This window comes from Lacibacter luteus, from assembly GCF_004118265.1.
GTDB classification, from domain to species: Bacteria; Bacteroidota; Bacteroidia; order Chitinophagales; family Chitinophagaceae; genus Lacibacter; species Lacibacter luteus.
The window spans coordinates 865,071-922,741 of the sequence record NZ_SDHW01000001.1 but is presented as its reverse complement, the minus strand read 5'-3'; the positions used below and the strand labels follow the sequence as shown (position 1 = coordinate 922,741).

Here is a 57,671-nt window from a genome sequence, read left to right as displayed (position 1 = left end):
TAATGTGTAAACCGGGGCGATGTGTTTTAATGGCTTTCAATAAATCGGCAAAGAACTGCAGATCCATTTTCGGATGCACACCACCAACAATATGCACTTCGGTTACAGGTTGTCCATCGTATTTCTGTACCATGTGCAACATCTGGTCAATGCTCAGTTCCCATCCTTCTTCACGCTTTGCATAAATTTTAGAATAAGAACAGAAGTTACAACTGAACACACACAGATTCGTTGGTTCAATATGAAAGTTGCGGTTAAAATAAGTAGTATCGCCATGCAAACGCTCACGCACAAAATTGGCTAATGCACCTAAAAAGGGGAGGCTGCCTTGCTGAAATAATACCAATGCATCGCTTTCGCTGATGCGTTGATTGTTATAAATTTTATCGGCAATGGTTTTAAGTTCGGCAGAGATACGGTTACTGTTCAAAAGTTCAACAAGTCCTGATTGCATAAGCTGGTATTTAAAGGAAACACTGTTTGTAAAATAAAAACAGCGTAACCCTGCAAAGTTACGCTGCGAATCGGTTCAATGTTGTGCCTTTAACTGCTATCAGGCAGATTAATTGTTGATCTTGATCACCCGGAATGTATCGGCTTTTTTAGAGCGGTACACCACCTGTACGTTGTAAATGCCGCTGTTGAGGTTATCAAGGTTTACTTCAATATAATTTGGTGCGGTGTAATTGCCCGGCTTCTGATACGATAAACGTTTTTGCCACACCAGTTGACCCACCTGGTTGTACACATTGATGTATTCGAGGTTTTGCGGTGCTTCGTAATACTGGATGGCAAAACTTTGTACAAACGGGTTGGGTGTAACCATTACACCTTTGCGTTTAAGATTGGGGTTTACATCCTTTACGTAAATATTAATATCGTCGAGATAAAGATTGTTTTCAAAATTGGTTGTATTGCGGAATACAACCTGTGCATATTGCGCAGTTGCGGCTGCAAAGCTGCCAAGAAAAACACTGTCTCTCCGCCATTGGTTTGCTGTCGGCACAAATGCATCCTGTGTGGATACTTTGCCGGTTGTAATTAAATCGGCGCCCCACTTTTTGTAAACAGAACGGAGTGTTTGTCCGCAGTTATCGGTAACAAAAATTTCCAGTGTATCAACAGGAACACCCACAGCGTTTAACGGATCGGTGTACATCGCAGCTGCAACCTGGAAGGTGAGGAATGCAGAGTCTTTACCTCTTAGTTCGAGCAAAGGAGAAACCATTGCATCCTGGCTGCCATTTACATCGTACTCATAGTTATTAATGAACAGTGATGCTGATCCTGTTTTTGCTGCGGCTGTGCTTCGTTCCCAGGTAAAGCCGTTATCGGGGTTATTGCGTTGCCAGTTTGCCGGTGGAAAAGAAGTTGATTCAAAACCTTCGGTTAACGGAATTGCTGATACGGGGAAAATAACAGCTGCAATTTTTCCGGTGTCGTTTGCTACACGTTCATCGGCACTGCCATTGGGGTTCGATGTATACACTGTAAGATTCGCATTGCTGCCCGTATTAAGCGGCATTGCTGTTAAGGTTATATCGGTAGAGTTGAGCGATGCGAGATTGCCTGTCCAGTTTGTTACAACTGTTGCACCAGTTCCAAAACGTGCGGTGATGGTTAATGCTGTTATTGTTGTTGAGCCTGCATTTTTAATACGCACAACAGGTTGGTAACTGTTGTTGCAGGTGTACACAGTAGTTTGATTGTTTGTACACGGTCCGGCGCTTGCATCAACAAAACGTACAAAACGTGCATCTCTGCCTGCCGCTGTTACAGGCGTACAACCATCGGATGTAGCAAGTGTCTGCATCCACGAAATAGCTGCAAGACTCGCTTCCATTTTTGCATGTTGTTGCGGTGTGTAGAGCACCATTGCACGGTCATCAACATAATCCATATAATTCATCCACATTACACCGGGTGCAGTGGGTGTGCAGATGTCTGTGATGATGCTGTCGGCTGCAGGTGCACCGAAAGTACAATCGAACTGTGTTGGGGTATCGGCAACACCGTCATCATCGCTGCAGCTTTGTGCACCATCACAATTGTTCGGTCCCCAGATATGATCCAGATCGAAGAAGTGACCGATCTCGTGTGTTGCAGTGCGGCCAAGATTATAAGGAGCTAATGCTGTACCACCTTTTCCGAAAGCCTGGTAGTTGTTTACAAAACCACGTTCGTTTAAGGGAATATCATTTAACGATAAAGATGCCTGGTAAGCATAACCTAAAAATCCATCTTCCATCTGGCAAACCCAGATGTTTAAGTATTTGTTGGGATTCCATGCATCGCTTCCTCCCTGGCAGGTAAACTTAACCGGATCACCATCGCCGGGAACAGATACGGTTGATGAAGCTACACGAACAATGCCTGTTGTTCCTTCTCCTGCAGGATCTCTTCTTGCAAGGCAGAATTGCAGGTTGCCTTTACCAAAGCGGCTTTTAAATGCTGCAGGTATGCGGATTGAGTCTGCATTTTTTCCGCCATAATCTGCATTGAGCACATCTATCTGCGATTGTATTTGCGCATCGGTTACCAGCGAAGGGTTTGCTAAAATTACATGCACTACTACAGGTATTGTGATGGTTGCCTGTGTTTGTAAAATGCGTTGCTGCTGCAATACATTGTTGAGCTTTTGATTAATCAGCTCACGGCTTGTTTGCATACGCAGTTTTACTTTCGGGTCTTTGCGTACGGCTTCATCCAGAATAAACTGTGTACCGCAACGATGAAAGCTTTTTACTCTTGCGGGTAACTGTTTTTGTTTTTGTGCTGTGGCCGAAAACAGTAAGGTGCTTACACAAAGCGCAATAAGGACGGTCTTCAACAGATGCATATAAATAGTTGTACAGTGAAAATACGAACTCGGACTGAAATTAGTTGTATGAGTTGGACGAACAGGTCATTTTGAGGTTTAAAGCATTGGGCGCTGTGTTGCAAAAACAGTTATCTTACGTGTTTAATCCATTTTATTCAACTAAAATTATTGTTGATGAATCTGAAGTTTCGTCTTACAGTATTAAGTTTTCTGCAATTTTTTATCTGGGGCTCGTGGTTAATTACCATTGGCGCTTATTGGTTTCAAACCAAGCATTGGTCGGGTACAGAGTTCGGTGCCATCTTTTCTACCATGGGTATATCGGCTGTGTTTATGCCAACCATCGCAGGTATTATAGCCGACCGTTGGATCAATGCGGAACGTTTACTCGGTTTGTTTCATTTATGTGCAGCTGCCGTGTTGATCGCTTTGCCGCAGGTAAATGATCCTGTCACTTTTTTCTGGGTGATGTTGTTGAATATGATTTTTTACATGCCTACCATTGCGTTGGGTTATACGGTTTCGTACAATGCGTTAAAGAATAATGGTGGACATGTAGTGAAAGATTTTCCGCCGATTCGTGTATGGGGCACCATTGGTTTTATTGCAGCAATGTGGATGGTGAGTTTGCTGCACATTGAAACTTCGGCAAGTCAGTTTTATGTGGCAGCAGGTGCTTCGGTTTGTTTAGGTATTTATTCTTTCTCTTTACCAAAATGTATTCCCGGTTTAAAAATAAAACCCGGCAGTCCGTTGGTGGATGTGTTGGGGTTACGAGCTTTTGGATTGTTCCGTCAGTGGAAGATGGCTTTGTTTTTCATTTTTGCGATGTTGCTGGGTGCAGCGTTGCAGTTAACCAATGCTTATGGCGATACCTTCTTACACGACTTTGCAAAAGTGGATGCGTACAAAGATGCGATCGCAGTAAAGTATCCGGCTATCATCATGTCCATCTCTCAAATTTCCGAAACGGTGTTTATTCTTGCCATTCCGTTTATGCTGCGCCGTTTTGGTATTAAGCAGGTGATGTTGTTCAGTATGGTGGCGTGGGTGCTTCGTTTTGGATTGTTTGCATATGGTAATCCGGGTAGTGGATTGTGGATGATCATTCTTTCCTGCATTGTATATGGTTTAGCATTCGACTTTTTTAATATCTCCGGTTCATTGTTTGTAGAAACGCAAAGCGAACCTGTTATACGTGCAAGTGCACAGGGGGTGTATATGATGATGACGAATGGCTTTGGTGCATTGCTCGGCAGTTCTATCAGCGGTGTGGTGATTGATAAATATTATACGCTTGCAAGTGGTGAGAAAGACTGGCCCGGTATCTGGATCGCTTTTGCGATCTATGCATTGATCGTAGCAATATTGTTTGCTGTGTTGTTCCGGCACAAACATAATCCTGCAACATTGGAAAATGTATCGCATTAAAAAGAAACCCCGCCATCGGCGGGGTTTCTTTTTCGATGACTGTTCACCTGAAAGGTGACTGTTCATCTTTTTTATTTTTTGGCGCAGAGAAAGAAGAACGCTGAGGATTTCGCAGAGCAAACTCTGCGTACAACTCCTTTTCTCTTGTTCTCTGCGGTGAAGAAATAGTTCAAAATGTTCATCCTTCGACTGCGCTCAGGATTTCAGCATTATCCCTTCTTCACTTCCTTCGCCCATGCATCTTTCAATGTTACGGTGCGGTTGAAGATGAGTTTAGTTGCGTTTGAATCTTTATCCAAACAATAATAACCTTTACGCAAAAACTGGAAGCGATCGGTTAATGCTGCATCGTTGATAGCTGGTTCTGCATAACCTTTCACCACTGTTAATGAGTTGGGATTGATGTACTCTTTAAAATCGCCTTCTTCACTTGCAGGATTTTCAACACGGAACAAACGATCATATTCTCTTACTTCCACTTCCGCTGCAGTTGCTGCATTTGCCCAATGCAAGGTTCCTTTCACATGAATACCACTTGTATCGCTGCCGCTCCTGCTTTCAGGAATGTACGAGCAATGAATAGCAGTGATGTTACCTGCATCATCTTTCAATACTTCATCACATTTAATGATGTATGCACTTTTTAAACGAACCATTTGTCCGGGAGCCAAACGGAAATATTTCTTCGGCGGATTTTCCATGAAATCATCTGCTTCAATTAATATTTCCCTGCTGAAAGGAATAGCACGTGTGCCGCCGTTCGGATCTTCAGGATTGTTTTCTGAGCTGAGTAATTCTGTTTGCCCTTCAGGATAGTTGGTGATGACGAGTTTGATTGGGTTGAACACCACCATACGGCGGAAAGCAACCTTGTTCAAATGTTCCCGTACACAAAATTCCAGTAAACTGAATTCAATTAAGTTATCACGCTTGGCTACACCAACACGCTCAGCAAAATCACGAATGCTTTCAGGAGTATAACCTCTGCGGCGCAAACCACTGATGGTAGGCATACGTGGATCGTCCCAACCTGTTACATGATCTTCATTCACCAACTGCAGTAGTTTGCGTTTACTCATTACCGTGTAGTTGAGGTTGAGTCGTGCAAACTCGTATTGACGAGAAGGGAATATTTCAAGTTGATCGATACACCATTCGTACAACGGACGATGCGGAATAAACTCCAACGTACAGATAGAGTGGGTGATCTTTTCAATCGAATCACTTTGTCCATGTGCAAAATCGTACATCGGGTAAATGCACCATGCATCACCAGTACGGTGATGATGCGCATGTTTGATGCGATAGAGAATAGGATCACGCATGTGCATGTTCGGCGATGTCATATCGATCTTTGCACGAACTACTTTTTCGCCGTCTTTATATTTTCCTGCACGCATATCTGCAAACAATTGCAGATTTTCTTCTACACTGCGTTCGCTGTATTGGTTGCGTGAACCCGGTTGTGTGGGTGTGCCTTTTTGTTTCGCTATTTCTTCACTCGTGCTGTCATCCACATACGCCAATCCTTTTTCAATCAGCTTCACTGCAAATGCATAGAGCTGTTCAAAATAATCAGATGCATAAAATTCATTGGCCCAGTTAAAACCTAACCATTGAATATCTTCTTTAATGCTCTCCACATATTCTGTATCCTCGGTAACAGGATTGGTATCGTCGAAACGGAGATTGGTCTTACCATTGTATTTAATACCCAAACCAAAGTTTAAGCAAATACTCTTTGCATGACCGATATGCAGGTAACCATTCGGCTCCGGAGGAAAACGGGTGAGGATGCTTTGGTGCTTCCCGGTCTTCAGGTCTTCTTCAATGATCTCTTCAATAAAGTTCAGACTTTTCTCTTCTTTCAGTTCGCTCATACAGTTTTACTTATAAGCTGCGAATTTACGGCCATTCGGGTAGCTGGCAAAAGGGAAAGCCGGTAAAATAGGGCGATACATTGGATTAACATATTTGAATTGAGTTTTCAATTAATTTACGGCCAAACGTCCTCTGAATGCTCATTGCACAATTACCAACAGATGAAGAACTGCGTTTGCAGGATCTTTTTTCTTACGATATACTCGACTCCGAATCAGAAAAAGAATTTAACGACCTGGTGGAGCTGGCTGGACAGATCTGCCATTGCCCGATGTCGATGATCACATTTATTGAAAGAGACAGGCAGTGGTTCAAGGCAAGACTTGATCCCGGGCCAAGAGAAACAACAAGAGATGAGGCTTTTTGTGCACATGCTATTTTACAGAGTGATGTGATGATAGTGGAAGATGCACGGCTCGATGAACGCTTTCATGATAATCCCAATACACTCGATCCAACTTCGCCTGTACGTTTTTATGCAGGTGCACCTATTGTATCACCAACAGGTTATAATCTCGGCACCTTGTGTGTAATTCATAATGAACCACGCAAACTAACCGTAGAGCAGGAACGTGCTTTGGAAATTTTATCGGCACAAATTACACGATTACTTGAGTTAAGAGCAAAGAATAAACGAATCCGCAACAGGGCAGAACAGATCATTGATTTAAAAGACAAAACTGTAAATGCTGTGCTGGCCGATCAGGATCAGCAACAACAGCAAATAGCAGAACAGCTGCACGAACAGATTGCACAGGAAGCAGCGGCCTGCAAGTTGTTTATACGCATGGCAGAAGACAGCGAAGAACAACGAAGTGATTACCTGCATACTGCCAATACCTATCTTGAACAGATCATTAACGATCTGCGGAAACTTTCAAACAAGATCAATCCTTCTGTGTTGCTGAGCATACCTGTAGAAGATTTGCTGATCGATCATGTGCGGAAGTTGAATGAAGAAGTTTCTTTTGAATTGAAATTAAAAGTAACAGGTTCGTCTGTTGCTTTGCCTGTTGAAAAAACAGTTATGCTGTTCCGCATATTTGAAAAATGGGTACAGGTATTAAAGAAACGTAGCGCTGTTCAACAGGTAAATATTCATCTTGTATTAACAGACCGTATTGAATTAGCAGTGGAAGATGATGGAGAGAAAAAGGACTTTAGCGTTGCTGAAAAAGAAATTGTTGCTGCCGGCATTGATGCAAGAGTGCGAAAAGCAGGAGGTACAATTAAACTGGTAACAGGTATTTCAAATGGTAATATTCTTTCGATTGAAATACCCGTGTAAGATTATGCAAGATTAATACGGTAAGTATAAAAATCAGTTTCAGGTTCTTCCTTTTTAAAACCGATCTGTTCGTACAGGCTTTGTGCAGTGTAATTGTCAACTGCTGTTGAAAGCTGAACGAATGTTGCGTGATTTTCTTTTGCAAAGGTCATCGCAGTTTGTATCAGTTGCTCGCCGATTCCCTGCTTGCGGTAAGCCTGCTCCACATACAGATCGTTCAAAATCCAGTTCTTCACCACACGAACAGATGAGTAAGTGGGGTAGAGTTGCGTAAAGCCAACGGGCACTGCGTTTTCTTTATCCATTGCAACAAAGATCACCGATTCGTTATTGTCTAATCTTGCCTGCAAAAACTGTTTACCTGTTTCGATGTCGGATTCTTTTTTGTAAAACACCCGATACTTATCGAAGAGTTCTGCAACCAGGTGAACCTGTGTATGATCGATTCTGATTATTTCCATTTCAGTTGATGTTTGAATTTAAATATGCCATACTTGTATTGCTAACAGCTCAAAGCTGATGGCTTTATTTCAGTATCTCCAAACTCTTACTGATAATTCCCACACATTCATGTATCTGTTCTTCGGTAATGACCAACGGGGGAGCAAAACGAATCTTATCGCCATGCGTCGGTTTTGCAAGTAGTCCATTTTCTTTCATTTCCATGCAAAGCTCCCATGCTGCCTCGGGGTTACTGTGTTTAATAACAATAGCATTGAGCAAACCTTTGCCACGGATAGTTTCAATAAAAGGTGAATTGAGTTTTGCCAGTTCTTCACGCAACAATGCGCCAAGTTTTTCTGAACGTTCTGCCAACTGTTCATCTTTTAGAATTTGCAATGAAGTAATTGCGACAGCACATGCCAATGGGTTTCCGCCATACGTACTTCCATGTTCACCGGGTTTAATGCCGAGCATGATCTGATCATCGGCCAGCACTGCACTAACAGGTAACATACCACCGCTGAGTGCTTTACCTAAGATCAAAATATCCGGACGAACATTTTCATGATCACATGCCAGCATTTTTCCAGTGCGGCAAAGACCTGTTTGTATTTCATCGCCAATGAACAATACATTGGCTTCGGCACAATATTGTTTTGCAGTTGATAAGTAGCCTTCTTCGGGAACAACTACTCCTGCTTCACCTTGAATTGGTTCAACGAGGAAACCACACACATCTTTATCGTTCAATGCTTCTTTCAACGCTTCAAGATTGTTGTAAGGAATTACCTTAAAGCCCGGCATATACGGTCCAAACTTTGAATAAGAAGAAGGATCGGTGCTGAACGAAATCACCGTGCTTGTTCTTCCGTGAAAGTTTTCAGCACATACAACGATCTTGGCTTTATTGTCTTCAATGCCTTTTACTGCATAACCCCAACGACGTGCAAGCTTGATCGCTGTTTCCACTGCTTCCACACCGGTGTTCATGGGCAACACTTTATCGTAACCAAAATATTGCGTGATGTATTCTTCATACTCACCCAACAGGTTATTATGAAATGCACGTGATGTAAGTGTAAGCTTTTGCGCCTGCTCAATCAACGATGCCACAATGCGTGGGTGACAATGCCCCTGATTAACGGCTGAATAACCACTGAGAAAATCGTAATAACGTTTACCGTCAACATCGTACATAAACACGCCTTCGCCACGTTGCAGCACAACAGGCAATGGATGATAGTTGTGTGCGCCGAACTGTTCTTCTTTATCGATAAAATATTGTGTATTGGCAGATGTTGCTGCAATAGAAGTATGCATGAGAAAATAAATAATGAGTGATGAATGATGAGTGATGAATGATGAGTGAATGCAAATGAATGATCAGTGATACTGATCAGAAACAGGGCTCAAAACTTAGTGGTTGAGCAGGTCGAGATTTTGTTTGAGGAAGGAATGTTGCTGTTTCATTGCAGAACAAATTTACTGGCTTAACTTGAAACTGTTACGATTTTTTTTGAACGTCACTGCGAGGAACAGCCTGCCCCGCTTTACGGGGAAGCAGTCTTACATGAGCAGATTGCTTCGCAGGCTCGCAATGACGACCGTTAACTCAGAAACATTTTTAAACTTACAGTTATGAGCTATATCGTTCCTGCACAAACACGTATTGGTCATGTGCATTTGAAAGTATCCGACCTTGATCGTTCGTTAGCTTTTTATCATGAACTGCTGGGCTTTGAAATTGTGCAACGTTATGGTTCGCAGGCCGTGTTTATTTCTGCAGGCGGGTATCATCATCATATCGGTTTGAATACCTGGCACAGCAAGGGGGCTGGGCCTGCGCCGGTAAATGCACCGGGGCTGTATCACACAGCTATTCTTTATCCCACTCGCAAAGATCTGGCGGTGATCTTGAAACGATTGCTTGAAGCGAAATATCCATTGACCGGAGCATCGGATCACGGTGTGAGTGAAGCATTGTATTTGGATGACCCCGATGGAAATGGTGTTGAATTGTATTGGGATAAACCCAAAGAGCAATGGCCGTTTGATGCAAATGGACAATTAGAAATGGTTACGAAGAGATTGGATTTGGAAGGGTTGTTGAAGGAGGCGGAGTAAGCTTCTGTTACAGGTTATAATTTTATTGAAATAGAATTGATGAAAAAAGGGTTGTATTTGATCGTTGCAATTGTTTTAAGTGTTGGCTCTTTTGAATTTGTAAAAAGGACATTCAAAGAGTTTTACTATCTGCGAAACTTCGAGTATAAACGTGCCTCGACTTCTAGTATAATTATAAGAAATAGTATTGATGCTGATGTTTCTTATGATTACACTTTTGAGTATCAGTACGGAGATAGGCATTTTTCATTTGAACATATAGCAAAGTCTGACTTAGGATATAAAAAAGGAGATAGTGTTACCATTAGAGTTTCACAGGTAAATAAGAATTATGCAACTTTCAAAAGCTACGACCAACAATTGCTTGACCTGCTATTAGTGATTGTTATAATAATTCTTCTCATTGTCTTTTGGGTTAAAGTAATCTTTGCTTTTCGGGAGAAACCGAAAAGGAACATAATTGAAGATTGATTTATTGAATGTGATGCAGATTAAATAATCTTAAAGAAATAAGTTTGATCAAACTTCAACTCCGGTTCTCTCTCAAACATCCCAAACACCGTACTGCCACTTCCCGTCATGCTTGCATAAACAGCGCCTGCATCATACAACTGTTGTTTGAGCGCTGCAATCTCCGGATGTGCTTTGCTTACCGGTTCTTCAAAATCGTTGATGAGTTGTTCTTTCCAGGTGGAGATGGGTTGTTGAATGATTGTTCGCAGGTCGGCCCACGTTTCGTGGTCTGACCTTAGTTGAAGTTGCGTAAATGCCCAACCTGTATTTACATGAATGCCCGGATTCACAATAGCAAAACGATAAGCAGAGAGATCAAGAGCTATCGGCTCCAGTAATTCACCTCTGCCTGTTGCATAACAAGGTTTATTCAAAATAAAGAACGGGCAATCGCTGCCTAACTGCAATGCATAAGCGATCAGTTGTTCATCCGTTAAGTTCAGCTGAAATTTTTCATTCAATAATTTCAATGCAAAAGCACCATCAGCACTGCCACCGCCCAAACCTGCACCCATGGGTATAGCTTTGTGCAAATGCATCTGCACAGGTGGGAGCGTAGGGAAATCTTTTTTCAGTAAATGATAGGCTTTAACGCAGAGGTTGTTTGCTTGGTCGCCTGCAATTTCTAAACCTGTTGAGGAGAAATCGATTGAAGATTCGTGAGTGGTGAGTGGTGAGTCGTCAGAGGTCTTACTATCGTCTGTCGTCAATCGTCCATCGTCTCTTCTCACTACTTCCAACGCATCTTTCAACGGCAAAGGATAAAATACAGTCGCAAGATCATGATAACCATCTTCCCGTTTGTTGAGGATCTGTAAACCGAGATTGATTTTGCAATTGGGAAAAGAGAGCATTAATTGATAATTGGGTAATTGATAATGGATAATAATCTTGAAGTTACAGGCATAAAAAGAATTATCAATTATCCATTTAAAACAATTATTTTTTCCTGTTCGAGAGCTCGTCACGGATGGCAATAGCACGGATATAATCTTCCTGCTCCAGTACATCGTTGAGCAGGGTTTGCAGTTCTTCAATGCTCATCGATTTCAAGTCTTCTTTGTCGCCGCTTTCTGTAGTTGAAGTAACTGCAACTTCTTCTTCTTTTTTCTTCTCTTCATCTTCCATTAAAATACCGGCACTTTCAAGAATATGCTCGTAAGTATAAATGGGGCAGCCAAAACGAACGGCCAAAGCAAGGGCATCGCTGGTGCGACTGTCGATCTCCACCGTATCATGATCAGTTGAGCAAAGAAGTTTGGAATAGAAGATGCCTTCCTGCAGATCGTTGATCACAATTTCATGCAGCTCTACATTAAAAGCCATCATGAAATTCTTCATCAGGTCGTGGGTAAGGGGGCGACTGGGTTGCATACGTTCAAGCGCCACAGCAATGGCTTGTGCTTCAAAACCACCAATTACTATCGGCAGACGGCGCATTCCGTTTACTTCTCCCAACACCACGGCGTAGCTGTGCGTTTGGGTAATGCTGTGCGAAAGGGCAACTATTTCCAGTTCGATCTTTTTCATAACCTGTCGGCAAATTTAAGGGCTTTGTCGTTAAAATCTGCTGACTATTCAAAAACCCATTTTGTCTTAATTCCCGCCATAACAGACAGTTTCTCATGCTTATAGCCTTGTGGTATTTGAAACTCTGAATCACTGATTTCCTTTTTTTCAACTCTCAGGACTCTTATCATATCAGATTGTGTATCTCCTGAAATCATGGAAAAAGCCATGATTAGTTTACCTGCAACCATATACTCACTTATCATTACATCAAAGTGTAAGTCAAATTCTCCTGATACTGTTATGTCATCCGCCAGCCAGATGTACGCTTTGAAGAAATCATTTGCTTCCATCTTAAGTTCATAACCTGTACAATTGATTCCGGCAATAACTCTTTTTTTGTTGGATTTAATCAGTGTTTTCAAAAGAGTGGTATCAGCTCCTCCTTTCTCATAACGAGGGGTTAGTTGTTTTACTTTTTGAGAATCTGTATTAATCACATATGCATTCGCTTCCCTGCCTGAGATAAACAAAGTGTAAGCAGTGGTTATACCTCCTTTGCCTAAGGGAGCTGCAATATCTCCAGACGTTTTTGCATTACCATTTTTAATTGCAAAGAAAAAATCAGGCGTTGAGCTGGTGTCTGTACCTATTTTGTAATATATATACCCTTCAAATAAATTTTGTGTATTACCACTGGAGGGGGAAACTAAAAAAAGAGCAAGTCCGACTATGAATTTGCAGGTGTTTTGTAAAATGATCATTTGGTTATTTGTTTCAATTTCAAATATAGTTTCTATAAGATAATTCTCAAGAAAAAGCGATAGCCTTTAGCCGATAGTCGTCAGTAAAATTCTAACAACTTTCAACCAAAGGCTACCGGCTAAAAACTATTAACTATCGGCTATCTTAAGCCACTCCTTTCAACTTCTTTACTTCAGCAATCAGCTTCGGCACTACTTCAAATGCATCGCCCACAATACCATAGTCGGCAGCTTTAAAGAAAGGTGCTTCCGGATCTTTATTGATCACCACAATTACTTTACTGCGGTTTACACCTGCCAGATGTTGAATGGCACCACTGATACCAATCGCAACATAAAGATTCGGCGCAATGGCACCACCTGTTTGTCCCACATGTTCATGATGCGGACGCCAATGTGCATCGGCCACAGGACGGCTGCAGGCTGTAGCTGCACCAAGCAAACCGGCCAGCTCTTCCACCATGCCCCAGTTCTCCGGTCCTTTTAATCCACGGCCACCACTTACTACCAGTTCAGCTTCGCTTAAAGGAACCTGTCCCGTTACTTTATTGGTTGCTGTTACTTTTACTTTTGCTGCATCAACGGTTACGTTCGCTGCAACAACTTCTGCTGTTCCTTCGCCTGCAACTGTCTGGAAAGAGTTGGGGCTAAGTGAAACAATTTTCACAGCTGTATTGATAGCGATTTTTGCAAAAGCTTTACCACTGAATACAGCTTTCTTTACTACGAAACCATTGCTTGTATCGGGCAGACCAACAGCTCCGGTTACCAATCCTGCTTTTAAACGTGCACTCAGGCGTGGCGATACTGCTTTACCTGTTACATTATGCGAAAGAACAATCACTGTTGCACCTGCAGCAGTTGCCACATCAGCAATTGCTTTGGTATAAACCTGCGCATCGAAATGATTCAACGCATCGTTTGCAACATGATGAATTTTAGACACACCATATTTGCCAAGTGCTGCCACATCATCGGCAACAGTGCCTAATAAAACGCCTTCGGCACTTGTGCCTAATTGTTTTGCTAACAGTGCTCCATACGTCAACGCTTCAAACGAAGATTTTTTTACATGACCATCAGCAGCATCAATGAATATTAAAACGCTCATAATTGATAATTCTTTAATTGATAAATGATAATTAGTTTAATCTCGATTTTGAAGTTTTTACACTTGCTGTAAGCAGTTTTAAAAGTTCTTCACAATCTTTATTTATCGAATCGTACATCTTTTTGTTTATAAAATCGGTAGCAAAGAGTAAGTCCAACCAGTATTTCGATTCATTCGCTTCTTTTAGTCCAATCGTTAACTTATGAATAAAGTCTTTTAAACTTTCGCCGTGTTCTGCTTCTCTTATTAATGCTCCTATCGAAGTGCCGCTTCGTACAATTTGCTGTGAGAGTGTAAACTCATTGTGTTCTTTTTTCAGGAATTGGTAGAGTTTTACAATCCGTACTGCAAAATCGAAGCTTTTTGTTTTTAAGATGTTTTCTTTCATGGTAATTGATTTATGGTAAATTATAAATTATCCATTAATCAATTATCCATTTTTAGATCACCTTCGCTTCTTCGTGCAGCAACTTAATCAGCTCGCCTGCATTCTCTGCATCTACCAGTTTTACACCGGCTTTGGCAGGAGGTAATTCAAACGATGCGATAGATGTTAATGCATCTACTGCAACAGGTTCAACTGCTTTCAACGGTTTGGTACGTGCACCCATGATCCCTTTCATGTTAGGGATGCGTTGTTCCGCCATTCCTTTCTGGCAACTAACAACTACGGGCAGACTAACTTCGCAGGTTTCTTCACCACCTTCAATCTCACGGTTGATGGTAGCGGTTGTGCCGTTGAGTTCAAATTTTGTTGCAAGGGAAACATAAGGTTGCTCAAGAAGTTCAGCTACCATGCCGCCAATAGCAGAACCATTGTAGTCGATGGTTTCTTTACCGGTGAACAGCAGATCGTAAGCTCCCTGTTTTGCTACTTCTGCAATTTGCGAAGCAATGTAAAAACTGTCGTGGCTGTCGGCGTTTACACGAATGGCTTCATCGCCACCCAATGCCAATGCTTTGCGGATGATGGGATCAGCATCAGCTGCACCAACTGTTATCAAATGAATAACTGTAGAAGGATCTTTTTCTTTCAGTTCAATGGCACGCACCAATGCATACCATTCGTCGTAGGGGTTGATGATCCATTGCACACCGTCCTGTGCAAACTTTGTGTTGTTATCGGTGAAGGCTATTTTTGCCGTCGTGTCCGGTGTTTTACTGATGCAAACTAAAATCTTCATGCAAGCAAAAATTTAGTGTGTGTTAAGAAATAGTTGTTTATGCAACTATACAAAGATAAAGGTTTGGGTCTCTCATCGGCGAACTTAAACGAAAAAATATTCACAAACATGGAGCGGATAGAGCAACTGCGGAAGTTTTTAGCGGATAGTCCTAACGACAGCTTTCTGAAACACGCCTTGGCGCTGGAGTATATTAAGCTGGGCGATGATGTTACGGCGAAGCAATTGTTTGAAGAATTGCTGGCGGCCGATCCGGGTTATGTGGGTTCGTATTATCATTTGGGCAAGTTATATGAACGACTGAACGATAATGACGCAGCCATTTCCTGGTACGAAAAAGGCATGCAGGTAGCGAAAGAAAAAGGAGAGCAGCATGCGTATGGAGAATTGAGGGGGGCGTTGGAGGAGTTGACGTTTTAGATAGTTTATAGTTTTTGGTTTGTAGTTTTTTGTTACCGGCTTTTGAGCTTTGATTGTTCTTTTGTTGCGTCGCACACTTGTACTACATTGATTGGTTCATCTTTGAGATATTACTAAATGAGTTTATTACATCGTTTTCAACAATACATTCAACAGTACAATCTTTTTCAACCAAAAGATCAACTGCTCCTTGCCGTTAGTGGAGGAGTGGATAGTGTGGTGCTGGTTGATCTTTGTGCAAAATCCAACTATCATTTCAGCATAGCACATTGTAATTTTCAACTAAGAGGCGAGGAGAGTGAAGCCGATGAAAGTTTTGTACGTTCATTGGCACAACAATACAATGTGCAGCTGCATGTGCAGCGTTTCAACACAGAAGAATACGCAACAGAAAATAAACTCTCTATCCAGGAAGCAGCAAGGGTGTTGCGGTATGAATGGTTTGAGGAGTTGGTGAACAGTGATGCGTCAATCGTTAGTCGTGAATCGGAAAACGCAGCGGCCTCCACTCTCTCCTTCGCTAAAGCTACGGAGAGCAGGCACCACTCATCACTCATCACTCATCTCCTCACCGCCCACCATGCCGATGACAACAACGAAACCTTGCTCATGCATTTCTTTCGGGGCACAGGTCTGCATGGGTTAACAGGTATTCCTGTTGCATACGGACATATCAAACGGCCTTTGCTTTCTTTCAGCAAGCAGGAGTTGGTGAACTATGCTGCAGAAAATAACTTGCAGTACAGGGAAGATTCATCGAATCAATCGTCGAAGTACACCCGCAACTTTTTCCGGAATGAAATTATTCCGGCTATTGAAAAAGTATATCCGCAGGTAAAGCAAAATCTGCAGGATAACCTGGAGCGTTTTAAATCAATTGAAGCATTGTATCAACTGTCAACACAACAGCTCATTAAAAAACTATGCAAACAAAAAGGCGATGAAGTATTTATTCCCGCCAAACAGTTGCTGCAATACAATAACAGGGCATTGATCTATGAGATCATCCGTCATTATGGTTTTACCGAACGGCAAATTGAAGAAGTGGAAAAGCTGGCCGTTGCTGAAACAGGTAAGTTCATTACATCGCCGCTCTTATTCTTCCGCATCATTAAAAATCGGGCATGGCTGGTAATTGCAGCTTACGATACTGCAGAAGTGGGACATGTGGTTGTGGAGGGTGTTGGAACAACAGGGTTTGTATTAGGGCTGCTGGAAGTGCAACAAATTCCTAATTCCCAAATCCCAATCCCCAATTCCAACACAACTGTGCTGCTCGATGCAAAGCATATTGAATTTCCATTACTGTTGCGCAAATGGAAAGCCGGCGATTACTTTTATCCGCTTGGCATGAAAAAGAAAAAGAAGCTGGCCCGTTTCTTTATCGATCAGAAATTATCCAAAACCGAAAAAGAAAATGTATGGGTGCTGGAGTGCAATAAAAAAATCATCTGGGTGGTTGGTCACCGGATCGATGATCGGTTTAAACTTACAGACAGCACTACAACTGCATTAAAGCTTTCGTTAAAAACGGGGGTGCGTTAACTGCTCAATAAACCCTTGTAACAGATCGGGCCTTGCAATAGCTGCAAAAATAAAACCGTAGATGCCGCCCCACAAGTGTGCATTATGCCCAATGTTATCGCCGCCACGCTTATCCATATAGCTGGAGTAAGCAATATAGGCAACACCGAAAATAATGTTGGGTAAACAGAGCACACCAAACAGGCAAATGTTTCTTGCCCACGGATCAACAATGATCGTTACAAAAAGCACTGCCGATACTGCTCCCGATGCTCCGAGCGAACGATAATAGTAATTGTCTTTATGTTTAAAGAAATCAAACATCGAAGAAGCAACCAATGCAGTTACGTATAAAAGAACAAATGCAAACTTTCCAAGAATGGCTCCTTCAACGTAAGGTCCAAAGAAGTAAAGTGTAAGCATGTTAAAGATCAAATGCATATAATCGCCATGCAGCACACCATGTGTTAAAAAACGATAGAGTTCTTTCCCGTTTTTCATACGTGCAGGATAGAACACCATGTTGTTGGTCATCTTTTCATTGTTAAAAGCGGGAATGGAAACCAGGCAGGTAAATCCAATAATGAGATAGGTAACAGGAATATCCATTTCGTTAATCGTTTATGTTCAAATCTAATGAGAAATAGTGAATGGCCAATTGTGAATGGTGAATAGTCAATAGTGAATGGGTTGCAGTTTTTACATCAGACATCCTAAATCCTACATCCGAAATTCTTTCGTACTTAACTATGGTGGTATTTTTCATTCCGGTTAATACTGCATGCCCTGTATACTTGTTCAGCCAGGATCAACCGCACCAGCTGATGCGGAAAAACCAACTGCGATAAACTCCATTTGTAATTTGCCCTTTGCATCACTGCTTCATCTATACCATATGCACCACCAATCAGAAACACAAGATTCTTTGTGCTTTCATTGGTTCGCTTCATAATAAATTCAGCAAGTCCTTCGCTGCTCAGTTGTTTACCACGTTCATCCAACGCAACCAGGTAATCATCTTTATCCAACATGCCCAGCAACACTTCACCTTCTTTCTTTTTTAAACTTGCTTCGCCAAGTGCAGCTGCATTTTTCGGTACCGGAATAATGGCCCACTCAACAGGATAGTAATTAGAGATGCGTTTGGTGAAATCTTCCACACCCGATTTTACATATTGTTCATGTGGTTTGCCAATACTCCAGAGCTTTATTTTCATGTTCCTGTTTTGGCTGTAAATGTCGGAAGAACAAAACGTATTTGTTGTGCCGATAAAGAAAAAGCCCCAACGTTGCAGTAGGGGCTTTCGTGGTTGATAATAAAGTATGGTTATTGCGGCAAAAAATCTTTCTTAAATGCTTCGAGTGTTTTTTTGTAAAGTTCGAGTTCAGGATTTAACTGTGCAGCACGTTGGTAATAACGATAAGCATCAGAATAAAAACGTGCAGATTCAAGTAAGAAACCAACTCTGAACAATTGTTCAGCTTCTGTTTCCTGTACTTTTTGCAAATCCTTCAACTGTGTAACAAAACTTTCGAACCCAGCTTTTTCCCATATATAAATCACTTTACGTTTTTCGGGGTCTTCGTTCTTCACCGTTATTTGCCAGTAATACGGTGTGTTGGGTTTCAGCTTCGATGCAAAATCTGCAATAGGTACGGCCGTTTTTTTAACTGTTTTCTGGTAAATCGGTTTTCCGCCCTGCTGTTGTTCGTACACTTCAAATAAAAATTCTTCTGTATCGGAATAACTTTTCCACGATACAGGAAACGAACCGGAATAATAGTTAATGGTATCCAGTCTTGAATCAATCCAGATGCTCATGTTGCTACGGCTTACGGCACCTACATTGTTCATGTAACTTTTCCTGTTTTTTTCCGGGCTGCCTTTTGGTGTAGTAAGCTGGTTCCAGATAAACTTCAGGTAGTTTGATGTAATGGAGCTTTTGTTTGTAAGACAGGAATCTTTAAACTGATCCATTGCATAGGTTCCGGGCTTGGTAACAGAGAACAAACTGTTTTCATTACAAATAATACTTACAAGCGAATTTGCGCCAACAGTAAGTTTCGATTGGTCGGTAAGCAGTTTGCCTATTTGTGCTTTGCCGGGTTTGTTGTTTTCGGTAATGGTAACAGATCCTTTCACAGAATAAATCAAATAAGCGTTTGCTTTTTGTGCATTTGCAGTTAGAACAAATACACATGCGAGAAGGAAGAGTTGAATCGATTTCATATTTAGTGTGCTTTTGAGTGAAAATTGGTATGGAAACCATATTTGGTATGCAACCAAACGGCCAGCGCTTCATAAAAATAGATAATGTCGATTGCCAAGATAATTACGATCAACGAAATCTTGGTGTCGATCTTTACACTAAACCAATCGAAGCAAACAATACCGATGTACACCGAAAGAATGGCAAAAAAGATCTGTGCAAGTTTTGCCACCAGGTGAAACCAGATATGATCTTCGATGTAGTAACGCATAAACAATGCAACATGCAGCCAGGCAATAAGAATGGTAATGATCCAGAACAGCCAGGTTGGAATTTCACGTATATACTGTTTGTCCAGTATCATGGAAATTATGTTGGCGTGGATAATGATCCCATTCATATCGGGTGTTGACTTTCCTGCAAATTTTTTATTTAACGGTGTATAATGTTTGTCTTCTACATTGTACGGATCGGGATTAATATACCCCATCAGTATAATCTTATCCTTCAATAATTCAGGCGCAATATTATCCAGCAACACATCTTCGCCATTAAGAACAATGTATTGTTCTATAGTGCGGCTGTAATGAATTACTTCGTAAGCACGCTTGCGATGCTCTAAATGCTGAAATGCTTCTTTGCTGGCTTGTTCTGCAATCGCTACGGGAAAACTTTTGTATGTTTTGCCGTTTGCTTTTTCAAAGGGAGAGAAATAGCGGATTGTACCTCCATCTTCACCAATCAGGTTTACGTATCCGGTGTTTTTTGTAAATATACCAAAGTATCCGGGATCTATGGGCTCTGTTTTATTTTGCCAATTTACCTTGGAGGCAATTACCAGCTGTGGGGTGCTACCTACCATGTGGCGCATTAACGAATCCTGTGCAGGCTCTCTTGGTCCGTTAAACTCCACATCAAGCCCTATAACTTTTGGATTTGCAGCACGTATCTTTTCAATCATCAATGCTAAACCCGTTCGGTCGGCATTGCCAATGTTTACGACTATAATGCGGTTTTCTACAGCAGTGCCTTTGTTCTTTTTGAGAACAGAATAAGCGATGTCGTTAAAGTCGAGGTCTTTTAAAGCTGTTTTAAAAGGGTTAAGAATGCCGGTGTTAATTGGTATAAGCCCAAGCAGCCCGATAAACAAAAACACAGAAATTGTGGCGAAAATGGTATCTCGCTTATATAAATAGCGCAGGTAAAAATGGTGCAGCCTGCGAAACGATTTGCGGAGAAATTGATATAGCCCCTGGAAAATATTATTGAAAACACCCGGGGATGTTTTGACTTTTTTTGTGGTTTTGGTTGATTGCATTGGTGTAGATGCTTGTAAGCTTAGAACTGAATTGCTAAATTAGTGCCCGAATATATGAGAAATTACGCTGCTTTGATAGTTCTGATCTGTGCATTTACCTTATTTAATCCACATTTCATAGAGGCTCAAACATCTGCAACAAACGATACTTCCAAAGTTGCCGTGGTTGGGAAAAGTTATGCCATGATCATTGGTATTTCCAATTACAAACACATTCGTCCGCTTTCGTTTGCTGATAGTGATGCAGGTTTGTTTAAAGATTATTTGCAGTCCAGGGGTGAGGCAAGTATACCCGACGACAGAATGTTGTACCTCGTAAACGACCAGGCAACATCAGCTAACTTTTGGGTAAAGGGGATGGCGTGGTTACGGCAGAAAAATCTTGGCGCAGGCGACAGGCTGTACATTTACCTCGCTGGCCATGGCGATGCAATTAACCAGGACGAATACTTTTTTCTTACTTACGATTGCAATCCTGCAGGCGATAAAAACAATTACATTGTAACAGGTAGTATACAGCTGTATAATCTTAAAAGCCGCATTGGCGAGCTCAGTCGTAAAAATGTAGAGATCTACCTCATTATGGATGCCTGTCGTACCAACGAATTACCCGGCGGCCAGGATGGGCAACAAATATTAAGTTCGGCAATTTCCGAACGCAAAGCCGGAGAGGTAATTATGCTGGCAACAGGAGCAGGGCAAGAGTCGATGGAGGACGCAACAATTGGTTCCGGTCATGGATTGTTTACCTATTACCTTGTTGATGGTTTAAGTGGTTTGGCCGATGGTTACGAAGGAAAAGACGGCGTAATAACATTGGTTGAGCTTCGTTCGTATGTGTTGGATAAAGTGCCGCAGTTTGCACTTAAAAAGTATAAGAAAAAACAGGAACCTTTTATTTGTTGCGATGATAATGGCCAAAAAAATGTAGCGGTTGTTGACAGTGGTTTTTTGAAGAAGTGGGAAATGGGTAAGAATGTTGGTAATGTGGCAATGGAAGATGGCGGCGTAAATGCAATGATGCGTAGTGCAAGAGGCAGGGGCGCTTTGCTGGCCGATAGTAATATTGTACAGATATATAATGACTTTAATCAATCGATAAAAAAACTAAAGCTTACCGGCGATAGCTCTGCCGATTTCTTTTACGAAAAAATGCAGCGGCTTTACCCCGATGATGTGTTAACTGTTGATGCACGTCAAACACTGGCTGCTGAGTTTATCAATTTTGCACAACGTAAGATCAATTTGTATTTGAGTGGTAAAGATGCTGCCGGTATTCAACAGATTCGTACACAGCTCGACGATAACAGCCGCAGTGAAGAAATACAAGCAGGTATTCAACGGCTCGAGTATATTGCCGGTCTCGATTTTAGCAAAGTAGCTGCAATGATGGCGAAAGCAATTACCCTTATCGATCAGTCTGATGAACCATTAATTAAAAGTTTACGGGGTAAACTCTTGTTCTTTAAAGCACGGAGTTTGTTTGATGAAAAGAACAAAGTGCTCGATATGCAGGAAGCAAAGAGCCTTATTTACCAGGCTTATGCACTTGATAGCAATGCGGCTTATATTCTGCACACCATATCATCGCTACACCTGCAGTTAAAGCGGTACGATAGTGCTGTGTACTACAGTTTAAAAGCAATCAGCAAAGCACCACGCTGGCGTTATCCTTATACAACGGTTGCTTACTCGTATTTACAATTGAAACGTTTTGAACAGGCAAGGGCTTACTACGAAAAAGCAATTGAAATAGACCCGAAGAATGCAGATGCGTATGTTGACTTTGGTTACTACGAGTTTCAGCAAAATAAAACGGAAAGGGCATTGAGTTTATACCAGAAAGCATTGCAGCTCGATCCGAATAACATATCGGCATTAAACAATGTTGGTTGGTTAATGAAGGAGAAGGGAAAGTACAAAGAAGCGATTCAATACTTTACAAGTTGTGTGCAAAAAGATTCTTCATTTGTATCGGCTTACAATGGTCTTGCACGTGTGTATGGAGCAATGAAACAATACGATTCGGCAAGAAAGTTTTACTTGCAGAGCGTGCAGTACTATCCCGATCAGGCTTATGTGTTCGATCTGTTAGGCAATTTCTTTAAAGAAATCAATCTTGCAGATTCTGCATTGAGTTATTTTCATCGGTCCATTAAACTCGATCCTTTTTATATGCAGCCGTATCTTGATCTTGCACGTTTGCATGAGCAGGGGCGCAGGGTAGATTCTGCTTCGTTTTATTTCAGAAAGATCATCAGCATGAATCCTACGTCGAAAAATGCTTACATCAGCATGGCAACATTTTATCAGAATGCACGTATGGCCGACTCTGCCAATATCTATTTTAATAAAGCAATTTCGGTTGATGCAGGCGATGGCAGTACGTACAATTCAATCGGTGTTTATTATTTCCGGAAAAACCAGTTCGATTCTGCTGCAAAATATTTCCGTTCGGCTGTACAGTACGATCCGCTTAATTCTTCCTTCTTCAGCAATCTTGCATCGGTATACGAACGTAACAAGCAATACGATTCTGCATTTTATTGTTTAAATAAAGCGTTGGAATTAAGTCCGGGTAATGCGCAGATCTATAATAGTATTGCTTTGCTGCATAAAAAGCAAAACAAGTTAGATTCTGCTCTGTATAACTATCGCATGTCTTATCAATACAACAATGAAAATATTTCGGTGTTAATTGATATGGCGGATCTCTTCAGAGATATGAGTGAGCCCGACTCGTCGGTAAAAATGTTGCACCAGGCTATTGCCTTACGTCCCGAAATGCCCGACTTGTACAACAGCGCAGGTGTAGTTTATCTCCGCTATAAAAAATACGATTCGGCACAATACTATTTCTTAAAAGCTGTGGCATTAGATCCGGCAATGATCCGTGCTTACAATAATCTCGGCAGTATGTTCTATACTCAACAGAACTATACAGAAGCATTGCAGTATTACGAAAAGGCATTGGCAATAAATCCATCATACGAAAATCCATTGCTGTTTATTGGTTTAATACATGTCAATACCAATCAATACGCAAAAGCAATTCCATACCTTGAACGTTTGGTTAAAGCAAATAATAAAGCGGCTTCGGGTTATTATTACCTTGCAGTAAGCCATGCAGCAACAGGAAATGATGCTGCAGTTCTCAGCAATCTTGAGAATGCATTGAAACTGAAATATGGCGATGCAGAAGAAGTGTGGAGCCAGAAAGAGTTTGCAAAAATCAGGAATACAGCTGCGTTTAAAACATTGCTCGGGAAATATTTTCCGGAGCATCAGTTTAAATAAGTAAATCGTTCATCAGCTGCTTATGCCGTACATAAGCAGCTTTTTTATGCATAGCATTTGAAAAATAGTGTTCTGCTGAATAGTTGTATTTTCAGGTACAACTATCTGTTATGCGATTTATTACTACAATTATTCTTGCTGTTTGTTTTTTTATTTCACTTCAGGCCCAGGTTGCAAAAGCGCCGGTTAAAAACGAAGGCGAGGGGCCGTATACACAGCTTATTCTTCGTGGAGTAATTATGATCAATGGTACAGGTGCACCACCTGTTGGTCCTGTTGATATTGTAATTGAAAAGAACCGCATTGTACAAATAGCCAATGTTGGTTATCCCGGTGTAGTCATTAATGAAAACAATCGCCCTAAACTAAAAGAAGGTGGTAAAGAACTGAAACTCGATGGACAGTATGTACTACCTGGTTTTATTGATATGCATGGTCATATCGGCGGTACAGGACAAGGAGCCAATGCAGAATATGTATTTAAACTCTGGATGGCGCATGGTATAACAACAATTCGTGACCCTTCGTGTGGTAACGGTCTTGATTGGGTGCTTGAAGAAAAAAGATTGAGTGCCGAAAATAAAATTACAGCGCCACGCATTTTTGCTTACACAGCATTTGGTCAGGGAAGTAAAACGCCCATCAGTACGCCTGAGCAAGCTATTGAATGGGTTCGTCAAAATGCAAAGAACGGTGCCGATGGTATTAAGTTTTTTGGAGCAGCGCCACAAATAATGGATGCAGCAATCCGTGAAAATAAAAAGCTGGGTTTACGCAGTTGTGCACATCATGCACAAATGGATGTTGCACGTTGGAATGTGTTGAAATCTGCAGAAGCAGGAATGACTTCGATGGAACATTGGTATGGTTTGCCTGAAGCTTTGTTTACAAAACAAACCATTCAGCAATATCCACTCAGTTATAATTACAGCAACGAACAACATCGTTTTGAAGAAGCAGGAAAATTATGGAAACAGGCAGCAGCACCCTTCAGCGATCATTGGAATAATGTAATGAATCAATTACTGAAACTTGATTTTACCATCGATCCTACATTTAATATTTACGAAGCTAACAGAGATCTGCAACGTGCACGAAGGGCAGAGTGGCATGAAGAGTATACATTGCCATCGTTATGGAAATTTTACGAGCCAAGCCGTGTATCGCATGGCAGTTACTGGCATAGCTGGGGAACAGAACAGGAAGTAGAGTGGAAAGAAAATTATCGGTTATGGATGAGCTTCATCAACGAATATAAAAACCGTGGCGGTCGTGTAACAACAGGCAGCGATAACGGGTTTATTTATCAAACCTATGGTTTTGGATACATACGTGAGTTGGAGTTGTTGCGTGAGGCTGGTTTCCATCCGTTGGAAGTAATACGTTCTGCCACATTATATGGAGCACAGGCTTTGGGTGTAGAAAAAGATCTGGGTAGTATTGAAGTGGGTAAGCTGGCAGATATTGTTGTAGTTGAAGTGAACCCTTTGGAGAATTTGCAATTATTATATGGCACAGGCGCCATTCGTTTAAATACAGAAAATAAAGTTGTACGTGCAGGTGGCGTAAAGTTTACCATTAAAGATGGCATTGTGTACGATGCTAAAAAGTTATTGGCTGATGTTAAAACGATGGTAAGTGAAGAAAAAAAGAAAACCGGCTGGCAGTTAAAACAACCGGGCACAGAATAAAATTTGTAACACAGTCAAAAAACTGTTCTTTCGCACAATTAAATTATAAACTATGAAATTGAAATTCGCTGTAACAGCACTATGCATGCTGTTTTTTGTTGCTGTAACCAACGCCCAGTTACCAAAAGTTAATGGAGGAGCAAACATCGGCAGTCTTCTCTCTCAATTTACAAATGCAATTAAGCCCGCATCTTTTACAGATCAATGGACAGGTGCAAAAGGAAATTTTTTAAGCACTGCAGGTAAAGTAAAAGATGCAGTTGGTGTTGGCAAGTCTATTGCATCACTTGCAGGATTTATAAAACCAGATATGTTTAAGCAGGGTTTTAACGTCCAGAATCTTATTTCAACTGCAAATACAGTTAAAACAATGGCGCAGGCAACAGGTGTTTTAAAAAGTCTTGAAGGCGGCTTAAAACCTGAGGCTTTTTTAAGTGGATGGAGCACAAAACGGACCGGTTGGTTAAGTGCACTAAATCTTATTAAATAAAAAATATACCGTATTGTTTTACAGAAAGAAGGACTGCATTCGCAGTCCTTCTTTTTTATGTTAATACTTGCGTTGGCACAATCTTTGGCAAGGAGCAAGCAGATAAAATAAAATGACCATGAGACAAGGAACAAAACTAATGTACGCAGTGGTAGCAATAAGTTTATTGCTTGCTGCATGTAAAGGAATGACAAAAACACAGAAAGGTGCCATTATTGGTACAACAAGCGGAGCCGCCATTGGTGGGGTAATTGGCCGTGCATCGGGCAACACTGCTCTGGGAACAATTATTGGTGCTGCAGTTGGTGGTACCGCCGGTGTGTTAATTGGCAAACAAATGGATAAACAAGCCGAAGAAATAAAAAAGCAAGTGCCTAACGCAAAGGTTGAACGTGTGGGTGAGGGTATTGAAATTGAGTTTGAAAGTAAAGTGCTGTTTGATTTTGATGCATCAGGATTAAAAACTGAAGCAAAAACAAGTTTAAATGAGTTGGCAACTGTGCTGAAAAAATATCCTGATACAAACATTGAAATACAAGGGCACACCGATAATAAAGGCAGCGATGCATACAACGAATCACTATCGCAACGCAGGGCTAATGCAGTTATGATGTATCTCATTGATAAAGGAATTCAATTGTCACGGATGAATCCAAAACCAATGGGCGAAAATTATCCCAAGTATAGTAACGATACCGAAGAAGGTCGTTCACAAAACCGCCGTGTGGAATTTTTAATTACGGCAAATGAAAAAATGAAATCAGATGCACAGAAACAGGCCGGTTCATCTAAATAATTACTCACACAAAAGAAACATACATATGAAAGGAATGAAACTTTTAGCAGCAGGAATTTTATTTACTGCTGCAGTACAGGCGCAAACAACAAAATCAAACGGCGTAAGCTTTGGCATCAGGGCGGGAGTTAATTTTCAAAACATTAATGGACGGAGCTTTTCCGATAATAAACTCGAGAATAAGCTGGTTCCACGTTTACAGGCCGGAGTAACTGCCGATGTGCCTTTAGCAGATGACTTTTATCTGCAACCCGGATTGCTTTATTCGGGTAAGGGTACAAAGTTTAAAGGCTCAAACGATGTACTCAATATTTCATACCTCGATGTGCCGGTAACATTTTTGTATAAACCGGTATTGGGCAAAGGAAGAATGATGTTGGGTGTAGGTCCGTATGTTGGTTTTGCTTTAAACGGAAAAGTAACGCAGGAAGATGGCGATAAGAGTACTGTAAAGTTTAAAAATACAATTACCGCATCCGAAGCTATTTCCGATTATTATTACCGCCGTATGGATGCCGGTGCCAACTTACTTTTTGGTTACGAGATGAGCAGCCGTTTAAGTCTGCAACTGAACGCCCAGCTTGGTTTACAGAAAATAAACCCGGTAATAGAAGGTGTTAGTAACGATAATACAGCCTACCGCAATACCGGCTTTGGCTTGTCGCTTGGCTACCATTTTTAAGGATTTACAGGTTCAGAAATCCTCCGTTTACAGCGGGGGATTTTTTTTATTTAAAAAACTGAGTAATAAAGATTTCGGAAATTAAATGAACCGCCCTATATTTGCAGCCCGTTAACGGGAATGGCTCCGTAGCTCAACTGAATAGAGCATCTGACTACGGATCAGAAGGTTTCAGGTTTGAATCCTGACGGAGTCACAAAAATAGCTTTAAAAGCTAAAAGCCTCATTCAAACAGAATGAGGCTTTTTTATTGCGTTAGTAACTTTTAAGGTTGTAACCCTCGCTTAATTCTGTATCAACTTTATACATAATTGTCGTTTTAAGTTATTGGAAGACTGTCAATGGAGATTTTACGAGTTTATCTTACTCTTCCACATTAAAAATATACCCAGCACCATACACATTGCTTAAACTTACTTTTTTCGATTGTGCAATTATTTTGCGCAGGCGTGAAATAAATACATCGAGGCTGCGGCCAAGGAAGTAGTCGTTCTCGCCCCAGATCTTTACAAGGATCTCTTCTTTTTTTATGCGCTTGTTTTTGTTGTGGTAAAAATGTTCAATCAGTTCTGCTTCTCTTGTTGTAAGCTTGGCTACTTTTTTATCGGGAGTAGTTACTGTTAACTGCTCACGGTTATAAAGAATATCGCCGATCATGTACGAAGATAGTTGCACTTTTGGAGCAACAGCACCCGATGTCATCTTCAGAATGTTCTTAAGCTTTAATGCCAGCTCGTCAATATCAAATGGTTTACTGATGTAATCTGTTGCACCAAGATTAAGTCCTGTTAGCCGATCTTTCTTTTCTGTACGTGCGGTTAAAAAAACAAACGGAATATGTTCTTTAATCTGCACAATGTTTTCAGCCAGTTCAAAACCGCTTTTCTGCGGCATCTGTACGTCGAGTAAACAAAGCCCGTAGCTCGATGTGTTTTCTTTAAACGCTTTTAATGCATTCTTCGAATTATCGAACCAGTCTATATCAAAGCCTTTTGTTTCGAGGTATTGTTTAATGAGGCTCCCCAGGTCTTGCTCATCTTCCACAAAAAGTATTTTCTCTGTCATATTCTGCTCATTAGTGATACTGCAAAAATAACAACATCAGGCCTGTTCAATTATTAACGGAATGTAAATGATAAATTCTGTGCCAACCTGCTCTTTACTCATTACTTCATAGTTCCAGCCATGTGCATCGAGGCATTGTTTGGTATGGTATAATCCAAGACCTATGCCCGGCGCATTGCTGCTAACCAAAGAAGGGTTACGGTAAAATTTAAAAAACATTTTACGCTTTACTTTATTACTCATGCCGTCGCCATTGTCTTTGATGCTGATGGCAAGTGTTTGACTGTTTTTGGCATACGTTGTAACAGCAATATCTTTTACCGTTTTGTGATTGTATTTAACGCTGTTGTCAAGTATATTCAGAATGATGGATGTGAAATGCAGTTTGTCGAGCAGCACTGCATCTTCGTTTGTTTTGGGTGTAAAAGAAATTTTCGTATTGGCAAGATCGAGGTTAATGCGATAGTCGGAAATGATTTCTTCCAGCTCATTATTGATAACATGCTTTTCCATCACCAGCTTAATCGGTTTTTCGCCACCTGTTTCAATTACCTGCTGCATTAAAATGGTTAGCCGTTCGGTTTGTCGTTTGATAATGTTGTAAAGACTGTCGAGCTTTTCGCTGCGTATTGCCTGGTTTTCGTTTTCGATGGTTTTATTGGCAATGATGATGGTGGTAAGCGGTGTTTGAAATTCGTGACTGATGGTGTTAATGAAATCCGATTTCATTTCACTTGCTTTCTTTTGCCGTATCCAGTTTGCAAAGGTTAAAAAGAATATAGTGAGGATTGCAACGATGGAAAAAACTGAGAGTAATGTTTGCGGTAATGTTTTATAAACGATCTGCTGTAAACGATCGGTCCGGTCGCAATACAACGCAAAGTTCATACGATAACTGCGTGCAGATGGAGCACTTACTTTTAATGCCGATGTAAGTGTTTGCGGATTATAGGAAGTAAGCGTACCTCCGATTTTTGCACCGTGATTTACTACATAGGGTACGGATGTTTTATAATCAGCTTCGTTGCTTGAAAATAAAGTGTAATAATGATTAGGTTCTGTGGCAATAGCAAAATGCTCAACAAAAAGAGCATAGTTGATTGCTGCATCAATATTGTTTGCTTTTTTTACTGAATCGAGAAACGCATCCATGTTGTTGGCTTTGTTCAGTGCTTTGAACAACGTATCGCAAAGCCTTGCTGCATGGTTTTTAAACGCATCGGTGTTGCTTGTTGCCAAACGTTCCAGTTCGGGAAACTCCCGGTATAAGATGGTGTCGATAATTTTTACCGCACCACGAAATACTTTGTCGTTTACAATGCTTTCTTCGTAAGCAGTTTTAAGGATCTTCTTCTCATCAATATTATATACCTTTTCTTCCAGCTTATAAATATTACGGATGTGAATAAGCTGTACAAGGCAAAGTACAGTTGTACAAACAACTGCAATGATCTTAAAAATAAATATCCTGTCACGCTTTAACATAACGGGTGGAATGGGCTTTACACGAATCTTGTAAAGTACAAAATAACTGCTTTCTAACCTCCAAACTTCTTTCGTTAAGTATTCATTAACTATTTGTTGGATTTGTGTTGACTACAACCTGATTTTTTAAAAATTAGTATTGCTGTTCCTAAACCAAAACTAGTTATGAGCAAAACATTTGCATGCAAACGCATCCTTGCTTTACTTGTTTGCTTTAGTCTGCTGGCCGTATCGGCAATTGCGCAGACAACAGTAAAAGTAAGCGGGGTTGTAAAAGACAGGTTGGACAAAGTTATTTCCGATGTAAGTGTTACTGTACAAGGTAACGGTAAAGCCGGAACAACAACCAACGAAAAAGGTGAGTTCTCTATCACCGTAACAACCGGCGATGTGCTGGTATTTTCTTATGTAGGCTTTGTAGAAGTTACAAGACCGGTAAACAACACACTTTACTTCGAAGTTATTATGGATGCCAAGCAGGGCAGCCAGCAGGAAGTAGTTGTGGTTGGTTTCGGTAAGGCTAAAAAGGTAAGTCTTGTAGGCGCACAATCTACTGTAAACGTAACAGAACTCAAACAACCTGTAGCTAACTTAAGTACGGTGTTAGCTGGCCGTGTCTCAGGTGTGGTTGGTGTGCAACGTACAGGTTTACCAGGTGAGAATACTGCCGATCTCTGGATCCGTGGTATTTCTACATTTGGTCCTAACTCAAGTGGTGCACTGGTTATTATTGATGGGGTACAGGGGCGTGATATCAACTCACTCGATCCTGAAGACATTGCTTCCTTTACGATTTTGAAAGATGCATCTGCTACAGCCGTGTATGGTGTGGCTGGTGCAAATGGTGTAATTCTCATCAACACCAAAAAGGGTAAATCTGCAAAACCCGTTTTAAAATTCAACTACAACCAGGGTGTTACTGCTTTTACGAAATTACCACAGTTAACAGGTGCAAAAGATTATATGGATCTGCGTAACGAAGCACGCATTGCATCAGGCCTTGCTTCAGAATATACGCAGGCGTATATCGATTCTACATTAAAAGGTAATCAGCCTTATTTATATCCGAATGTAGACTGGATGAAAGAGATCTTCAACCAATCAGGTACCACAAGAAGAATGAATTTTAGTGCAAGTGGTGGTGCAGAAACTGCAAACTACTATGTGGCGTTGGCTTATTACGACGAACAAAGTTTGCTGAAAACAGATGGTGCACAAAGCTACGAGTCGGATCAACGTTTTAAGCGTTACAACTTTACCAGCAACATTAACATGAGCTGGACAAAGACAACCAAGTTCGATCTGGGTATACAAGGTTACATCACCAATTTGAACACGCCCGGTTACAATGCGCAACAGGCGTTCAGAGAAGTGATGCAGACAACTCCGATCCTTTATCCGAAAATGTATCCCGGGAATTTAGTACCCGGTATTAATGCTGCAAACGCACAGCGTAACCCGTATGAAGAAATTACACAAACAGGTTACATCAACAGCGCCAGCAACCAGGTATATTCAAATGCAAAAATTACGCAGGATCTGAAAATGATCGTTCCCGGTTTATCTGCCTATGGTTTATTTTCGTTCGATGCGTTTAACTCACAAACCATCAGCCGTACACGCCAGCGTAACACGTATAAAATAAATCCTGTTACACCGTACAATGCAGATGGCTCGGTAAACCTGTTACCTGTTATTACAACCGGTTCGGATAACCTTGCTTACGGACGCAGTAATGGTGGTAACCGTTCGTTCTATATTGAAACTGCAGTTAACTACGACCGTGAGTTTAAAAAAGATCATCACATTACAGGGTTGGTACTTTACAACCAACGCTCTTATATTGATGCATTTGCTGCAAACTTAACAGCATCACTTCCTTTCCGCAGTATGGGTTTGGCAGGTCGTAGCACATACGCATATAAAGAAAAATATTTTGCAGAAGTAAACTTCGGTTACAACGGTTCAGAAAACTTTGCGCCTGAAAATCGCTTTGGTTTCTTCCCGTCAATCGGTATGGGTTGGGTTGTATCAAGAGAAAAATTCTTCGAAGCTGTTGAGCCTGTTTTCCAATTTTTCAAGATCCGTTATTCGGATGGTTTAGTTGGTTCAGGTGCAGGTGGCCGCCGTTTCGGATACTTAACAATTGTTACCGATGGTGCTGCAGGCTTTACATGGGGTAACGGTACTTCTAACCAAGGCAGTGGCGGCGGTGTACAGATCCAGGATTATGGTGCACCTGTACAATGGTCAAAATCACGCAAGCAAGATCTGGGTATCGAATTCAAAACACTCGATTCAAGATTATCGGTTATACTCGACTTCTTTAAAGAACACAGAACAGGTGTATTCTTACAGAGAGCAAGCTTACCTTCTTATGTTGGTTTAAATAATAGTCCTTATGGTAACCTCGGTGTCATCAACAATGCCGGTTTCGACGCAACAGTTGAAACAACGCCGTTCTATTGGGGACAAACCAAATGGGATTTCAGAGGTACTGTTACTTATAACCGTGATATGATCATGGAAAACGATCAGCCAACACAACCATATCCTTATATGGAAAGAAGAGGTTATAACACACTTTCTACTTTTGGTTATACTGCACTTGGTTTATTTAAAGATCAAAAAGAAATTGATAACGCTCCCGATCAAACACCATTGGGTGGCAAACCACGCCCCGGTGATATCCGTTACAAAGATTTGAACAGCGATGGTTTGATCAACAACCTTGATGTAAGCCGTATTGGTAATGGTGATGTGCCGAACTGGATCTATGGTTTTGGATTTAACGTAGAGTGGAAACGTTTCTATTTCGGCGCTTTCTTCCAGGGTATACAGGGAGCACAACGCTTGCTTGGCGGCGATGGTATTATTCCGTTCAACAACAGCACTGGTCCTGAAAGAAGTAATCTGCTGTCAATAGCAAATGATCGCTGGACAGAAGCAAATCCTAACCCCAATGCATTTTATCCACGCCTGGCTTATGGTAATGCTGCAAACAGAAACAATACTGTTGCAAGCACATGGTGGATAAAAGATATTTCGTTCCTGCGTTTGAAAAGTCTTGCATTTGGTTATAATCTGCCTGATAAATGGGTGAAGAAGATCGGTTTCAGAAGTGCACAGGTTTATGGACAGGGCTTTAACCTGTTTTACTGGAGCAAGTTTAAACTGTGGGATCCTGAGCTGAACACAACAAACGGTGCATTGTATCCGAACATCAGAAACTTCTCTTTGGGTGTTGAGTTTACCTTATAATCAATCCAAACAAACGAACATGAAAAAATTAATTGTTTCTATATCTCTTATAACGGCATTGGTATCGATGAACAGCTGTAAAAAGTATCTCGATACTGTGCCCGATAACATCCTCACCATTGAAGATGTATTTAAAACACGTACCAATGTTATCCGTTACATCGGTAATATTTACCAGGCAATGCCAAATGAATTTAATCAGCGTTTTGGCGGCAATGAAAACTCAGGTGTTTGGACGGGTGCATCGGACGAAGGCAAGTATACCTGGGATTTTGTGTATGCCAACAATATGAACAAAAGTGCATGGGCAAATACAGATGGCAACGTTTCTGTGTACTGGGATAATTATTACCGTGCTATCCGTAATGCTACAGATTTTATTCAACGTATCGATAATGCAACGCCTGAGATCAGTGCAACTGAAAAAACAATTCTGAGAGGTGAGGCAAGAGCGTTAAGAGCGTTTTACTATTATCAGTTGTTACGTATTTATGGCCCTGTGGTTATTTTGGGTGAAGATCTGATCCCTGTAGCAGCAACTACAGAAGAAGTAAACCGTCCACGTTCTACGTTTGATGATTGTGTAACGTTTATTATTGATCAGCTCGATAAAGCTTACACCGAATTGCCAGCAACATCTGCTGTTGCCGGTAAGTTTACAAAAGGTGTGGTAAAAGCATATAAAGTACAGGTGTTGATGTTGGCTGCAAGTCCGTTGTTTAACGGTAACACCGATTATGCTGCATTGAAAAATGATGATGGAAAAAATCTTTTCAATCAAACATACGATGCTGCTAAATGGACAAAAGCAGCAACTGCAGCAAAAGATTTTTTAACGGAGTTTGCTCCGGGTACGTACGATCTGTATCGTGTATCGGATGCTGATCCGTTTAAAGCTGCTTACCTGTCTTGTCGTGATGTGATCACTCAAAGCTGGAACAAAGAATGGATCTTCGGTCGCTCTAATTCCGGTTACAGTTTCATCCGTTACGATCGTACTCCTTTCCATGCAGGTTATGCTAACCAGCGTGGTGCAGGTGCTAACGGCGCCACACAGGCGCAGGTAGATGCTTACTTTATGGCGAATGGTAAACCCATTACTGATCCAACTGCAGGTTACACAGCTACAGGCTTCAGCAGTTTCAAAGCGCCATACGATAACACAACACGTTCTACATTCAATCAATGGACAAACCGTGAACCACGTTTTTATGTTGGTATCACTTACAACAACAGTGTATGGCTTTATCCTGACCAGAATACAGGTAACCTGATTGTAACAAATATGGAGCGGACAGGTAATTCCGGTTTGGCACAGAGTACATCTGATGTTACGCCAACCGGTTACATTATCCGTAAAGGTGTTGCCAATACAGATGATGCAAGAGGAAGTTTGTATCTGCGTTTGGCGCAGATTTATCTGGATTATGCTGAAGCATTGAACGAGTCGAATCCTGTTGATGCAGACATCTTAAAATACCTCAACTTCATTCGTGAACGTGCAGGTGTTGCACAATACGGTGCGGGAACAAACCCATTGCCTGTGCCTGCAACACAAGCAGAAATGCGTGCAGCCATCCGTGCAGAAAGAAGGGTAGAGCTGGCGTTTGAGAATGTGCGTTACTTCGAAACAAGAAGATGGAAGGTTGCCGAACAAACAGATGCCGGTACGTTTTACGGTATGGACAGAACGCAAACAGGAACAGCTTTCTATACGAAAACATTGTTGGAAACAAGAACATTCCGTAAGAGAGATTACCTGTTCCCGGTTCCTGCAAACGAAGTGTTGAAAAATCCGCTTGTTAAGCAAAACACCGGTTGGTAATTTATTTGTTTCATCAACTCACATTGAACAAAATGCAAAAAAATAATTTTTATAAACTCACAGCAGCAGCATTGTTTACTGTAGCAATGGGTGCCTGCAATAAACCGAAGCCAATTGAATTAACAAACGAAGGCTCGGTGTATATGCCACAGGCTGTAGGTACAAGAGCAAAGGTTGATCTGTTGTTTACATCTACCAATACACGCCAGGAGCTGGTGTTTGGTGCCGCTTACGGTGGTTTAAAAACAGCAGGAAGTGATAACAGTGTATCCTTTGTTGTAGATGCTGCAAAAGTTGCAGCATACAATGCAGCAAATGGAACGAACTACACGTTGTTACCTGCTACCAGTTACGAACTTTCCGGTTTAAATACGGTTATTCCTGCAGGTGCAACAAGCTCAACGCCGTTAACGTTAACAGTTAAAACAAATACGGTAACAGTAGGTGTACGTTATATGTTGCCTATTTCCCTCAGCACTGCTGCCAACGGGCAAATTGTATCATCACTTCAAACCACTTATTTCCGTTTTGATACATTGTTACGTAAGTCGATTGATGTAACAGGTCTTGGTACATTAACAGTAAGCAATGAAAATGATGGGGGTTCAGGTGCAGGCGAAGGCTCACCTAAACTCATCGATAACGACATCAATACAAAATACCTGTTCCAGACATGGAATACTGCATTAGCTACAAACGGCGGTGCATGGTGGAAGTTACAGTTTGGTACACCGGTTACGGTTGGTGCATACACATTTACTTCTGCAAACGATGGAGCAACACGTGATCCTAAAGACTGGAAACTGCAGGGTTCAAATGATAATACAACCTGGACCGATCTTGATACACGTACAGGTGAGCAGTTTGCTGCACGTTTTCAAACCAAACGGTATGAAGTGGCGTCGCCGCAATCATTTACTTACTACCGTGTTTTCATGACAGCAAATAACGGCAGCTCTCTCTTTCAAATGGCAGAGTGGCGTGTAATAAAATATGAATAACCAACAGTGAACAAAGCAGCAGTGAATCTTTTTCACTGCTGCTGTTTTTTTAGCAGAACGCTCTTTGGCCAATAGCCGACTGCACAGATAATACTTCGGGTAACAGAACATACACAATGAAAAAGTATATGCTCAACACAATATTGATTATGATTTTATCGGCAGTTGGTTTATTGGTATCGGGCTGCAAAAAGAAACAAACAGGTGGTGGTTCAACACCACCGCCTGTTATTAATTACGATGTGCCGCCATCAACCTGGCAGGAACATTGGTTCGATCATGCACAGCTTGTATCGAGAGTGTACTACGATACTTCGCTGGTAGTATATTTTGATAATGATGTACAGAAAAGTATTACATGGCCAAACACATTTGTAAAAGAAGTGTGGCAGTACACAAGAAAAACCTATGGTTACGAATTCGGATCTGATAAAAGACTGTATGCCATTTTTCATGCGGGCAAATACAGTGGCGGTCATCCGGGTTATTATTACAGCAGCCGCCACGATAACAGAAACGTCATTGATTGCGGTTCATCAAGCCTCAATGCATGGACGGCTGGTACAGGTAACGATCTCGATCTTGTTACACACGAAGTGGGTCATGTGGTGGAAAGTGCAAACAATAATGCAAAAGGTTCGCCTGCATTTGCTATCTGGAAAGACAGTAAGTGGATGGAGATTTATATTTACGATGTATACAAAGGCTTGGGCCGTACAGCTGATGCCGACCGTTGGTATAATTTAATGATGGGCACAACCGACAATTTCCCTCAAACAAATACACAATGGTTTAAGAATTGGTTTTATCCAATTTATAATCAATATGGCGGCAGTGCTGTATTGAATAAATTCTTTAAGCTGCTTGCAGCTAATTTTCCGAAAGATGGTAACAGGCAATATACAAGAGATTTAAACTGGGGTGAGTTTATTCACTTCTGGAGCGGGGCAGCAGGAGCTAATTTAAAACCCCTTGCCACAACAGCTTTTGGCTGGCCGGCAGAATGGGAAACACAATTCAACAAAGCAAAAACCGATTTTCCATCTGTAACATATTGAATACATTCTGGAAACAATCAATACATTTCTTGTCGAAAATAATTTTACTTCGCAATTCAAATAAAGGATCATATCAACATGTTTAAAAGAAAAGTAATGATAGCCGTATTAGCGCTATCATGTGCAGCAGCAGTAAAGGCACAGGTGAAAGATCTTGTACAGTATGTAAACCCGTTAATGGGTTCGTTATCAAAACCCGATCTGTCGAATGGTAATACTTACCCGGCAATTGGTACACCGTGGCCGATGAATATGTGGACACCACAAACAGGCGACAATGGCAACGGATGGCAATACACTTACACAGCCGATAAGATCCGTGGTTTCAAACAAACACATCAACCTTCTCCATGGATGAATGATTATGGTGTGTTCTCTATTATGCCGGTATCGAAAAAATCGGTATTCAAACAGGAAGAACGTGCAAGCTGGTTTACACACAAAACAGAAGTGGCGCAGCCGCATTACTATAGTGTATACCTGGCCGATCATCATATTACAACTGAAATAACGCCAACTGAACGTGCAGCTATCTTCCGTATCACCTATCATTCAACTGATAGTGCGTTTGTGGTAGTGGATGGTTTCCGCAGAGGCAGTTATATTAAAATTATTCCCGAAGAAAACAAGATCGTTGGTTACACAACTTTTCATGCAAGAGGACGATTGAAAAACTTCGCCAACTATTTTGTACTCCAGTTCAATACGTCGTTTACGTTTAAAAAAGTATGGTCAAAAGATAAGTATGTAGATGGACTGGATGTAAAAGCCGATACAACAGGCGCCATCATTGGTTTCAACATCACGGAAGCAAATCAACAGGTAATCGTAAAAACAGCATCCTCTTTCATCAGTCTTGAGCAAGCCGAACTGAATTTGAAAAACGAAGTAGGCAGCAAAACATTTGATGCCGTAAAAGCTGAAACACAACAGTTGTGGAATAATGTACTTGGAAAGATCCAGGTGGAAGGTGCAACAGAAGAACAACTGAAAACATTTTATTCCTGCTACTACCGTGCAGTGATGTTCCCGAATAAACTGTACGAAAAAGATGCAACAGGAAATATTGTGCATTACAGTCCATACAACGGTAAAGTAGAGAAAGGATTTTTATATGGTGGTACAGGTTTCTGGGATACATTCCGTGCATTGTACCCGTTCCTCAACTTAATGTATCCATCGGTAAACAAAGAAATGCAGGAAGGTTTGTTGAATGCTTACAAAGAAGGAGGCTTCTTGCCAGAGTGGAGCAGCCCCGGCTTTGCTGATATTATGGTGGGTAACAACTCTGCTTCAGTTGTATCTGATGCGTATTTAAAGAGTGCGAAGATCAAAGACATTAATACACTTTACGAAGCATTGCTGAATGGCGCTAACAACGAAGGCCCTATGCATGCTGTTGGTCGTTATGGTGTGAAGTATTACAATGCGTTGGGTTATGTGCCTTACAATGTAAAGATCAACGAGAATGTTGCACGTACATTGGAATATGCGTATGATGATTTCACCATTTTCAAATTAGCACAGAAGTTAGGCCGTCCTGCTTCTGAAATTGAATTGTACGCACAACGTTCACTCAACTACCGTAACGTTTTTGATAAAGGCCACAAGCTGATGCGTGGTAAAAATGCAGATGGAAATTTCCAAGCGCCATTCAATCCGTTGAAATGGGGTGATGCTTTTACTGAAGGTAACAGCTGGCATTATACATGGAGTGTGTTTCATGATATTGATAATCTGGCAAACCTCATGGGTGGACGTAAGCAGTTTGCAAACATGCTCGATTCTGTATTTGCATTACCGCCAGTTTTTGATGACAGTTATTATGGTGGTACCATTCATGAAATCCGTGAAATGCAGATCGCTAATATGGGACAGTATGCACATGGTAACCAGCCGATCCAGCACATGATCTATCTGTACAACTATGCAGGAGAATCATACAAAACACAATACTGGGTGCGTGAAGCAATGAATCGTTTGTACAAACCCACACCTGATGGTTATTGTGGCGATGAAGATAACGGGCAAACTTCAGCCTGGTATATTTTCTCAGCGATTGGTTTCTATCCTGTTTGTCCGGGCAGTGATCAATATGTGATTGGTGCGCCTTTGTTTAAGAAAGCAACCTTAACATTTGAAGACGGAAAGAAATTTGTGATCAACGCACCTGCGAACAGTGCAAGCAACCGTTACATTAAAACACAAACATTAAACGGCGCAGCTTACAGCAAAACATGGCTTTCGTATTTTGATGTGATCAAAGGCGGCTCTTTTGCATTGAACATGAGCAGCGCACCCGATAAAGCAAGAGTAACAAAAGAATCGGATCTGCCTTATTCGTTTTCGAAAGATGAAAAAGCATTGTACGATAAAGTAAAAGCCATTCAGCCTCCGGGTTTATCAACCATTACATTGCCTGCAAAGCCTGACACCATTACAAAAAACGGTTTAACGCTTTACATGATCGATGAAGAGAGTAGCTTGACAAAAGAATTCAAGCAACGTATGATCGATGCATTCTTTTTGCAATATCCTAAGTTGATACAGAAGTATAATCTCAATGCAAAAAAGGCGATCAACTTTGTGATCGATCCGAAATATGATGGAGTAGCCGTAACAACTGCAGACAATCGCATTGTGTACAACCCGGCATGGTTTCATAAAAACCCGGAAGACATTGATGTGGTAACACATGAATTAATGCATGTTACACAAGCCTATAAATTCAACAATGTGCCCGGTTGGGTTACAGAAGGCATTGCCGATTATGTGCGTGCAACAGAAGGCATCAACAATGTAAAAGGTAAATGGACAATGCCCGAATTACAGGCAACACATAATTACAATAATGCATACCGCATTACAGCACGTTTCCTGTTATGGATAACACAGAACTATCAAAAAGATTTTGTAGTGAAGCTCGATGATGCAGCACGCACCAATAAATACTCTTCGGATTTCTGGAAAGCAAACACAGGCAAAACAGTTGAAGAGTTGTGGGTAGAGTACAAAGCCAATCCAAAAGTAGAGATCACTTATAATTAAAAGCAGAGCGATGATGTTGAGTAAGATAAAAGCAGGTGCATTGGTTGTTGCGTTAGGTTTCGCAGTAACAACATCTGCGCAGCAGAAATTAACGTCCTATGTAAATCCATTGATCGGTACAGCAAAAATGGGGCATACATTTCCCGGTGCTACTGTACCGTTTGGAATGGTGCAGTTGAGTCCTGATACAGATACGTTGCAATATTTAGATAAAGGACGTTACAATCCCAACATGTACAAGTATTGTGCGGGCTATCAGCATACCGATAAAACAATTGTTGGGTTCAGTCATACACATTTCAGTGGTACAGGCCATTCCGATCTCGGTGATTTTTTAGTGATGCCAACAGTTGGTGCGTTGAAATTGAATCCCGGTGTTGCGAGTGTGCCAAGAAGTGGTTACCGTTCTGCTTTCAGTCATGAAACAGAAAAGGCAAGTCCCGGTTATTACAGTGTGGTGCTGGATGATTATAAAGTGAAAGCAGAGTTAACAGCTACAGAACGTGTAGGTTTTCATCAATACACATTCCCTGAAACAACTGATGCACATATTATTCTGGATATGGTGCACGGCATTTACAACTATCCGGAAAAGAATGTGTGGACCTTTGTGCGTATAGAGAATGATACACTCATTACCGGTTATCGCCAAACATTGGGTTGGGCAAGAACAAGAACAGTTTATTTCGCTATTACGTTTTCAAAGCCCATCAAAAGTTATGGCAGTGTAAATGAAAAGCAGGAAATGTATGGTGGCTTCTGGCGCAAGTTCAATCAGAAAGAAAACTTTCCTGATCTCGCCGGTCGGCAATTAAAACTCTATTTCAACTTCGATACAAAAGCAAACGAAAAAGTAAAGATGAAGTTTGCACTGTCGGGTGTAAGTTCTGCAGGTGCTTTGTTAAACCTCCGCACCGAAATTCCGCATTGGAATTTTGAACAGACAGTTGCCGAAGCAAGTGCAAAATGGGAGAAAGAGTTGAGTCGTATCAAAATTGATGCAAACGAAGAAACCAAGCAGAATTTTTACACGGCCATGTATCATGCATTTATTGCACCAAACACATTCATGGATGTGGATGGGCAATACCGTGGACTTGATCAGAATAATCACAAAGCAGAAGGCTTTACCAATTACACTACGTTTTCGTTGTGGGACACCTATCGTGCGTTGCATCCGTTGTACAATCTTGTGCAGCAGAAACGCAACAGCGATATGGTAAAATCGATGATGGCGCATTACAACGAAAGTGCATTGCATATGCTGCCCATCTGGAGTCATTATGCAAATGATAACTGGTGCATGAGTGGTTACCATAGTGCAGCAGTTCTTGCAGATGCTATTGTAAAAGGTGTGACTGATGTAGATGCAAATGCTGCATTGAATGCTTGTATTACGACTGCACGGCGCAGCAATTACGAAGGTATAGGCGAGTACATCAAGTATGGTTATATCCCTTCCGAAAAATCGGGTGTATCCATTTCCAATACATTGGAATATGCATACGATGACTGGGCAATTGCTCAACTGGCGAAGAAAGTTGATCGCATGGATATTTATGAGGAGTTCATCAAGCGTTCGGCGAATTACAAAAATGTATTCGACAAAGATGGTTTTGTAAAACGAAAAGATGCGAACGGAAACTTCTTGCCCAATGCCGATTTGTTGAGCACACATGGACAAGGATTGATCGAAGGTAACTCCTGGAACTACAGTTTCTTTGTGCCGCACAATCCAACTGATCTGATTACGTTAATGGGTGGCACCAAAAAGTTTTTGGCGAATATGGATTCATTGTTCACCATGTACCTGCCGGATAAATATTTTGCAGAAACAGAAGACATCACACGTGAAGGTATTATTGGTACGTATGTACATGGTAACGAACCGGCGCATCATGTGGCTTACTTATACAATTTTGCAGGCAAGCCTTGGAAAACGCAGCAGCTGATCCGTCGCATTCTTGCCAATCAATACAAACCAACGGTTGATGGTTTGGGTGGTAATGATGATTGCGGACAAATGAGTGCCTGGTATATTTTCAGTTCGTTGGGTTTTTATCCCGTAGCACCTGGGTCAGATGAATACGAGATAGGTAGTCCGATTGTAAACAATGCTGTTTTCAATTTGGAGAATGGGAAACAATTAAAGATCGCTGTACAGAATCAAAGCGAAAAGAACATGTATGTAAAATCTGTTCTCATTAATGGTAAAGCAATGACAGGAACAGCCATCAAGCATGCCGATCTGATGAATGGTGGTGAGGTCGTATTTGTGATGACGAATAAACATGGCAAATGATTATCGAGAAATAAAGCCCATAAGAGAACAGGGCAAAAAAAAGCCCACAGCAGTTTTAAGGGTTAAGCATCAGCAGTTAAATGAAACGGCAACTTTCCAGTTGCCGTTCTTGTTTTTTAGGCATTCGTCACGGCGAGGAACGAAGCAGTCTCATGTTTTGTTGATGACTCTAAAAGAATGAGATTGCTTCGCCAAAAAACAAGGCTCGCAATGACGCTCCCAAATAGTTAGTTGTTCTGAAAAACGTCATTGCGAGGTACGAAGCAATCTAATTGAATTACGATGCAATTATTTTATCTTTCTTGCCTTTACACCTTCATTCGTTATCACAACAGGTTTAATAAAACCATTTTCATCAAACGATAAATATTCAATACAGGTTTCTCTTGAGTTACCATCTTTTTCTGTTAAAGGCCTGCGATGGTACACAATATAATACTCATCTGTGCCCGGTACATTAATTACCGAATGATGTCCTGCACCTGTTGCGATCTTTGGATCCTGCTGCAGAATTTTTCCAACACGCTTGAATGGACCAAAAGGTGAATCACCAATAGCATAAGCTACACTGTAGTTCGGGCCTGTCCATCCACCTTCTGACCACATAAAATAATATTTGCCATTGCGGATAAACATGAACGGACCTTCAACATAAGCTTCAGGTGTAATTTCTTTAAAGGTTGTGCCATCACTGAATGGAACAAAACCAGTGAAATCATCTTTCAATTGCGCAATATTGCAATGACGCCATCCGCCGTAGATGAGATAATACTTGCCGTCTTTATCATGAAACACAAACTGATCAATAGGTTGTGCACCGTTGTGAAATTTATCAACAAGCGGTTTGCCTAAATGATCTTTGTACGGCCCTTGTGGTTTATCAGCAACTGCTACACCAATACCACCATACTCGTTATTGTTCTGTATATCATTGGCGCCAAAGAACAGGTAATACTTGTTTTTCTTTTGTATGATCGAGGGCGCCCACACTGCACGCTTCGCCCATTTAATAGCAGCTGTATCTAAAATGCGTTCATGCTTTGTCCATGTAACAAGATCTTTTGATGAGAATGCATCAAAGAAAACCTGTTTGTTATAAGGCGCAGAATAAGTAGGGAAGATCCAGTACTGTTTTTTAAAGATGATCGCTTCCGGATCGGCATACCAACCTTTGAACAGGGGATTGCCTGAACTTGCTGTGTCTTTTTTTGCCTGTGCAACAACTCCCGTTGTTAAACAACTGCTGAGTAGTGCAGCCGCAATTACCTGCTTTATATTTTTTGCTGTTGGCCTTTTGTGCATTCGTTTCATGTGTTGTAAGAATGAAATATTAATTGATTGCTTCGCTTCTGCTGCTTATAAAAATAACTCAATGAAATGGTATAAAAGTCTAACAGAAACTAAATATCCTAAAAGTACGGCAGCAGTTTTTTGTATTCATCAAGAAATTTATAGCCTGCTTGTTACTGAAACAGAATGCTAAAACTTTGAAACAGCCTGAATAAATGATTAAAGCGCTTTTAATGTCCTTTACGCACATAGGTATTCGCTGAATAAATACGAATACCAGTAAGATTAAAAAGGAGTAACGATCTTGTCATGATGAAACGATACAGTACAACAATTATCATTCTGTTCATATCGGCAATTGGGTTTGCACAAACAGCAAAAAATAAAACTGCCGGTAAAAAGGATAAGCGTCCGAATATTATACTCATCATGGCCGATGATCTTGGTTATTCCGATCTTGGTTGTTACGGTGGTGAAATACAAACACCCAATCTCGATTACCTCGCTGCAAACGGATTGCGTTTCCGCAATTTTTACAATACATCCCGTTGTTGCCCTACAAGAGCATCGCTGCTTACAGGCTTATACAATCACCAGGCAGGTATTGGTGAAATGACCACGCCAAGAAAAGAAGAAGGTTATCGTGGATTTATTACAGCCAATGCAGTTACAGTTGCTGAAGTATTGTATGCTGCAGGCTACCGTACAGCGATGACAGGCAAATGGCATGTATCGAATACCATTGAACAGCCAACAAAAGAAGAGCAGGTAAAATGGTTGAATCATCAAACAACACATCCTTACTTTTCACCGGTTGAACAATACCCGACAAGCAGAGGCTTTGAAAAATATTACGGTAATATTTTTGGTGTGGTTGATTTTTTTGATCCGTTCAGTTTGGTAAATGCTACAAAGCCCGTGGAGAAAGTGCCGGCAGGTTATTATCATACCGATGCCATCAACGATACAACTGTAACGTATATCAAAGAGTTCAGCAAAGGAGAGCAACCTTTCTTTATTTATGTTTCACAAACAGCACCGCATTGGCCTTTGCATGCATTGCCGGAGGATATTAAGAAATACGAACATACTTACAAAGCAGGTTGGGATGCCATTCGTGAAGCACGTTATAAAAAAATGATCCGCTTAGGTTTGATCGATTCATCAGTAACAAAATTATCGCCCCGCATCAATAACGATCTCAGCTGGGCAAACAATCCCAACAAAGATTGGGATGCACATGCAATGGCTGTGCATGCAGCTATGATCGATCGGATGGATCAGGGTATTGGCCGCATCATTAAAACATTAAGAGAAACAGGCGAACTCGATAATACAATCATTCTTTTTTTAAGTGACAATGGTGCAAGTCCGGAAGACTGTGCAAGGTATGGTCCCGGTTTCGATCGTCCCAACCAAACAAGAGATGGCCGTACCATTTATTATCCTGTAAACAAAGATGTATTGCCCGGACCGGAAACAACGTTTGCGTCAATCGGTCAGCGTTGGGCTAATGTTGCCAACACACCTTATCGTTTTGCAAAAGAACAATCGTACGAAGGCGGTGTTCGTACACCTATGATCGCATTCTGGCCGAAAGGTATTTCTAACAAAGGAAGTTTTTCAAACCAGGTTGGGCATGTAATGGATTTTATGCCAACATTTTTACAACTTACTTCTGCTGCATATCCTAAAACATTCAAAGGACAAAACATTACGCCTTACACAGGCGAAAGTTTAGTGCCTGCATTTAAAGGCAATGCAAAAGAAAAGGCAAGAGTGCTGTACAACGAACATTTCAGAGCAAGATATGTGCGTGATGGTGACTGGAAACTTGTTTCATTGTCAGGCGATACTACCTGGCGATTGTATAATATCGACGCTGATGAAACAGAACTCAACGATGTTTCAAAACAATATCCGGCCGTTGTAGAAAAGTTAGCTGCACAATGGCGTACATGGGCATTTACACATGCGGTTTTTCCGAAGCCTAAAAATTAATTTTCACTTTTAGCAACAGTGTTGGCATTGATGTATAAATTCAATGTTGAAACACATTTACAAACTTTAGAAACAATTGAACTAGTTGTTCAATGAGATTGCCAATATTTTGCAGCTGATAGATTTGCTCAAGTTGAGCGCATACATTTGTTTTACTTATTTATATGAACATGAAAAAATCGCTTGCCATCCTCTTACTCCTTTCTGCACATATTGCACATGCGCAGCAGGAGTGGAAAATTGTACCGGGAAAAATTACTTCGCCATGGGCCGAAAAAGTGAACCCGGCAAACCCCTTGCCCGAATATCCAAGACCACAATTAGTACGTACTAACAACTGGGTTAATCTTAATGGTAGTTGGGACTATGCTATTCTTCCCAAGAGTGAACAAACGATTCCTGCAGCAACACAAGGAAAAATTCTTGTGCCGTTTGCAGTTGAATCTGCTTTATCAGGTGTTGGTAAAACAGTAGGAAAAGACAGTGTACTTTGGTACAAACGAACCGTATCAGTTGCTGCTGCAAAAGGAAAAAATGTATTACTGCATTTTGGTGCGGTTGACTGGCAGTGTACGGTTTTTGTAAATGGAAAAGAAGTTGGTTCGCACCAGGGTGGATACGATCCGTTTTCGTTTGATATCACCACTGCATTAAAGAAAGGTGCAAAACAGGATATCGCTGTTCGTGTTTGGGATCCGTCTGATGAAGGCCCTCAGCCAAGAGGCAAGCAGGTAAAAAATCCGCATGGTATCTGGTACACACCTGTAACAGGCATCTGGCAAACAGTATGGGCTGAAACTGTTGCATCAACTTATATCGCCGAAACAAAACAAACTCCTGATGTAGATAAAAAGTCGGTAAGCGTAAGTGCAAAGCTGGAGAATATGCAACCAGGCGATCAGTTGGTTGTAAGTGCATGGGATGGTTCAACAAAAGTGGCAGAACAAACGGTTACGACAAACAGTGAAGCTGTGCTGGCAATCGCCAATCCAAAATTATGGTCAACTGCAAATCCGTTCCTTTACGATTTAAAGTATACCATCCTGCGTAAAGGCAAAACAATTGACGAAGCGAAAAGTTATTTCGCTATGCGCAAAATTTCAATGAAGGCCGATGCAAATGGAATTCAGCGGATGCTGCTGAACGATCAGTTTGTATTTCAATACGGCCCACTCGATCAGGGCTGGTGGCCTGATGGTTTATACACTGCACCAACAGATGAAGCGTTGAAGTTCGACATCGACAAAACAAAAGAGATGGGCTTTAACATGATCCGTAAACATGTAAAAGTGGAGCCTGCACGTTGGTATTACTATTGCGATTTAGCAGGGATGTTGGTGTGGCAGGATATGCCGAGTGGCGACTTAGGTAACCGTTGGGAAAACCGTCCGGGCATTTATGGCCGTGCAACCGATAAGCAACGTACTGCAGAATCAGAATCGATCTTCCGTAAAGAGTGGACAGAAATTATGCAGGATCTGCACAACTTCCAGAGCATTGTTGTGTGGGTTCCGTTCAATGAAGCATGGGGCCAATTCAAAACAAAAGAAATTGTTGAGTGGACGATGCAAAAAGATCCATCACGTTTAGTGAACACAGCAAGTGGTGGTAATTTTGAAGATGTGGGACATATTACCGATCTGCACAATTATCCCGAACCATTAATGCCGCATCCCGATATGTTTGGTAAAACAACGGTGCTGGTATTGGGCGAATTTGGTGGGTTAGGCTTGCCTGTTGAAAATCATACATGGCAGGAAAAAAACAACTGGGGCTACCAGAGTTTTAAAAACAACACCGAGTTGTGGAACAGGTATGCAGAGTTTGTAAACCGTATTCCCGATTTAATCACTAAAGGATTGTCTGCTGCGGTTTACACACAAACAACTGATGTGGAAGTGGAAACAAACGGCATCTTAACGTACGACCGTAAAGAAATTAAAATGCCGCTGAATAAATTGTTCGAGCTGCATCAGAAACTATACAGCAACCCCAAAGTAAAGATCAACTAAACAGCGTTTTCAGCTGTACATACAGGCAGGCATCATTGACCGTAACAGGTTGGAGATGCCTGCTTTTTTATGCCTGCTACAATTTGAATGAAGATTGAAATAAAACGCATACTAATTCAGCCGATTTTATTTTTCCTTCACTCCTTTATGAGTCCGCATAAACGATTGCCTTACGTACTGATCTGCTTATTCCAATTGCTGTCGGCCACGCCGCTTATTGCACAACCGTTGTTTAAATCGGTTCCCGCTTCAACATCAACCATTACATTCAGCAATACCATTACCGAAAGCGATTCGCTCAATATTCTAACACAGGCTAATATTTATTACGGCGGCGGTGTGGGCATCGGCGATTTTAATAACGATGGATTGCAGGATATTTATTTTTCCGGCAATATGGTTTCAAACAAACTGTATCTCAACAAAGGAGCAATGAAGTTTGAAGATGTTACCGATGTTGCAATAGTTGGTGGTAGTGGCAGATGGTGTACCGGTGTTTCTGTTGTAGATATTAATGCTGATGGTTGGCTGGATATTTATGTATCAGCTTCGTTCAGGAAAGATGCATTCCGCAGAACAAATCTCTTATACATCAACAAAGGGTTAAATGAAAAAGGTATTCCTGTGTTTGAAGAAAAAGCCGCTGCGTATGGATTGAATGATGCAGGCTATAGTACACAGGGATATTTTTTCGATTATGATAAAGATGGTGATCTCGATCTGTACCAGGTGACCAATGCATTGTACGATCCACGAACACCGATCCATTTTCGTCCGAAGCTTACAGATGGTTCTGCAATGAATACCGATCGGTTGTATCGTAACAATGGCAATGAAACATTTACCGATGTATCACGTGCTGCGGGTATTTCAATTGAAGGATGGGGGCATGCTGCTGCAGTTTCTGATTTTAATTATGACGGCTGGCCCGATATTTATGTGGCGAATGATTTTGTTTCGAACGATCTGTTGTACATCAATAATCACGATGGGACATTTACAAATAAAATTGATGACTATTTTAAGCACACAGCATGGAATGCAATGGGAACCGATGTGGTTGATTTCAACAACGATGGTTTTCCCGATCTTATTTCATTGGAAATGTTGCCCGAAGATAATCTGCGCAAGAAACGCATGTTTACCGGAAACGAGTATTACAATTATTTCAACAGTGCAAAATTTAATTACCAGCACCAGTATGTACGCAATGTGTTGCAGTTAAGCAGCGGACCAACAAAACTTGGTCATCCTGTGTTCTCCGATATTGGTTTTATGGCCGAACTCTATCAAACCGATTGGAGCTGGTGCCCGCTTGCTGCCGATTTTGATAATGATGGTTTCAGGGATGTCATCATCAGCAATGGTTTGCCACGGGATGTAACCGATCTTGATTACATCGCATACGATAACGGTCAAAGCGGCGCAAAGAACGATCTGTCGCTTGCAATGGCCAATACATTACCTGTGGTACATATTCCCAATTATGCGTTTAAAAATGTAAACGGGTTGCAGTTTAAAAATGCAACTGCTGATTGGGGGTTAACCGGTTCTTCTTTTTCAAACGGTGCTGCTTATGCCGATCTGGATAATGATGGTGATCTTGAATTTGTGGTAAACAATATTAACAGCGTTGCTTTTGTATATGAAAATACATTGAATCAGCAGCAGCAATCAACAAATCATCAGCTGGTTGTGCAGCTGAAAGGAAATGGCTTGAACAAACATGCAATCGGTGCATCCATTCATTTGTATTACGACGGCAAGCAACAGTTTTACGAGCATCAGCCTGCTCGTGGTTATTTATCTACAGTTGATGGCCGTGCACATTTTGGCTTAGGAGTTGTTGCAGTTGTTGATTCAGTTGTTGTAACATGGCCTGATAATAAAATACAGGTTGTACGCAATGTAAAAACTGATCAGTTGCTTACGATTGCTTATGCAGTAGAACGGGATGCTATGCCGGTAACAGGTTCAATGCAAACGTTGTTTCAACCAGCCGCATCATTGTATAATCTATCTTATAAACCAACAGAAAAAGATTTTATCGATTACAATATTCAATCAACGTTGCCGCATAAGCTTAGCCAGTTTGGACCCGGTATTGCAGTGGGCGATATTGATAACAATGGTTATGATGATTTTTATATAGGCGGTACATCAGAAAATCCCGGAGTGTTTTACTTGCAGTCTGCAAATGGAAGTTTCAAAAAAGATACGTCGGCTATTCAACGTAAACAAACAGAGCTGGAAGAGGAAGCGGCTGTATTGTTTTTTGATGCAGACAACGATGGCGATCTCGATCTGTACACGGTGAGCGGCAGTTACGAAATTCCGCCGGGTCATGTTGCAGCGCAGGATCGTTTGTACATCAACAACGGAAAAGGAAAATTCAAACAGTCGCTTACCGCATTGCCAAAAGAAGTAACCAATGGTTCCTGCGTGCGTGCTGCCGATTTTGATAAAGATGGTGATCTTGATCTGTTTGTTGGTGGTCGTGTAGTTTCCGGCGCTTATCCATCTGCACCAAAGAATTTTATTTATAAAAACAATGCAGGAAAGTTTACCGATGTTACGAATCTTGTTTGTCCGGCCTTACAAACAATGGGTATGATCACCGATGCATTGTGGAGCGATTTTGATAATGATGGAAAAATTGATCTTGTATTGGCAGGAGAGTGGATGCCTGTTACGTTTGCAAAAAATACAGGAACTGCATTTGTGGTGCAGAACAACAGCGGCATCAGTAAGCATGTTGGTTGGTGGAACAGTCTTGTAGCTGCAGATTTTGATAAGGATGGTGATACGGATTATGTGGCAGGTAATCTTGGTTTGAATTCGAATTACAAAGCAAGCTTTGCCGAGCCGATGACATTGTTTGCAAAGGATATGGATAAGAATGGTTCTTTAGATGCCATGATCTTTTGTTACATGAAAGCAGCAGACGGAACAAGAAAACCTTTTCCGATGCATGCAAAAGATGATCTGTCTACACAACTGATCTCTATCCGCAAAAAATATCCAACCTACACATCGTACGGACTTGCATCGATGAATGAATTGTGGACGGTGCAAGACAGGCAGGGCGCAATTAAAAAGGAAGCGACTGAAATGCAAAGCTGTTATATCGAAAACAAAGGCAATGGAATGTTTGAAATAAAACCCTTGCCATTGCAGGCACAAACAGCACCGCTGTTCGGAATGCAGACCGATGATGTAGATGGCGATGGTAATACAGATCTGTTGCTTGTTGGTAACGATTATGATATGGAGCCTTACAGCGGAAGGCACGATGCATTTAATGGTTTGTGTTTAAGAGGAGATGGTAAAGGAGGTTTCACTGCAATGACGGTAACGGAGAGTGGGTTCTTTGTTAAAGGCGATGCAAAAGGGTTGGCAAAAATCACTACTGCACGCAATGAAGATGTATGGATCGTTACACAAAACCAGGATAGTCTGCTGCTGTTCAATAAAACAGCAAAAGATGCACAGCCTGTAAAAAGATTGAAGCTAAAGGCTGATGATGCAAGTGCAGAGATCAGTTATAAGAATGGTACAAAACGAAAAGTTGAATTTTATTATGGCTCAACTTATTTGTCGCAATCGTCACGTACAATGCTTACTGAGGAAGATGCAGTGAAAATAGTTGTTACAAGTTTCAGTGGAAAGAAAAGAGATGTCTTATAAAGCGATTTTAATTTTATGAATCAACAGTATATGCATATTCGAAAACCGGCAGGTTTAACCGTAGTTGTTTTCTTTTTAGTAATGAACCTGACTGTTGCGCAAAAGCAGCAACAGGCAAATGATTATTACTACAAACAAATGAAGCAGCTGCAGGCTGCTATTCAAAAAAACTTTTACGATAGTACAGCCGGGTATTACAAAGAAGAAGTGTCGCCCAAGCCAAATGAAAATCCATATTCTTATCTCTGGCCCATTTGTGCGATGTACCAGGCAGTACATGAAATTGAGAAGCTGGATAAGAAAACAGATTTAGTGCATCCGATGTTACGCATCATTCGTGATTATTACGATCCTGCGCCGCCTGCACCCGGCTATGCATCCTATATTATGAAATTAAAAGGCGGCGATCGTTTTTATGATGATAACCAATGGATCGGCATCACCTCAATGGATGCTTACAGCCATAACAAAGAGCAACAGCATCTCAACATCGGTAAAGAAATTTACACTTACATGATGACGGGCTTCGATACGGTGCTCACCGGTGGTTTGTACTGGCAGGAGAATAAAAAAGTATCGAAGAATACCTGTTCTAATGGGCCGGGTATTATCCTGGCACTGCAATTATACCAGGCAACAAAAAAGAAAACTTATCTCGATACGGCTTTGCTGTTATATAACTGGGTAAACAAGACATTGAAAACGCCTTCCGGTTTGTATTATGATAACATGAGTGTGAAAGATCAGAAGATCACCAAGTGGACGTTCTCTTATAACACGGGCACTATGTTGCAATCAAATTTGTATCTGTATGAATGCACAGGCAACAAAAAGTATTTGCAGGAAGCAACGGCTATTGCCGACAGTTCACTTTCATACTTTTATGGCAATGGTAAATTTCGTGACGATTACTGGTTCAATGCAGTACTGCTTCGTGGCTACCAGCATCTGTTAAAATACAATAAAGACACAAAGTATATCAAAGGTTTTCAGCAGTGTGTAGATCATGCCATTGCAAACAACAAAAATGAACTGGGCTTGTTTGGCAAAGATCATCCGCTTCATCTTGTACCACAAGGCGGCATGCTGGAAATGCTTGCACGTTTTGCATGGCTGGAAAAATATGCAGGCATCAATCATCTTTCAAACTAAAAACAACAACGAATGCGGTTGAATCGTTTCTTCTTTTTCCTTTTACTGCTTCAATTTTCAGTTATTGGTAGTACGGCAAAAGGAAAAGATCCGGTTGAGTATGTAAATACATTACAGGGTACAAATTCAAAACACGAATTAACTCGTGGCAATACCTATCCCACTACTGCATTGCCTTTTGCTATGCACACATGGACGCCGCAAACAGGCAGGAACGGCGATGGATGGAAATACCAGTTCTTTAAAACAACGATCCGTGGTTTTCAGCAGGCGCATCAATGCAGTTCGTGGACAACGGACTATTGTGTGTTTTCATTTATGCCTGTTACAGGAAAGTTGGTTGTAAACGAAAATGAACGGGCCACAGGTTTTAAACATGAAAACGAAATTGCAAAGCCGCATTATTACAAAGTAAAACTTGATAACGGTATTGTAACGGAAATGTCGCCAACAGAACGTGGTGCTCATCTGCGTTTCAGTTTTCCAAAAACAGGTGCGAGTTACCTGGTGCTGGATGGTTATACCGGTTTCAGTGGAATTAAGATTTGGCCAAAAGAACAAAAGATCACCGGTTATGTAAAAAATAATAAAGACAACAGAGGCAATCTCATTAAAAGTTATTTCGAAATTCATTTTGATAAACCGTTCAAAGCATACGGCACTTGGGAAAACAGGAATAACAGCATCAGCGAAAATGCAACAGAAGGCGAAGGTGGCGGCATTGGTGCATATATTCAGTTTAAAAATGGTGAAATCGTACAGGCGAAAGTTGCATCATCTTACATCAGTGCCGAACAGGCAACGTTGAATGTAACAAGAGAGTTAGCTACACATAAAACACTCGATGATACTAAAGCCGCAGCTGCTGCAATATGGAACAAACATCTCGGTCGCATTTTGGTAGAAGGAGGAACAGAAGAACAGAAAGCAACGTTCTATTCCTGCTTCTTCAGGGCAAGTTTGTTTTCACGGCAGTTTTATGAATATGATAAAGACGGCAACCCATATTACTTCAGTCCCTACGATGGAAAAATACACAAGGGTTACATGTTTACCGACACCGGTTTCTGGGATACCTTCCGTGCACAGTTTCCACTGAATGCATTGATGTATCCGACTATGCATGGCCGTTATATGCAGGCCTTGCTCGATGCACAGGAACAATGTGGCTGGTTGCCTTCCTGGAGTTTTCCCGGCGAAGCCGGAAGTATGATCGGCAATCATGCAATTTCATTGTTAGCTGATGCATGGGCAAAGGGCATCCGCACATTCGATCCGCAAAAAGCATTGAAAGCATATCTCAACGAAGCAACCAACAAAGGCCCATGGGGCCCTGCAAACGGAAGAGATGGATGGAAGCAATATTACCAGTTAGGTTATGCGCCTTATCCCGAAGTGCGTGAAGCAACAGCAAAAACATTGGAGTATGCATACGATGATTTCTGCGGTTATCAGTTAGCAAAAGCAACAGGCAATACATTTTATCAAAACATTTTTGCAAGGCAGATGTACAACTATAAAAATGTGTACGATCCTTCAACAAATTTTATGCGTGGCCGTAAAGCAAATGGTGAATGGGCGCCCAACTTCGATCCGGTTGAGTGGGGCGGACCTTTCACTGAAGGAAATGCATGGCATTGGGTATGGTCAGTTTTTCACGATGTGCAGGGACTTATCAATTTAATGGGTGGCAATAAAAACTTCAATGCAAAACTCGATTCAGTTTTTTCTGTTCCCAATACCGTCAACGTTGGAAGCTATGGTGGCATGATCCATGAAATGACAGAAATGGTGATGGCGAACATGGGGCAATATGCACACGGCAATCAACCTATACAGCACATGGTTTATTTATACAACTACAGCGGCGAACCGTGGAAAGCACAATACCATGCACGGAATGTAATGGAGAAATTATACGATGCAACAGAGAATGGTTATCCCGGCGATGAAGACCAGGGACAAACATCTTCGTGGTATGTATTGAGTGCATTGGGTTTTTACAGTGTATGTCCCGGAACCGATCAGTATGTAATGGGCAGTCCTGTTTTTCAAAAAACAACGATTACATTAGAAAACGGGAAACAGTTTGTGATCGAAGCAAAAAATAACAATAAAGAAAGTGTTTACATTCAGTCTGCAACACTCAATGGAAAATCATTCGATCAGAACTGGATCACCTATGCAGATATTATGAATGGTGGTACATTGCAGTTGGTAATGGATTCAAAACCCGAATTAAAAAGAGGCGTGAGCGATAACAGCAAACCGTTCTCTTTATCAAAATAAGTTTTATGAACAGAAAACAATTTATCCGAAACACAAGTATTGCAGGAGCAGGCGTCTTATTAAATCCTTCTTTTTCATTTGCAGGTAGTGGATTTGATTTCCCTATTGTGCGTGTGGCAGCAGACAAACGTCATTTTCAAAGTGCAGCTATTGAAAAAGCAATTGCAGAATTTTCATCGAAAGTAAAAAACAAAGAACTGGCCTGGTTGTTTGGCAACTGCTTTCCCAATACATTAGATACTACTGTTTATACCGGTACAAAAAACGGGAGACCTGATACCTATGTAATTACCGGTGATATTGATGCCATGTGGTTACGGGATAGTACGGCACAGGTATCGCCGTATCTTTCTTTTGCAAAAGAAGACAAAGCATTGCAGGAGTTGATTGCCGGTGTGATTAACCGACAGGCTTTTTGCATTAACAAAGATCCTTATGCCAATGCGTTTTATAACGATGAAACAAAAGAAGGCGAGTGGAAGACCGATCACACTACCATGAAGCCCGGTATTCATGAACGCAAATGGGAGATCGACAGTTTATGTTATCCTGTACGTTTAGCATACAGGTATTGGAAAACAACCAATGATACTTCGGTATTTGATGCAACATGGAACAAAGCTGCAAAGTTGATTGTGCAAACATTCCGTGAGCAGCAACGTAAAACAGGAAAAGGGCCTTACAAGTTCGAACGGAGAACAAGCTGGGCAACCGATGGTGTGCCCTTAGGTGGTTATGGTTATCCGGCAAAGCCGGTTGGCTTGATCTTCTCTATGTTCAGGCCAAGTGATGATGCAACGATCTATCCGTTGTTTATTCCTGCAAACTTTTTTGCAGTAGTAAGCTTAAAACAAATGGCTGAAATTTTTACCGCTGTTTATAAAGATGCTGCCTTTGCAAATGAATGTACTGCCTTTGCAAAAGAAGTGGAAGCAGCGATTAAGCAATACGGCGTTGTAACCCATCCGCAGTTTGGAAAAGTGTATGCGTATGAAGTAAATGGTTACGGCAGTTTTAATTTGATGGACGATGCCAACGTGCCGAGTCTTTTATCGTTGCCTTATTTAGGAGCAGTTGCTGCAAACGATCCTGTTTATATCAACACAAGAAAATTATTGCTGAGCGAATACAACCCGTTTTATTTTAAAGGAAAAGCAGGCGAGGGTATTGGCGGGCCGCATGTTGGTGTGGATATGATCTGGCCATTAAGTATTGTGATGCGTGGACTTACCAGTTCAAACGAACAGGAAATTAAGAAGTGCGTAGAGATGTTGCAAAGATCGCATGGCGACACAGGGTTTATGCATGAAGCATTTCATAAAGATGATGCAAAGAAATTCACCCGTTCGTGGTTTGCATGGGCCAATACCATCTTTGGTGAGTTTTTATGGAAAGTGTATAAAGAAAAGCCGCAGCTGTTAAACGTATAAACTGCAGCTTCACGTTATAAATAAGTTTATTCAGGCAGCACTTGTTGTACAGGTTGCTGCCTGAATAGTTTTGTATAAGAAAAGATACTTTCAGAATAAAGCGGCAGGCGCAGATAAGGTAGTTTGCTGCCACGATTGTTGTTGTATGAAGAAATGCGTTTTTAGTTTACTGTTACTCATCTTTGCAGGATCGTTTGCAAAAGGCGGAACTGATTGGCGAAGTACAACAGAGCGCCCCGTGTATCTGCATCGTGCAATGAAACAGGTAACCGATGTAATGGTGCATGATATTTATTCTCCCCCCGTTGCCAGTCGTATTTATGCTTATGTTGCTGTTGCAGCTTACGAAGCTGCACATCATGCAGATGCAGGTTTTGTTTCGTTTGGCGGACAATTAAAAGGACTTTCATCTTTACCCAAACCAACAGCAGGAAAAGAATACAGTTACGCACTTGCTGCAGTACATGCAATGTTGCTGGTAGCAGAGGCAATGGTTATATCTGAACAGAAAATAAAAACAGAGCATGCTGCAATGATGGAGGAAATAAAAAATGCAGGCATGCCGGATGAGGTGTATGCCAACTCTGTTGCTTATGGTAAAATAATTGCTGAAAAAATACTTCTCTGGGCTTCGAAGGATCAATATAAAGAAACAAGAGCACTTGCGAAATATCCGTTGAGTAATGATAACCGAAGCTGGCAACCAACACCGCCTGCTTATATGAAAGCAGTTGAACCAAACTGGAATAAGCTGCGAACTTTTGTTATTGATTCAGCAGCACAGTTTAAACCTGCACGACCAACAATATTTTCTACTGATAAAGAAAGCCGTTTTTACCAAGAAGCAAATGATGTGTATGAAATACGGTTGAAGCTTACGAATGAACAAACGGAGATCGCTAACTTCTGGGATTGCAATCCGTTTAAGATGAATATTAACGGGCATGTGATGTTTGCAACCAAGAAAATTTCTCCGGGAGGTCATTGGATAAACATCACTGCATTGGCTTGCAAGAAAGCTGCTGCAGGTTTGGTGCAATCGGCAGAAGCTTATGTGAAAGTTGCAATAGGATTGGCAGATAGTTTTATCAGTTGCTGGGATGAAAAATACAGAAGCAGAGTCATCAGACCGGAGACCTACATCAATCAGCACATCAATAAAGAATGGACACCACTGCTGCAAACACCACCGTTTCCTGAATATACAAGTGGACATAGTGTAGTGTCATCTGCAAGTGCTGTGATCTTAACACAGCTATTCGGCGAT

42 protein-coding genes and 1 tRNA gene (2 of these 43 cut by a window edge) are annotated in these 57,671 nt (G+C 41.2%); 25 read left to right on the top strand and 18 right to left on the bottom strand.

Features of this window, described 5'->3' with window-relative positions; all coding sequences use genetic code 11:
• Together mqnE and ESA94_RS03395 are read right to left on the bottom strand one after the other, a co-directional pair.
• On the bottom strand, positions 1–454 hold the 5' portion of the coding sequence (gene mqnE, locus ESA94_RS03400) for an aminofutalosine synthase MqnE (protein ID WP_129129442.1). Its footprint begins 716 nt before the window's first position; the window shows 454 of its 1,170 coding nt (coding positions 1–454); it begins with the start codon at positions 452–454; its stop codon lies off the left edge, out of view.
• A 108-nt stretch (positions 455–562) separates the two neighbouring features.
• Complete coding sequence (locus ESA94_RS03395) at positions 563–2,839, bottom strand: M43 family zinc metalloprotease (RefSeq protein ID WP_129129441.1); 2,277 nt, start codon at positions 2,837–2,839, stop codon at positions 563–565.
• 156 nt (positions 2,840–2,995) lie between these two features.
• Here ESA94_RS03395 and ESA94_RS03390 point away from each other — a divergent pair, with 156 nt between their 5' ends.
• Positions 2,996–4,252 carry a nucleoside permease gene (locus ESA94_RS03390; RefSeq protein WP_129129440.1) on the top strand — a complete coding sequence of 419 codons (1,257 nt, stop codon included), beginning with the start codon at positions 2,996–2,998 and terminating at the stop codon, positions 4,250–4,252.
• A gap of 209 nt (positions 4,253–4,461) precedes the next feature.
• Here ESA94_RS03390 and ESA94_RS03385 read toward each other — a convergent pair whose 3' ends face one another.
• On the bottom strand, positions 4,462–6,132 hold the full coding sequence (locus tag ESA94_RS03385) for a glutamine--tRNA ligase/YqeY domain fusion protein (RefSeq protein ID WP_129129439.1): 1,671 nt from the start codon (positions 6,130–6,132) through the stop codon (positions 4,462–4,464).
• Between the two features lie 137 nt (positions 6,133–6,269).
• Between ESA94_RS03385 and ESA94_RS03380 the strand changes: the two genes are divergently transcribed.
• Positions 6,270–7,421, top strand: coding sequence for a sensor histidine kinase (locus ESA94_RS03380; RefSeq protein ID WP_129129438.1), 1,152 nt, complete (start codon positions 6,270–6,272; stop codon positions 7,419–7,421).
• Between the two features lie 2 nt (positions 7,422–7,423).
• On the opposite strand, the gene ESA94_RS03375 is transcribed toward ESA94_RS03380, so the two are convergent.
• Positions 7,424–7,882 (bottom strand): GNAT family N-acetyltransferase, encoded by a 459-nt coding sequence (locus ESA94_RS03375; protein ID WP_129129437.1) that lies wholly within the window; start codon positions 7,880–7,882, stop codon positions 7,424–7,426.
• Between the two features lie 64 nt (positions 7,883–7,946).
• Positions 7,947–9,185, bottom strand: coding sequence for an ornithine--oxo-acid transaminase (rocD, locus tag ESA94_RS03370; protein ID WP_129129436.1), 1,239 nt, complete (start codon positions 9,183–9,185; stop codon positions 7,947–7,949).
• Between the two features lie 318 nt (positions 9,186–9,503).
• Between rocD and ESA94_RS03365 the strand changes: the two genes are divergently transcribed.
• Together ESA94_RS03365 and ESA94_RS03360 are read left to right on the top strand one after the other, a co-directional pair.
• Positions 9,504–9,989 carry a VOC family protein gene (locus tag ESA94_RS03365; protein ID WP_129129435.1) on the top strand — a complete coding sequence of 162 codons (486 nt, stop codon included), beginning with the start codon at positions 9,504–9,506 and terminating at the stop codon, positions 9,987–9,989.
• Positions 9,990–10,028: 39 nt separating this feature from the next.
• A complete protein-coding gene (locus tag ESA94_RS03360) occupies positions 10,029–10,460 on the top strand; it encodes a hypothetical protein (RefSeq protein WP_129129434.1) in 432 nt (143 codons plus the stop codon).
• A gap of 20 nt (positions 10,461–10,480) precedes the next feature.
• Here ESA94_RS03360 and ispE read toward each other — a convergent pair whose 3' ends face one another.
• The 6 genes from ispE to ESA94_RS03330 form a co-directional block, all read right to left on the bottom strand.
• Positions 10,481–11,356: a 4-(cytidine 5'-diphospho)-2-C-methyl-D-erythritol kinase gene (gene ispE / locus ESA94_RS03355; RefSeq protein WP_129129433.1), complete on the bottom strand. Its 876-nt coding sequence runs from the start codon at positions 11,354–11,356 to the stop codon at positions 10,481–10,483.
• A gap of 85 nt (positions 11,357–11,441) precedes the next feature.
• Positions 11,442–12,032, bottom strand: coding sequence for a bifunctional nuclease family protein (locus tag ESA94_RS03350; RefSeq protein WP_129129432.1), 591 nt, complete (start codon positions 12,030–12,032; stop codon positions 11,442–11,444).
• 44 nt (positions 12,033–12,076) lie between these two features.
• A complete protein-coding gene (locus tag ESA94_RS03345) occupies positions 12,077–12,775 on the bottom strand; it encodes a hypothetical protein (RefSeq protein WP_129129431.1) in 699 nt (232 codons plus the stop codon).
• A 145-nt stretch (positions 12,776–12,920) separates the two neighbouring features.
• Complete coding sequence (locus tag ESA94_RS03340; protein ID WP_129129430.1) at positions 12,921–13,886, bottom strand: electron transfer flavoprotein subunit alpha/FixB family protein; 966 nt, start codon at positions 13,884–13,886, stop codon at positions 12,921–12,923.
• A gap of 31 nt (positions 13,887–13,917) precedes the next feature.
• Positions 13,918–14,274: a four helix bundle protein gene (locus tag ESA94_RS03335; RefSeq protein ID WP_129129429.1), complete on the bottom strand. Its 357-nt coding sequence runs from the start codon at positions 14,272–14,274 to the stop codon at positions 13,918–13,920.
• A gap of 52 nt (positions 14,275–14,326) precedes the next feature.
• Entirely contained in the window at positions 14,327–15,070 is a 744-nt protein-coding gene (locus tag ESA94_RS03330; RefSeq protein ID WP_129129428.1) for an electron transfer flavoprotein subunit beta/FixA family protein, read from the bottom strand.
• Between the two features lie 39 nt (positions 15,071–15,109).
• Here ESA94_RS03330 and ESA94_RS03325 point away from each other — a divergent pair, with 39 nt between their 5' ends.
• Together ESA94_RS03325 and tilS are read left to right on the top strand one after the other, a co-directional pair.
• Entirely contained in the window at positions 15,110–15,490 is a 381-nt protein-coding gene (locus ESA94_RS03325) for a tetratricopeptide repeat protein (RefSeq protein ID WP_240670979.1), read from the top strand.
• A gap of 117 nt (positions 15,491–15,607) precedes the next feature.
• Positions 15,608–17,035, top strand: a complete 1,428-nt coding sequence (gene tilS / locus ESA94_RS03320; RefSeq protein WP_129129427.1) for a tRNA lysidine(34) synthetase TilS — start codon at positions 15,608–15,610, stop codon at positions 17,033–17,035.
• Here the strand turns inward: tilS and ESA94_RS03315 are convergent.
• The 4 genes from ESA94_RS03315 to ESA94_RS03300 form a co-directional block, all read right to left on the bottom strand.
• Positions 17,015–17,623, bottom strand: a complete 609-nt coding sequence (locus ESA94_RS03315) for a rhomboid family intramembrane serine protease (RefSeq protein ID WP_129129426.1) — start codon at positions 17,621–17,623, stop codon at positions 17,015–17,017. The two genes, tilS and ESA94_RS03315, sit on opposite strands and share 21 nt — an antisense overlap.
• Before the next feature lie 134 nt (positions 17,624–17,757).
• A complete protein-coding gene (locus ESA94_RS03310; RefSeq protein ID WP_129129425.1) occupies positions 17,758–18,231 on the bottom strand; it encodes a 23S rRNA (pseudouridine(1915)-N(3))-methyltransferase RlmH in 474 nt (157 codons plus the stop codon).
• Positions 18,232–18,341: 110 nt separating this feature from the next.
• Positions 18,342–19,244, bottom strand: a complete 903-nt coding sequence (locus tag ESA94_RS03305; protein WP_129129424.1) for a hypothetical protein — start codon at positions 19,242–19,244, stop codon at positions 18,342–18,344.
• Positions 19,245–19,246: 2 nt separating this feature from the next.
• The gene (locus ESA94_RS03300; RefSeq protein WP_129129423.1) at positions 19,247–20,542 is read right to left on the bottom strand and encodes a CHASE2 domain-containing protein; all 1,296 of its coding nucleotides are present in this window, start codon (positions 20,540–20,542) and stop codon (positions 19,247–19,249) included.
• Positions 20,543–20,614: 72 nt separating this feature from the next.
• Between ESA94_RS03300 and ESA94_RS03295 the strand changes: the two genes are divergently transcribed.
• The 6 genes from ESA94_RS03295 to ESA94_RS03270 all read left to right on the top strand — a co-directional run bounded on the left by ESA94_RS03295 (position 20,615) and on the right by ESA94_RS03270 (position 27,694).
• On the top strand, positions 20,615–23,839 hold the full coding sequence (locus ESA94_RS03295) for a tetratricopeptide repeat protein (protein ID WP_164972624.1): 3,225 nt from the start codon (positions 20,615–20,617) through the stop codon (positions 23,837–23,839).
• Between the two features lie 110 nt (positions 23,840–23,949).
• Positions 23,950–25,530 (top strand): amidohydrolase family protein, encoded by a 1,581-nt coding sequence (locus ESA94_RS03290; protein WP_129129421.1) that lies wholly within the window; start codon positions 23,950–23,952, stop codon positions 25,528–25,530.
• Positions 25,531–25,582: 52 nt separating this feature from the next.
• Positions 25,583–26,020, top strand: a complete 438-nt coding sequence (locus ESA94_RS03285; RefSeq protein WP_129129420.1) for a hypothetical protein — start codon at positions 25,583–25,585, stop codon at positions 26,018–26,020.
• A gap of 118 nt (positions 26,021–26,138) precedes the next feature.
• Entirely contained in the window at positions 26,139–26,816 is a 678-nt protein-coding gene (locus tag ESA94_RS03280) for an OmpA family protein (RefSeq protein WP_129129419.1), read from the top strand.
• A gap of 34 nt (positions 26,817–26,850) precedes the next feature.
• Positions 26,851–27,498, top strand: a complete 648-nt coding sequence (locus ESA94_RS03275; protein ID WP_164972622.1) for a porin family protein — start codon at positions 26,851–26,853, stop codon at positions 27,496–27,498.
• 122 nt (positions 27,499–27,620) lie between these two features.
• Positions 27,621–27,694, top strand: a tRNA-Arg gene (locus ESA94_RS03270).
• A gap of 167 nt (positions 27,695–27,861) precedes the next feature.
• Here ESA94_RS03270 and ESA94_RS03265 read toward each other — a convergent pair.
• On the bottom strand, positions 27,862–28,563 hold the full coding sequence (locus ESA94_RS03265) for a response regulator transcription factor (protein ID WP_129129417.1): 702 nt from the start codon (positions 28,561–28,563) through the stop codon (positions 27,862–27,864).
• A gap of 36 nt (positions 28,564–28,599) precedes the next feature.
• Positions 28,600–30,048 (bottom strand): sensor histidine kinase, encoded by a 1,449-nt coding sequence (locus tag ESA94_RS03260; RefSeq protein ID WP_129129416.1) that lies wholly within the window; start codon positions 30,046–30,048, stop codon positions 28,600–28,602.
• Between the two features lie 165 nt (positions 30,049–30,213).
• Here ESA94_RS03260 and ESA94_RS03255 point away from each other — a divergent pair, with 165 nt between their 5' ends.
• The 6 genes from ESA94_RS03255 to ESA94_RS03230 all read left to right on the top strand — a co-directional run bounded on the left by ESA94_RS03255 (position 30,214) and on the right by ESA94_RS03230 (position 42,543).
• Entirely contained in the window at positions 30,214–33,309 is a 3,096-nt protein-coding gene (locus tag ESA94_RS03255) for a SusC/RagA family TonB-linked outer membrane protein (RefSeq protein WP_129129415.1), read from the top strand.
• Positions 33,310–33,328: 19 nt separating this feature from the next.
• On the top strand, positions 33,329–35,134 hold the full coding sequence (locus ESA94_RS03250) for a RagB/SusD family nutrient uptake outer membrane protein (RefSeq protein ID WP_129129414.1): 1,806 nt from the start codon (positions 33,329–33,331) through the stop codon (positions 35,132–35,134).
• A gap of 32 nt (positions 35,135–35,166) precedes the next feature.
• Positions 35,167–36,135 (top strand): BT_3987 domain-containing protein, encoded by a 969-nt coding sequence (locus ESA94_RS03245; RefSeq protein ID WP_129129413.1) that lies wholly within the window; start codon positions 35,167–35,169, stop codon positions 36,133–36,135.
• A 116-nt stretch (positions 36,136–36,251) separates the two neighbouring features.
• The gene (locus ESA94_RS03240) at positions 36,252–37,193 is read left to right on the top strand and encodes a hypothetical protein (protein ID WP_240670978.1); all 942 of its coding nucleotides are present in this window, start codon (positions 36,252–36,254) and stop codon (positions 37,191–37,193) included.
• Positions 37,194–37,289: 96 nt separating this feature from the next.
• On the top strand, positions 37,290–40,241 hold the full coding sequence (locus ESA94_RS03235; protein WP_240670977.1) for a GH92 family glycosyl hydrolase: 2,952 nt from the start codon (positions 37,290–37,292) through the stop codon (positions 40,239–40,241).
• Positions 40,242–40,251: 10 nt separating this feature from the next.
• Positions 40,252–42,543: a GH92 family glycosyl hydrolase gene (locus tag ESA94_RS03230; protein ID WP_240670976.1), complete on the top strand. Its 2,292-nt coding sequence runs from the start codon at positions 40,252–40,254 to the stop codon at positions 42,541–42,543.
• 288 nt (positions 42,544–42,831) lie between these two features.
• On the opposite strand, the gene ESA94_RS03225 is transcribed toward ESA94_RS03230, so the two are convergent.
• Positions 42,832–43,854, bottom strand: coding sequence for a glycoside hydrolase family 43 protein (locus ESA94_RS03225; RefSeq protein WP_240670975.1), 1,023 nt, complete (start codon positions 43,852–43,854; stop codon positions 42,832–42,834).
• Positions 43,855–44,142: 288 nt separating this feature from the next.
• Here ESA94_RS03225 and ESA94_RS03220 point away from each other — a divergent pair, with 288 nt between their 5' ends.
• The 7 genes from ESA94_RS03220 to ESA94_RS03190 form a co-directional block, all read left to right on the top strand.
• Positions 44,143–45,834 (top strand): arylsulfatase, encoded by a 1,692-nt coding sequence (locus ESA94_RS03220; RefSeq protein ID WP_129129411.1) that lies wholly within the window; start codon positions 44,143–44,145, stop codon positions 45,832–45,834.
• 164 nt (positions 45,835–45,998) lie between these two features.
• On the top strand, positions 45,999–47,846 hold the full coding sequence (locus ESA94_RS03215; protein ID WP_240670974.1) for a glycoside hydrolase family 2 protein: 1,848 nt from the start codon (positions 45,999–46,001) through the stop codon (positions 47,844–47,846).
• A gap of 87 nt (positions 47,847–47,933) precedes the next feature.
• Positions 47,934–51,533, top strand: a complete 3,600-nt coding sequence (locus ESA94_RS03210; RefSeq protein WP_129129410.1) for a VCBS repeat-containing protein — start codon at positions 47,934–47,936, stop codon at positions 51,531–51,533.
• Positions 51,534–51,563: 30 nt separating this feature from the next.
• Positions 51,564–52,685: a glycoside hydrolase family 76 protein gene (locus ESA94_RS03205; protein WP_129129409.1), complete on the top strand. Its 1,122-nt coding sequence runs from the start codon at positions 51,564–51,566 to the stop codon at positions 52,683–52,685.
• A 12-nt stretch (positions 52,686–52,697) separates the two neighbouring features.
• Positions 52,698–54,974, top strand: coding sequence for a GH92 family glycosyl hydrolase (locus tag ESA94_RS03200; protein WP_129129408.1), 2,277 nt, complete (start codon positions 52,698–52,700; stop codon positions 54,972–54,974).
• A gap of 5 nt (positions 54,975–54,979) precedes the next feature.
• On the top strand, positions 54,980–56,404 hold the full coding sequence (locus ESA94_RS03195; protein ID WP_129129407.1) for a glycoside hydrolase family 125 protein: 1,425 nt from the start codon (positions 54,980–54,982) through the stop codon (positions 56,402–56,404).
• A gap of 145 nt (positions 56,405–56,549) precedes the next feature.
• Positions 56,550–57,671: the 5' portion of a vanadium-dependent haloperoxidase gene (locus ESA94_RS03190; protein WP_129129406.1), read on the top strand. It continues 234 nt past the right edge of the window; only the first 1,122 of its 1,356 coding nucleotides appear in the window; the start codon lies at positions 56,550–56,552; its stop codon lies off the right edge, out of view.

What these genes read in the sequence shown, in the direction of transcription:
- ESA94_RS03285 (WP_129129420.1), top strand. Translation starts at nt 25,583, where the DNA reads ATGAAATTGAAATTCGCTGTAACAGCACTATGCATGCTGTTTTTTGTT.
- ESA94_RS03220 (WP_129129411.1), top strand. Translation starts at nt 44,143, where the DNA reads ATGATGAAACGATACAGTACAACAATTATCATTCTGTTCATATCGGCA.
- ispE (WP_129129433.1), bottom strand. Translation starts at nt 11,356, where the DNA reads ATGCTCTCTTTTCCCAATTGCAAAATCAATCTCGGTTTACAGATCCTC.
- ESA94_RS03225 (WP_240670975.1), bottom strand. Translation starts at nt 43,854, where the DNA reads ATGAAACGAATGCACAAAAGGCCAACAGCAAAAAATATAAAGCAGGTA.
- ESA94_RS03310 (WP_129129425.1), bottom strand. Translation starts at nt 18,231, where the DNA reads ATGAAAATAAAGCTCTGGAGTATTGGCAAACCACATGAACAATATGTA.
- ESA94_RS03255 (WP_129129415.1), top strand. Translation starts at nt 30,214, where the DNA reads ATGAGCAAAACATTTGCATGCAAACGCATCCTTGCTTTACTTGTTTGC.
- ESA94_RS03390 (WP_129129440.1), top strand. Translation starts at nt 2,996, where the DNA reads ATGAATCTGAAGTTTCGTCTTACAGTATTAAGTTTTCTGCAATTTTTT.
- ESA94_RS03340 (WP_129129430.1), bottom strand. Translation starts at nt 13,886, where the DNA reads ATGAGCGTTTTAATATTCATTGATGCTGCTGATGGTCATGTAAAAAAA.
- ESA94_RS03245 (WP_129129413.1), top strand. Translation starts at nt 35,167, where the DNA reads ATGCAAAAAAATAATTTTTATAAACTCACAGCAGCAGCATTGTTTACT.
- ESA94_RS03330 (WP_129129428.1), bottom strand. Translation starts at nt 15,070, where the DNA reads ATGAAGATTTTAGTTTGCATCAGTAAAACACCGGACACGACGGCAAAA.
- ESA94_RS03290 (WP_129129421.1), top strand. Translation starts at nt 23,950, where the DNA reads ATGCGATTTATTACTACAATTATTCTTGCTGTTTGTTTTTTTATTTCA.
- ESA94_RS03365 (WP_129129435.1), top strand. Translation starts at nt 9,504, where the DNA reads ATGAGCTATATCGTTCCTGCACAAACACGTATTGGTCATGTGCATTTG.
- ESA94_RS03265 (WP_129129417.1), bottom strand. Translation starts at nt 28,563, where the DNA reads ATGACAGAGAAAATACTTTTTGTGGAAGATGAGCAAGACCTGGGGAGC.
- ESA94_RS03210 (WP_129129410.1), top strand. Translation starts at nt 47,934, where the DNA reads ATGAAGATTGAAATAAAACGCATACTAATTCAGCCGATTTTATTTTTC.
- ESA94_RS03205 (WP_129129409.1), top strand. Translation starts at nt 51,564, where the DNA reads ATGCATATTCGAAAACCGGCAGGTTTAACCGTAGTTGTTTTCTTTTTA.
- ESA94_RS03395 (WP_129129441.1), bottom strand. Translation starts at nt 2,839, where the DNA reads ATGCATCTGTTGAAGACCGTCCTTATTGCGCTTTGTGTAAGCACCTTA.
- ESA94_RS03195 (WP_129129407.1), top strand. Translation starts at nt 54,980, where the DNA reads ATGAACAGAAAACAATTTATCCGAAACACAAGTATTGCAGGAGCAGGC.
- ESA94_RS03345 (WP_129129431.1), bottom strand. Translation starts at nt 12,775, where the DNA reads ATGATCATTTTACAAAACACCTGCAAATTCATAGTCGGACTTGCTCTT.
- ESA94_RS03380 (WP_129129438.1), top strand. Translation starts at nt 6,270, where the DNA reads ATGCTCATTGCACAATTACCAACAGATGAAGAACTGCGTTTGCAGGAT.
- ESA94_RS03305 (WP_129129424.1), bottom strand. Translation starts at nt 19,244, where the DNA reads ATGAAATCGATTCAACTCTTCCTTCTCGCATGTGTATTTGTTCTAACT.
- ESA94_RS03360 (WP_129129434.1), top strand. Translation starts at nt 10,029, where the DNA reads ATGAAAAAAGGGTTGTATTTGATCGTTGCAATTGTTTTAAGTGTTGGC.
- ESA94_RS03250 (WP_129129414.1), top strand. Translation starts at nt 33,329, where the DNA reads ATGAAAAAATTAATTGTTTCTATATCTCTTATAACGGCATTGGTATCG.
- rocD (WP_129129436.1), bottom strand. Translation starts at nt 9,185, where the DNA reads ATGCATACTTCTATTGCAGCAACATCTGCCAATACACAATATTTTATC.
- ESA94_RS03275 (WP_164972622.1), top strand. Translation starts at nt 26,851, where the DNA reads ATGAAACTTTTAGCAGCAGGAATTTTATTTACTGCTGCAGTACAGGCG.
- ESA94_RS03325 (WP_240670979.1), top strand. Translation starts at nt 15,110, where the DNA reads ATGCAACTATACAAAGATAAAGGTTTGGGTCTCTCATCGGCGAACTTA.
- ESA94_RS03200 (WP_129129408.1), top strand. Translation starts at nt 52,698, where the DNA reads ATGCGGTTGAATCGTTTCTTCTTTTTCCTTTTACTGCTTCAATTTTCA.
- ESA94_RS03300 (WP_129129423.1), bottom strand. Translation starts at nt 20,542, where the DNA reads ATGCAATCAACCAAAACCACAAAAAAAGTCAAAACATCCCCGGGTGTT.
- ESA94_RS03315 (WP_129129426.1), bottom strand. Translation starts at nt 17,623, where the DNA reads ATGGATATTCCTGTTACCTATCTCATTATTGGATTTACCTGCCTGGTT.
- ESA94_RS03260 (WP_129129416.1), bottom strand. Translation starts at nt 30,048, where the DNA reads ATGTTAAAGCGTGACAGGATATTTATTTTTAAGATCATTGCAGTTGTT.
- ESA94_RS03230 (WP_240670976.1), top strand. Translation starts at nt 40,252, where the DNA reads ATGATGTTGAGTAAGATAAAAGCAGGTGCATTGGTTGTTGCGTTAGGT.
- ESA94_RS03235 (WP_240670977.1), top strand. Translation starts at nt 37,290, where the DNA reads ATGATAGCCGTATTAGCGCTATCATGTGCAGCAGCAGTAAAGGCACAG.
- ESA94_RS03280 (WP_129129419.1), top strand. Translation starts at nt 26,139, where the DNA reads ATGAGACAAGGAACAAAACTAATGTACGCAGTGGTAGCAATAAGTTTA.
- ESA94_RS03335 (WP_129129429.1), bottom strand. Translation starts at nt 14,274, where the DNA reads ATGAAAGAAAACATCTTAAAAACAAAAAGCTTCGATTTTGCAGTACGG.
- ESA94_RS03350 (WP_129129432.1), bottom strand. Translation starts at nt 12,032, where the DNA reads ATGAAAAAGATCGAACTGGAAATAGTTGCCCTTTCGCACAGCATTACC.
- ESA94_RS03375 (WP_129129437.1), bottom strand. Translation starts at nt 7,882, where the DNA reads ATGGAAATAATCAGAATCGATCATACACAGGTTCACCTGGTTGCAGAA.
- ESA94_RS03215 (WP_240670974.1), top strand. Translation starts at nt 45,999, where the DNA reads ATGAACATGAAAAAATCGCTTGCCATCCTCTTACTCCTTTCTGCACAT.
- ESA94_RS03385 (WP_129129439.1), bottom strand. Translation starts at nt 6,132, where the DNA reads ATGAGCGAACTGAAAGAAGAGAAAAGTCTGAACTTTATTGAAGAGATC.
- tilS (WP_129129427.1), top strand. Translation starts at nt 15,608, where the DNA reads ATGAGTTTATTACATCGTTTTCAACAATACATTCAACAGTACAATCTT.
- ESA94_RS03240 (WP_240670978.1), top strand. Translation starts at nt 36,252, where the DNA reads ATGAAAAAGTATATGCTCAACACAATATTGATTATGATTTTATCGGCA.